56 protein-coding genes (2 of these 56 running past the window's edge) are annotated in these 55,097 nt (G+C 65.9%); 48 read left to right on the top strand and 8 right to left on the bottom strand.

The genetic code is table 11. From position 1 onward, the window contains the following. From rplA to rplL, 6 genes are all read left to right on the top strand, one after another. On the top strand, positions 1-228 hold the final stretch of the coding sequence (rplA, locus tag ACLBV5_RS03985; RefSeq protein ID WP_134580334.1) for a 50S ribosomal protein L1. Its footprint begins 462 nt before the window's first position; only the last 228 of its 690 coding nucleotides appear in the window; the start codon falls outside the window, past its left edge; it ends in the stop codon at positions 226-228. Between the two features lie 218 nt (positions 229-446). Next, the gene (locus tag ACLBV5_RS03980) at positions 447-1,103 is read left to right on the top strand and encodes a DUF47 domain-containing protein (protein ID WP_447604859.1); all 657 of its coding nucleotides are present in this window, start codon (positions 447-449) and stop codon (positions 1,101-1,103) included. Between the two features lie 7 nt (positions 1,104-1,110). Beyond that, positions 1,111-2,112 (top strand): inorganic phosphate transporter, encoded by a 1,002-nt coding sequence (locus ACLBV5_RS03975; RefSeq protein WP_134580335.1) that lies wholly within the window; start codon positions 1,111-1,113, stop codon positions 2,110-2,112. An 86-nt stretch (positions 2,113-2,198) separates the two neighbouring features. Further along, the gene (locus ACLBV5_RS03970) at positions 2,199-2,558 is read left to right on the top strand and encodes an NUDIX hydrolase (RefSeq protein WP_303705996.1); all 360 of its coding nucleotides are present in this window, start codon (positions 2,199-2,201) and stop codon (positions 2,556-2,558) included. Between the two features lie 330 nt (positions 2,559-2,888). Further along, positions 2,889-3,404, top strand: coding sequence for a 50S ribosomal protein L10 (gene rplJ / locus ACLBV5_RS03965; RefSeq protein ID WP_024355300.1), 516 nt, complete (start codon positions 2,889-2,891; stop codon positions 3,402-3,404). Between the two features lie 55 nt (positions 3,405-3,459). Further along, entirely contained in the window at positions 3,460-3,840 is a 381-nt protein-coding gene (rplL, locus tag ACLBV5_RS03960) for a 50S ribosomal protein L7/L12 (protein ID WP_025976270.1), read from the top strand. Between the two features lie 278 nt (positions 3,841-4,118). Here the strand turns inward: rplL and ACLBV5_RS03955 are convergent, their stop codons facing one another. From ACLBV5_RS03955 to ACLBV5_RS03945, 3 genes are all read right to left on the bottom strand, one after another. Further along, on the bottom strand, positions 4,119-6,116 hold the full coding sequence (locus tag ACLBV5_RS03955; protein ID WP_447604858.1) for a M61 family metallopeptidase: 1,998 nt from the start codon (positions 6,114-6,116) through the stop codon (positions 4,119-4,121). 232 nt (positions 6,117-6,348) lie between these two features. Further along, positions 6,349-8,292 (bottom strand): M61 family metallopeptidase, encoded by a 1,944-nt coding sequence (locus ACLBV5_RS03950; protein ID WP_447604857.1) that lies wholly within the window; start codon positions 8,290-8,292, stop codon positions 6,349-6,351. A 112-nt stretch (positions 8,293-8,404) separates the two neighbouring features. After that, positions 8,405-8,920, bottom strand: a complete 516-nt coding sequence (locus ACLBV5_RS03945; RefSeq protein ID WP_278070745.1) for an FKBP-type peptidyl-prolyl cis-trans isomerase — start codon at positions 8,918-8,920, stop codon at positions 8,405-8,407. 459 nt (positions 8,921-9,379) lie between these two features. Between ACLBV5_RS03945 and rpoB the strand changes: the two genes are divergently transcribed. Beyond that, positions 9,380-13,495 carry a DNA-directed RNA polymerase subunit beta gene (rpoB, locus tag ACLBV5_RS03940; protein ID WP_253120414.1) on the top strand — a complete coding sequence of 1,372 codons (4,116 nt, stop codon included), beginning with the start codon at positions 9,380-9,382 and terminating at the stop codon, positions 13,493-13,495. A 99-nt stretch (positions 13,496-13,594) separates the two neighbouring features. Next, positions 13,595-17,788, top strand: coding sequence for a DNA-directed RNA polymerase subunit beta' (rpoC, locus tag ACLBV5_RS03935; RefSeq protein WP_025976276.1), 4,194 nt, complete (start codon positions 13,595-13,597; stop codon positions 17,786-17,788). A gap of 283 nt (positions 17,789-18,071) precedes the next feature. Here the strand turns inward: rpoC and ACLBV5_RS03930 are convergent, their stop codons facing one another. Further along, positions 18,072-18,914 (bottom strand): hypothetical protein, encoded by an 843-nt coding sequence (locus tag ACLBV5_RS03930; RefSeq protein WP_447604856.1) that lies wholly within the window; start codon positions 18,912-18,914, stop codon positions 18,072-18,074. Positions 18,915-19,284: 370 nt separating this feature from the next. Here ACLBV5_RS03930 and rpsL point away from each other — a divergent pair, with 370 nt between their 5' ends. The 4 genes from rpsL (at position 19,285) to tuf (ending at position 23,701) form a co-directional block, all read left to right on the top strand. Further along, positions 19,285-19,659: a 30S ribosomal protein S12 gene (gene rpsL, locus ACLBV5_RS03925; protein WP_003165508.1), complete on the top strand. Its 375-nt coding sequence runs from the start codon at positions 19,285-19,287 to the stop codon at positions 19,657-19,659. Between the two features lie 39 nt (positions 19,660-19,698). After that, positions 19,699-20,172, top strand: coding sequence for a 30S ribosomal protein S7 (rpsG, locus tag ACLBV5_RS03920; RefSeq protein ID WP_025976278.1), 474 nt, complete (start codon positions 19,699-19,701; stop codon positions 20,170-20,172). Between the two features lie 148 nt (positions 20,173-20,320). Next, a complete protein-coding gene (gene fusA / locus ACLBV5_RS03915) occupies positions 20,321-22,399 on the top strand; it encodes an elongation factor G (protein ID WP_278070747.1) in 2,079 nt (692 codons plus the stop codon). Positions 22,400-22,510: 111 nt separating this feature from the next. After that, a complete protein-coding gene (gene tuf, locus ACLBV5_RS03910; RefSeq protein WP_064108282.1) occupies positions 22,511-23,701 on the top strand; it encodes an elongation factor Tu in 1,191 nt (396 codons plus the stop codon). Between the two features lie 109 nt (positions 23,702-23,810). Here the strand turns inward: tuf and ACLBV5_RS03905 are convergent, their stop codons facing one another. After that, a complete protein-coding gene (locus ACLBV5_RS03905; protein ID WP_167349647.1) occupies positions 23,811-23,975 on the bottom strand; it encodes a hypothetical protein in 165 nt (54 codons plus the stop codon). A 148-nt stretch (positions 23,976-24,123) separates the two neighbouring features. On the opposite strand from ACLBV5_RS03905, the gene ACLBV5_RS03900 reads away from it, so the two are divergent. The 3 genes from ACLBV5_RS03900 (at position 24,124) to ACLBV5_RS03890 (ending at position 27,203) form a co-directional block, all read left to right on the top strand. Continuing rightward, a complete protein-coding gene (locus ACLBV5_RS03900; RefSeq protein WP_447604855.1) occupies positions 24,124-25,257 on the top strand; it encodes a GNAT family N-acetyltransferase in 1,134 nt (377 codons plus the stop codon). A 36-nt stretch (positions 25,258-25,293) separates the two neighbouring features. Continuing rightward, a complete protein-coding gene (locus tag ACLBV5_RS03895) occupies positions 25,294-26,226 on the top strand; it encodes a cupin-like domain-containing protein (RefSeq protein WP_447604854.1) in 933 nt (310 codons plus the stop codon). 86 nt (positions 26,227-26,312) lie between these two features. Further along, the gene (locus ACLBV5_RS03890; RefSeq protein WP_447604853.1) at positions 26,313-27,203 is read left to right on the top strand and encodes a GIN domain-containing protein; all 891 of its coding nucleotides are present in this window, start codon (positions 26,313-26,315) and stop codon (positions 27,201-27,203) included. 157 nt (positions 27,204-27,360) lie between these two features. On the opposite strand, the gene ACLBV5_RS03885 is transcribed toward ACLBV5_RS03890, so the two are convergent. Then, positions 27,361-28,119 (bottom strand): outer membrane protein, encoded by a 759-nt coding sequence (locus ACLBV5_RS03885; protein WP_134580346.1) that lies wholly within the window; start codon positions 28,117-28,119, stop codon positions 27,361-27,363. A gap of 582 nt (positions 28,120-28,701) precedes the next feature. Here ACLBV5_RS03885 and rpsJ point away from each other — a divergent pair. The 28 genes from rpsJ to rplQ all read left to right on the top strand — a co-directional run bounded on the left by rpsJ (position 28,702) and on the right by rplQ (position 43,780). Next, positions 28,702-29,007 (top strand): 30S ribosomal protein S10, encoded by a 306-nt coding sequence (gene rpsJ / locus ACLBV5_RS03880; RefSeq protein WP_003164367.1) that lies wholly within the window; start codon positions 28,702-28,704, stop codon positions 29,005-29,007. 23 nt (positions 29,008-29,030) lie between these two features. Further along, positions 29,031-29,777, top strand: coding sequence for a 50S ribosomal protein L3 (rplC, locus tag ACLBV5_RS03875; protein WP_025978157.1), 747 nt, complete (start codon positions 29,031-29,033; stop codon positions 29,775-29,777). After that, entirely contained in the window at positions 29,777-30,415 is a 639-nt protein-coding gene (gene rplD / locus ACLBV5_RS03870; RefSeq protein ID WP_025978156.1) for a 50S ribosomal protein L4, read from the top strand. The genes rplC and rplD overlap by 1 nt, the downstream gene beginning before the upstream one ends. Further along, positions 30,415-30,720, top strand: a complete 306-nt coding sequence (locus ACLBV5_RS03865) for a 50S ribosomal protein L23 (RefSeq protein WP_003170030.1) — start codon at positions 30,415-30,417, stop codon at positions 30,718-30,720. Before rplD ends, ACLBV5_RS03865 begins: the two co-directional genes overlap by 1 nt. Positions 30,721-30,724: 4 nt before the next feature. Further along, on the top strand, positions 30,725-31,561 hold the full coding sequence (gene rplB / locus ACLBV5_RS03860) for a 50S ribosomal protein L2 (protein ID WP_025978155.1): 837 nt from the start codon (positions 30,725-30,727) through the stop codon (positions 31,559-31,561). A gap of 2 nt (positions 31,562-31,563) precedes the next feature. Further along, positions 31,564-31,842, top strand: coding sequence for a 30S ribosomal protein S19 (gene rpsS, locus ACLBV5_RS03855; RefSeq protein ID WP_003164372.1), 279 nt, complete (start codon positions 31,564-31,566; stop codon positions 31,840-31,842). A 3-nt stretch (positions 31,843-31,845) separates the two neighbouring features. Next, positions 31,846-32,226, top strand: a complete 381-nt coding sequence (gene rplV, locus ACLBV5_RS03850) for a 50S ribosomal protein L22 (RefSeq protein WP_003170028.1) — start codon at positions 31,846-31,848, stop codon at positions 32,224-32,226. Next, a complete protein-coding gene (gene rpsC, locus ACLBV5_RS03845) occupies positions 32,226-32,969 on the top strand; it encodes a 30S ribosomal protein S3 (protein ID WP_025978154.1) in 744 nt (247 codons plus the stop codon). Before rplV ends, rpsC begins: the two co-directional genes overlap by 1 nt. Positions 32,970-32,975: 6 nt before the next feature. Continuing rightward, the gene (rplP, locus tag ACLBV5_RS03840) at positions 32,976-33,413 is read left to right on the top strand and encodes a 50S ribosomal protein L16 (protein ID WP_003164375.1); all 438 of its coding nucleotides are present in this window, start codon (positions 32,976-32,978) and stop codon (positions 33,411-33,413) included. After that, on the top strand, positions 33,413-33,610 hold the full coding sequence (gene rpmC, locus ACLBV5_RS03835; RefSeq protein ID WP_003164376.1) for a 50S ribosomal protein L29: 198 nt from the start codon (positions 33,413-33,415) through the stop codon (positions 33,608-33,610). Before rplP ends, rpmC begins: the two co-directional genes overlap by 1 nt. Before the next feature lie 10 nt (positions 33,611-33,620). Next, positions 33,621-33,863, top strand: coding sequence for a 30S ribosomal protein S17 (gene rpsQ / locus ACLBV5_RS03830; RefSeq protein ID WP_003164377.1), 243 nt, complete (start codon positions 33,621-33,623; stop codon positions 33,861-33,863). A gap of 18 nt (positions 33,864-33,881) precedes the next feature. Further along, on the top strand, positions 33,882-34,250 hold the full coding sequence (rplN, locus tag ACLBV5_RS03825; protein ID WP_003164378.1) for a 50S ribosomal protein L14: 369 nt from the start codon (positions 33,882-33,884) through the stop codon (positions 34,248-34,250). A gap of 2 nt (positions 34,251-34,252) precedes the next feature. After that, positions 34,253-34,561, top strand: coding sequence for a 50S ribosomal protein L24 (gene rplX / locus ACLBV5_RS03820; RefSeq protein WP_025978153.1), 309 nt, complete (start codon positions 34,253-34,255; stop codon positions 34,559-34,561). Continuing rightward, positions 34,561-35,118 (top strand): 50S ribosomal protein L5, encoded by a 558-nt coding sequence (gene rplE, locus ACLBV5_RS03815; RefSeq protein WP_025978152.1) that lies wholly within the window; start codon positions 34,561-34,563, stop codon positions 35,116-35,118. The genes rplX and rplE overlap by 1 nt, the downstream gene beginning before the upstream one ends. Positions 35,119-35,137: 19 nt before the next feature. After that, on the top strand, positions 35,138-35,443 hold the full coding sequence (gene rpsN / locus ACLBV5_RS03810; protein ID WP_003170022.1) for a 30S ribosomal protein S14: 306 nt from the start codon (positions 35,138-35,140) through the stop codon (positions 35,441-35,443). A gap of 15 nt (positions 35,444-35,458) precedes the next feature. Next, positions 35,459-35,857, top strand: coding sequence for a 30S ribosomal protein S8 (gene rpsH, locus ACLBV5_RS03805; protein ID WP_025978151.1), 399 nt, complete (start codon positions 35,459-35,461; stop codon positions 35,855-35,857). Between the two features lies 1 nt (position 35,858). Continuing rightward, positions 35,859-36,392, top strand: a complete 534-nt coding sequence (rplF, locus tag ACLBV5_RS03800) for a 50S ribosomal protein L6 (RefSeq protein WP_024353168.1) — start codon at positions 35,859-35,861, stop codon at positions 36,390-36,392. A gap of 3 nt (positions 36,393-36,395) precedes the next feature. Beyond that, positions 36,396-36,752 (top strand): 50S ribosomal protein L18, encoded by a 357-nt coding sequence (gene rplR, locus ACLBV5_RS03795; RefSeq protein ID WP_025978150.1) that lies wholly within the window; start codon positions 36,396-36,398, stop codon positions 36,750-36,752. A 13-nt stretch (positions 36,753-36,765) separates the two neighbouring features. After that, the gene (gene rpsE, locus ACLBV5_RS03790; RefSeq protein WP_024353167.1) at positions 36,766-37,365 is read left to right on the top strand and encodes a 30S ribosomal protein S5; all 600 of its coding nucleotides are present in this window, start codon (positions 36,766-36,768) and stop codon (positions 37,363-37,365) included. Between the two features lie 3 nt (positions 37,366-37,368). Further along, positions 37,369-37,563, top strand: coding sequence for a 50S ribosomal protein L30 (gene rpmD / locus ACLBV5_RS03785; RefSeq protein ID WP_025978149.1), 195 nt, complete (start codon positions 37,369-37,371; stop codon positions 37,561-37,563). A 162-nt stretch (positions 37,564-37,725) separates the two neighbouring features. Next, on the top strand, positions 37,726-38,319 hold the full coding sequence (gene rplO / locus ACLBV5_RS03780; RefSeq protein ID WP_025978148.1) for a 50S ribosomal protein L15: 594 nt from the start codon (positions 37,726-37,728) through the stop codon (positions 38,317-38,319). 159 nt (positions 38,320-38,478) lie between these two features. Continuing rightward, entirely contained in the window at positions 38,479-39,855 is a 1,377-nt protein-coding gene (gene secY / locus ACLBV5_RS03775; RefSeq protein ID WP_025978147.1) for a preprotein translocase subunit SecY, read from the top strand. A 24-nt stretch (positions 39,856-39,879) separates the two neighbouring features. Further along, a complete protein-coding gene (locus ACLBV5_RS03770; protein WP_227157328.1) occupies positions 39,880-40,443 on the top strand; it encodes an adenylate kinase in 564 nt (187 codons plus the stop codon). 84 nt (positions 40,444-40,527) lie between these two features. Beyond that, complete coding sequence (locus ACLBV5_RS03765) at positions 40,528-41,220, top strand: energy transducer TonB (RefSeq protein ID WP_392353093.1); 693 nt, start codon at positions 40,528-40,530, stop codon at positions 41,218-41,220. A gap of 141 nt (positions 41,221-41,361) precedes the next feature. Next, positions 41,362-41,730, top strand: coding sequence for a 30S ribosomal protein S13 (rpsM, locus tag ACLBV5_RS03760; protein WP_025978145.1), 369 nt, complete (start codon positions 41,362-41,364; stop codon positions 41,728-41,730). A gap of 16 nt (positions 41,731-41,746) precedes the next feature. After that, complete coding sequence (rpsK, locus tag ACLBV5_RS03755; RefSeq protein ID WP_003164390.1) at positions 41,747-42,136, top strand: 30S ribosomal protein S11; 390 nt, start codon at positions 41,747-41,749, stop codon at positions 42,134-42,136. An 88-nt stretch (positions 42,137-42,224) separates the two neighbouring features. Further along, positions 42,225-43,244 (top strand): DNA-directed RNA polymerase subunit alpha, encoded by a 1,020-nt coding sequence (locus ACLBV5_RS03750; RefSeq protein WP_024353160.1) that lies wholly within the window; start codon positions 42,225-42,227, stop codon positions 43,242-43,244. Positions 43,245-43,360: 116 nt separating this feature from the next. Further along, on the top strand, positions 43,361-43,780 hold the full coding sequence (gene rplQ, locus ACLBV5_RS03745; RefSeq protein ID WP_447604852.1) for a 50S ribosomal protein L17: 420 nt from the start codon (positions 43,361-43,363) through the stop codon (positions 43,778-43,780). A 9-nt stretch (positions 43,781-43,789) separates the two neighbouring features. Here the strand turns inward: rplQ and ACLBV5_RS03740 are convergent, their stop codons facing one another. Beyond that, on the bottom strand, positions 43,790-43,972 hold the full coding sequence (locus ACLBV5_RS03740; protein ID WP_167349646.1) for a hypothetical protein: 183 nt from the start codon (positions 43,970-43,972) through the stop codon (positions 43,790-43,792). A gap of 11 nt (positions 43,973-43,983) precedes the next feature. Here ACLBV5_RS03740 and ACLBV5_RS03735 point away from each other — a divergent pair, with 11 nt between their 5' ends. Further along, positions 43,984-46,746, top strand: a complete 2,763-nt coding sequence (locus ACLBV5_RS03735) for a M14 family metallopeptidase (RefSeq protein ID WP_447604851.1) — start codon at positions 43,984-43,986, stop codon at positions 46,744-46,746. Positions 46,747-46,821: 75 nt separating this feature from the next. Here the strand turns inward: ACLBV5_RS03735 and ACLBV5_RS03730 are convergent, their stop codons facing one another. Continuing rightward, a complete protein-coding gene (locus tag ACLBV5_RS03730; protein ID WP_278070754.1) occupies positions 46,822-48,249 on the bottom strand; it encodes an amino acid permease in 1,428 nt (475 codons plus the stop codon). A 300-nt stretch (positions 48,250-48,549) separates the two neighbouring features. Between ACLBV5_RS03730 and ACLBV5_RS03725 the strand changes: the two genes are divergently transcribed. From ACLBV5_RS03725 to gspD, 4 genes are all read left to right on the top strand, one after another. After that, on the top strand, positions 48,550-50,055 hold the full coding sequence (locus ACLBV5_RS03725) for a hypothetical protein (protein WP_447604850.1): 1,506 nt from the start codon (positions 48,550-48,552) through the stop codon (positions 50,053-50,055). An 89-nt stretch (positions 50,056-50,144) separates the two neighbouring features. Further along, the gene (locus ACLBV5_RS03720; RefSeq protein WP_447604849.1) at positions 50,145-52,850 is read left to right on the top strand and encodes a TonB-dependent receptor domain-containing protein; all 2,706 of its coding nucleotides are present in this window, start codon (positions 50,145-50,147) and stop codon (positions 52,848-52,850) included. 249 nt (positions 52,851-53,099) lie between these two features. After that, positions 53,100-53,912 (top strand): type II secretion system protein N, encoded by an 813-nt coding sequence (locus ACLBV5_RS03715; protein WP_447604848.1) that lies wholly within the window; start codon positions 53,100-53,102, stop codon positions 53,910-53,912. Then, on the top strand, positions 53,909-55,097 hold the 5' portion of the coding sequence (gene gspD / locus ACLBV5_RS03710; RefSeq protein WP_447604847.1) for a type II secretion system secretin GspD. It continues 932 nt past the right edge of the window; 1,189 of the gene's 2,121 nt are visible here — the first part of the coding sequence; it begins with the start codon at positions 53,909-53,911; the stop codon falls past the right edge of the window. Before ACLBV5_RS03715 ends, gspD begins: the two co-directional genes overlap by 4 nt.

The following is a 55,097-nucleotide window of genomic DNA, read 5'->3' as shown; positions in this document are numbered from 1 at the left end:
AAGGGCGGCGCCGTTGAGTTCCGCGTCGAGAAGGCGGGCATCGTCCACGCCGGCATCGGCAAGGCCTCGTTCACCCAGGACGCCCTGGAAGCCAACGTCAAGGCCATCGTGGACGCTCTCGTCCGCGCCAAGCCGTCGGGCGCCAAGGGCACCTATGTGAAGCGCATCGCCCTGTCCTCGACGATGGGCCCGGGCTTCAAGGTCGACCCGGCTTCGCTGGGCGCCTGATAGGCTTCACGGCTAAGAATGACGACGGCCCCGGAAGAGCGATCTTCCGGGGCCGTTTTCTTTGTTCGATGGGCCGCGCAGACGCACCGTGGGCGGGCCACGGAGCGCGGAACAGCGAGGCTAATCCACCGTTCTGTACCCGGATGACTTGACGAGGCGGGTGGGAATCCGGTCTTGGAGCCCGGGCGCCCCGGCGGCGACCGTATCGGAGAGGCTTCATGCTCAACTGGTTTCAGGCGCTGCTGCCTAAGGAAGATAACTTCTTTCGGCTGTTCGACGCCCATGCTCTGAGCCTGGCCCACGGCGCTGCCGCGCTGCGCAAGATGATGGACGGCGGGCCCGAGACCAGCGAATGGTGCGCCAAGGTGGTCGCGCATGAAGAGGAAGCCGACGAGGTCGCGCGCGAGGTTCTGTTCGCCGTGCGCCGTAGCTTCATCACCCCGTTCGACCGGGCCGACATCCGGGGGCTGACCAACTCTCTGGACGACACCATCGACCAGATGCAGAAGGCGGCCAAGGTCGTCACCCTGTACGAGATGCGCGACTTCTCGCCGAAGATGCAGGAACTGGCCGACATCGCCGTCCAGTGCGCGGCCCTGACGCAGGAGGCCTTCACCCTGCTGCCGGCCATGCGCAAGAATCACGACCGGCTGAACGTCCTGACCGAACAGATCACCGACCTGGAGGCGCGCAGCGACGACCTGTACGACGCCGGGATGAAGGCGCTGTATGAGGCGCACCGCCATGACGTCACGGGCGGCAACACACTGGGCTTCATCATCGGCAGCCAACTGCTGGATCACCTGGAGAAGGTGATCGACCGGTTCGAGGATGTGGCCAACCGCATCAACGGCGTCCTGGTCGAGCACCTGTAGGACCATCATGGATCACGCCCTCCTGATCCTGGTCTTTCTGATCGGCGTCGCCCTGCTGTTCGACTTTCTGAACGGCTTGCATGATGCGGCCAACTCCATCGCCACCATCGTCGCTACGCGCGTCCTGCCGCCGATCTATGCGGTCGGGTGGGCGGCCTTCTTCAACTTCATCGCCTTCCTGTTCTTCGGGCTGCACGTTGCAGACACGATCGGCCGAGGCATCATCTCGCCCGACGTCATTTCGGATCAGGTGATCTTCGGCGCTCTGATGGGCGCCATTCTCTGGAACGTCATCACCTGGATGTTCGGGATTCCGTCGTCCAGTTCGCACGCTTTGATCGGCGGCCTGTTGGGGGCCGGCATCGCCAAGGCGGGCAGCGGAGCCGTGGTCATCAGCGGCGTGCTGAAGACGGTCGGCGCCATCTTCATGTCTCCGGCCATCGGCTTCCTGCTGGCGCTGCTGCTGGTGCTGATCGTGTCCTGGCTGTTCGCCAAGGCCAATCCGAACTTCGCCGACAGAATCTTCCGTGGTTTGCAGTTCGTCTCCGCCTCGGCCTATTCGCTGGGGCACGGCGGCAACGACGCCCAGAAGACGATGGGCATCATCGCCATCCTGCTCTATTCGCGCGGCATGCTGGGGGGCGAGTTCCATGTGCCTTTCTGGGTGGTCATCACCTGTCAGGCGGCCATCGCCCTGGGCACGCTGTTCGGCGGCTGGAAGATCGTTCACACCATGGGGTCGCGGATCACGCGGCTTAGCCCCCAGCAGGGGTTCTGCGCCGAGACGGGCGGGGCCATCACCCTGTTCGCGGCGACCAGCATGGGCATTCCGGTGTCCACCACCCACACCATCACCGGCGCCATCGTCGGCGTGGGTGCGGCCAAGCGGGTCTCGGCCGTGCGCTGGAGCGTGGCGCGCAGCATCGTCACCGCCTGGTTCATCACCATGCCGGCGGCCGCCGCCATCGGCGCCCTGTTCTACGCCCTGGGCGGCCTGTTCCTGACCTGATGTCGAACAAGCCCCGGACCCTTTCATCGGAGACGCGCCAGGTCGCGGCCTTGCCTTGGCGGCACGGGCCGGGCGGCGTGGAGATCATGATGATCACCTCGCGCGAGACGCGGCGCTGGGTCATCCCCAAGGGCAACCGCATGGCGGGCAAGACCGACGCCGAGGCCGCCGTGATCGAGGCCTATGAGGAGGCGGGCGTTCAGGGCGACGTCATGGGCGCGCCGATCGGCTGGTTCCGCTATGGCAAGCGGCTGAAGTCAGGCCGGGTCCAGGCCACCATCGCCAGCGTCTATCCGCTGGAAGTCTTCATCCAACTGGGCGCCTGGCCCGAGGACGCCCAGCGCGAACGCCGCTGGATGTCGGCTGAGGACGCTGCAGCCGTGGTGGACGAGGCGGAACTAGCGGAACTGATCCTTCACTTTCAGCCTAGCGGCGCGCCCGAGTAGGGCGCTTGCGTTCCACCCAAGCCCTGCGGTTGATTTTCCCGCCGGGCCGTGTATAGAGCCTGCATCTCGTCAGGGCCTCGGTTCTGACGATGCCTGTCCGAGAACTTCGGGATGCGGGGGTCGCCCGCGTCATAATCGTCCAGAGAGCCCTCTGGCGCCGTGGGGAGATGGGGATGCAAAGAGCTTTCGTCCTGCCGGTATCCGGCGGGCGGGCCGCGCTTCCTTCGGACAATAAGACCGGCCTGAACGCTGTGCAGCGATGCATGGCGCTTAAGCCAAATCCGTCGTCGGGAATAAGCCCGGCGGCGAATGCCAAAACTGGAGACCACAATGGACCGCGCACAAAAAGCCGAGTCGATCGAACAGCTGAAGAGCGTGTTCGCCGACGCGGGCGCCGTGGTCGTGACCCACAACCTGGGTCTGACCGTTGTGGAGATGGAAGACCTGCGCCGTCGCCTTCGTAAAGAAGGCGGCGCGTTCAAGGTGGTGAAGAACCGTCTGGCGCTCAAGGCGCTGGGCGTCGAGGAAGGCAGCGAGTACCACGACCTGTTCAAGGGTCCCGTGGGCATCGCTTATGCAGCCGACCCGGTCACCGCCGCCAAGGTCACGGCCGAATTCGCCAAGGGGAACGACAAGTTCAACATCCTTGGCGGTTTCATGGGCGACAAGGTTCTGGACGCCAAGGGCGTCGAGGCCCTGTCCAAGCTGCCGTCGCTGGATCAACTGCGCGGCAAGCTCATCGGCCTGCTGCAAGCCCCGGCGACCAAGGTTGCTGGCGTCCTGCAGGCGCCGGCCGGCCAACTGGCTCGCGTCTTCAACGCGTACGCGACCAAAGACGCCGCCTAAGCCCCGTCATCTCTGCATATCTCTCTGAACCTCATCCTACCGAAGGAAGACTAACATGGCTGATCTCGCCAAAATCGTTGAAGAACTGTCGGCTCTGACCGTCCTGGAAGCCGCTGAACTGTCGAAGCTGCTGGAAGACAAGTGGGGCGTCTCGGCTGCTGCTCCGGTCGCCGTCGCTGCTGTCGCCGGCGCCGCTGCTCCGGCTGAAGCCGCTGAAGAGCAAACCGAGTTCACCGTTGTCCTGGTTGACGGCGGCGACAAGAAGATCAACGTCATCAAGGAAGTCCGTGGCGTCCGCACCGACCTGGGTCTGAAGGAAGCCAAGGACCTGGTCGAAGGCGCTCCGCAGCCGGTCGTCGAGAACGTCTCGAAGCAAGCCGCTGAAGAGCTGAAGAAGAAGCTGGAAGAAGCCGGCGCCAAGGTCGAAATCAAGTAAGATTTCGGATCTGGCCTCTGGTTCGCCAGAGACAGCTTTCAAAGCAAGACGGGCCGGAGGGAAACCTCCGGCCCGTTTTCTTTTTGGCGGTAAAGATATGCGCTGCGTTTTTCCCTCCCCGTCCCGGGGAGGGTGGCTGAGGCCGGTAGGGCGAGCCGGGTGGGGGCGACGAGGCTCTTAGGACGCCGAGGTCGGGATCGCCTGGCCGCCCCCACCCGGTCTCCGCTTCGCGCCGACCACCCTCCCCGAGACGGGGAGGGAGAGGCGTTCTACGCGGATTACCGTCGACGCGGGCTGAGGATGTCGCCCAGCCGATCTGGCGTGCCGGCAATGCGCTCCAGGCGCGGGTAGCGCAGGCCGTCGTGGTAGTCGAAGTCGACTGTGCGATAGCGGTCGCCGTTCTTGAGCAGCAGGCGGATCGGGGCGTCGGTTCCCTTGGCGGCGGTGACGGCGTCGCGCAGTTTCTCGGCCGAGGCGGCGACATCGTTGACGGCGACCAGTTCCCAGCCCGGCCCGATGTCGGCTTCGAAGGCGCGGCCGCCCCAGCGGATGCCGGTCAGCTTGTTCGAGGACGACAGGGTGAAGCCCAGGGAATACTGGAAGTCGTTGGCCCAGCCCGACTGGACGCGCTTTTCATCGGCGGTCAGGCTGTCGGTGTAGGTGAGGCGGTAGCCGCCGCGCGTCAACCCGTCCAGCGGCGCCTTGGCGTCCGGCCCGTTGGCGTCGAGGCGCGTGCGCAGGAAGGTCGCCCAATCGTGCGGATGGACCGCGTTCAGCGCCGTCACAACGTCGTCGAACGTATAGCCGCGCGGCGCCCAGGAGCCGTCGTCGCCGCCGAAGAAGCCCTTAGCGAAGTCGTCCAGCGACTTCTTGCCGCCCGTCGCCTCGCGGATCAGGGTGTCGGCGTCCAGCCAGATCAGCAGGGCCTCGCGGTAGTAGTCCCCGGTGCCGCGCATCCACGAGGAATAGGGGTTCGAAGTGCGATAGCCGAGCAAGTTGTGGTTGTTCGTATCCTGCAGCGGACGCCATTCGCGGCCCGCCTGGTTGGCGTAGAAAGCCGCAACCTCGGCGAAGCTGGTCAGGATGTCGGCCTTGGAGGCCAGGCCCGAGCGCGCCGTCAGCACGTCGCCCCAGTATTCGGTCTGGCCCTCATAGACCCACAGCAGAGTGTTCTGCGTCGGGATGTTGTGGTTGGCGGTCAGTTCGTCGGCGGGGCGCTGGCGCTTGCCGTTCCAGGCGTGGGTGAACTCGTGCGGCAGCAGGCCGACGGCGCCCATGCTCTTGCCCCAGTTGGTGAAGAAGTCGGCCGGGACCGAGTTCTCGGACGAGCGGTGATGCTCCAGTCCGATGCCGCCCAGCTTTGACGTCGCCGCCAGCAGGAAGTCGTAGCGGTCATAGGGGCGGGCGCCGAACAGACGGTCGGCTTGCGTCACCAGATTTTCGAACCAGCCCAGTTGCTCGGCCGTGGGAGCCAGATCCTTGGCCGTATCGGCGATGATGTTCAGGTGCACGGCGCCTTCGCCGTCGCCACGGCGCGGGTCGATGGCGATGCGCTGGAAGTGGGCGCCGCCGAACAGGGGGCTGTCGATCAGGGTGTAGAGGTCGGTCGGCGCAAACGTGGCCAAGCCGTCGACGAAGCTTTCGGTGTCGAGGGCGACGCCGTACTGCCAGCCCTGCGGCAGGCGGATCGACGGGGCGAAGGTGATGCCGGTCGAGCGATAGCCCGCCGGATAGAGCAGGGCCTTCTCCCACTGCAGATTGACCATCTCGGGCGTCATGACGACACGCCAGGTCGAGTTGTCGGGCTGGCTCAGCCACTGGAAGTCGACGGTGATCTCGCTGACCCCTTGCGGCACGTCGAGGTGGAAGGCGTAGGGGTCGATGGTGTCGCGTAGCCAGTCGATGCGCTGTCCGCCGCCTTGGACCGTCACGCCAGAGACCAGTTGGATCGGGCCGGTGGCCGCGTGGTTGCCGGGCAAGAACTTCGGATAGAGCAGGACCAGATGGCCGGGCTGGACCGGGATGGTTTGGCGCACTCGGACGATCTTCTTCTCGACGTCGGTGGCGTCCACCTCATAGCGGATGACGCCAGGATAGGCCTCGGCGGTCGGCGCCGGGATCGGCGGCAGGGCGCGCGGAAGGGCCAGGGGCGTGTTCTGCGGCGTCGGTGCGGCGGGCGCCTGCGGGCCGGTCCATTGCTGGGCGAGGGCGGTCGAGGCGGCGGAGGTCAGCAGCAGGGCGAGGGCGGCGGCGGGCAGGCGGCGAGTGATGATCATACTGTTCTCGTAACCCTTCTCCCCTCGGGGGAGAAGGTGGGCGGCGACGGAGCGCGAACTTCTCCCTGCCGTTCATCGGGAGGGTGGTCGCAGCGAAGCGGAGACCGGGTGGGGAGGGCTTGGCGATGCAGGACGCCGGCGCTTGATCAGCCTTGCCGCCCCCGCCCGGCTTCGGCCTGACGGCCTCAACCACCCTCCCCATGAAGGGGAGGGAGAGGCGCCGCGCGTGGCTTTACCGCCGGCGCGGAGCCAGAATCTCGCCCAGCCGGTCGGGCGTGCCTTCGATGCGCTCCAGGTGCGGGTAGCGCAGGCCGTCGTGGTAGTCGAAGCGCACCGTCTTGAAGACGTCGCCGTTCTTCACGATCAGCTCGATCGGTTCGGACGATCCCTTGGCGGCGGTGACGGCCTCCTTCAGCGCGTCGGCCGAGGCGGCGCGGCCGCCGACGGCGACGACTTCCCAGCCCGAGGTCAGACCTTGCTCAAACGCGGGGCCGGCCCACAGGACGGAGGTGATCTTGTTCGACTTGTTCATCATGAAGCCGAGCGAATAGGTGAAGTCGTTGCGGCCCAGTTCCTTATACAGGGCGCCCATGTAGCCGGACGGCTCCTCCTTAAAGACCAGGCGGTAGCCGCCGCGCTCGATGCCGTCCAAGGGACCGCGCGAGCCGGGGCCGACCGCGTCCAGCCGCTCGCGCAGGAAGGCGGCCCAGTCGTTGGCCTGCACCCCGTTCAGCGTCGCGGTCACATCGGCGAAGGTGTAGGGGGCCGGATCCCAGTTCCCGTCCTCGACGCCGAAGAAAGCCTTGGCGAAGTCGTCCAGCGACTTCTTGCCGCCCGTCTGCTCGCGGATCAGGGTGTCGGCGTCCAGCCAGATCAGGGAGCCCTCGCGGTAATAGTCCTCGCTGCGCTGATAGGAGCCCCACGGCTGCGGGCGGCGCTGGCTGATGATCGGGTCGTTGGTGGTGTCCTGCATGGCGCGCCACTGGCGGCCGGGGATATTCTGGAAGCTGGCGGCGCTCATGGCCAGAACGTCCAGCGCCTGCTGCTTGCTCATCAGGCCCGCGCGGGCGGTCAGGACCAAACCCCAATACTGCGTCTGGCCCTCATAGACCCACATGAGGGAGTTCTGCAGCGGCTCGTTCAGATTGGGCGTCAGCTGATCCGCCGGGCGGCGCCACTTGCCGTTCCAGCTGTGGGTGTATTCGTGGCCCAGCAGGTCGCGGTCGGCCAGGGTCGCCTCGCGGTCGGTGAAATACTTCACGTCGACGCTGTTCTCGGACGAGCGGTGATGCTCCAGGCCGATGCCGCCCAGCTTGTCGGTCACCGCCAGCAGGAAGTCGTAGTGGTTGAAGTGGCGCGCGCCGAACAGGCGGTCGGCCTGCTGGACCAGATAGCGGTGCATCTGGACGTGCTCGTCGCTGGCTTCCAGCATCTTGGCGTCATCGGCCACGACGTTCAGGCGCACCGGCGAGCGGCCGCCCGGATCCAGGTCGATCTGGCGATAGTGGGCGCCCGCAAAGACCGGGCTGTCGGCCAGATGCTCCAGCGTGATGGGGGCGAAGGTGGCCAGGCCGTTCTCGAAGCTGACGGTGTCGAGCCCGGCGCCGTAGTTCCAGCCCTGCGGCAGCTTCAGCGTCGGCTGGAAGGTGATCTGGCGCGAGTAATAGCCCGCAGGATAGAGCAGGGCCTTTTCCCACTGGATGTTCAGCATCTCGGGCGTGACGACGACGCGGCCCTGAGCGCCCTCAATCGGCGTCAGCCATTGGAAGGCGACATCGACCTCGCTCACCCCCGCCGGAACCTGGATCTGATAGGCCCAGGGCTGGACGGTGTTGCGCACCCATTCCAGCCGCTGGCCATTGGCGGTGAAGGTCAGGCCGCCGACGTTGGCGACTGGGCCGACCGGGCCGTGCTGGCCGGGAATCCATTGCGGATAGAAGAGGATCAGCGGGCCGGGGCCGCTGACGGGGATGGTCTGGCGCACCTGGATCAGGCGCCGGTCGATGTCGGTGGCGTCGACATGCAGCTTGATGACGCCGGGATAGGCTTCGTCCTTGGCGGCCGGAATCGGCGCGAGCGCGACGGGAAGGGCGGGCGTGCCGACCTGGGCCAGCGCGGGCGCGCCCGCTGCGAACAGAAGGACCGAGGCGCTGGCGGCCAGGAGGAAACGTTGCATGACGGCTATCTCAGGACGGCCGCCCCCACGCGACCTCGACAAGGAGGCGCAGACGACAGCGTGTCGCCGGCGTCGTCAAGCCGAATGACGATTCCGTGTCGCGGCCGACCCGTCAGCCCTGCGGGTTCACGTCCAGCAGTTCGACCGTGAAGCGCAGCGCCGAGTTGGCGGGGATTTCCGTTCCCATCCAGCGCGAGCCGTAAGCCAGGTCGGCGGGGATGACGAACTCATAGGTCTCGCCCTCGCGCATCAGAGCCACGCCCTCGGTCCAGCCCTTGATGACGCGGTTCAGGGGGAAGGTCGCGGGCTCGTTGCGCGAGTAGGAGCTGTCGAATTCGCGCCCGTCAATGAAGGTGCCGCGATAGTGGACCTTGACCGTGTCGGTCGCGGTCGGCTGGGCGCCGTTCGGATTGGCCTTGCTGACGAGGCGATATTGCAGGCCCGAGGGGGTCGAGGTCCAGCCGCGACGCTGGCTGTTCCACATCAGATAGGCGGCCTGGCCGACCTCCCAATTTTCCTGAGTCGCGGGTCCGACCGCCTCGCGCAGGCCGGGGTAGCCGACATCGGACGTCGAGGCGCAGGCGGCGAGCGATAGGGCGGCGAGGAGGGGCAGGGCGATGTGCTTCATAACGCAAGGCTTATCATATCAGCGTCATCGCGCCAGATGATTGAGCGAACACCCCGCTCTTGTCATCCTGGAAGACGCATAGCGGCTATCCGGGATCGCCCGGAAGCGCCGCGTCTTGGGCGGTCCCGGCTCCGCGCGGCTGGGCCGCATGGCCGGGATGACGGTCCAGGATCAGATTATGCACAGGGCCTTTATTTCGCCGAAGAAGGGCGTATATATGCGCGCTTCGCAGATTCCATGAATCCCGCGCGAAAGCGCCGAGGCCCGGTTTGTCGCCCTCCGACCGGTGCGAAGGCGTCGCCCCTCCCCAAGGGGGCGGATACATCCAGGCGTCCTGATCCGCGTGAGGATCGAGGGTGGACGCCGAGAGACATTTAACGGTCACGGATCGCCGGTCGGCGCGCCGTGGCTGCTGCATTGAGAGCGGGCCTCGCAAGGGGCCGCGATTGGGAAAACAGAATGGCCAAGTCCACCGACGGTCTCGCCTTGGGTAAGATCGCTGCCGCCACGTCGTTTACCGGCAAGAAGCGCATTCGCTACAGCTTCGGGCGCATCCCCGAAGCCGTGCAGATGCCGAACCTGATCGAGGTTCAGCGCGCTTCCTATGAGCAGTTCCTGCAGCGCGAGTCGCGTCCGGGCCTGCGCAACGACGAGGGCATCGAGGCGGTCTTCAAGTCGGTGTTCCCGATCAAGGACTTCAACGAGCGCGCCGTCCTGGAATACGTCTCCTACGAGTTCGAGGACCCGAAGTACGACGTCGAGGAATGCATCCAGCGCGACATGACCTATGCCGCGCCGCTGAAGGTCAAGCTGCGCCTGATCGTGTTCGAGACCGAGGAAGAAACGGGCGCCCGTTCGGTCAAGGACATCAAGGAGCAGGACGTCTACATGGGCGACATCCCGCTCATGACGGACAAGGGCACCTTCATCGTCAACGGCACCGAGCGCGTGATCGTCTCGCAGATGCACCGTTCGCCGGGCGTCTTCTTCGACCACGACAAGGGCAAGACCCACTCGTCGGGCAAGCTGCTGTTCGCCGCCCGCGTAATCCCGTATCGCGGCTCGTGGCTGGACTTCGAGTTCGACGCCAAGGACATCGTCTACGTCCGTATCGACCGTCGCCGTAAGCTGCCCGCCACCACCTTCCTCTATGCCCTGGGCATGGACGGGGAAGAGATTCTCAAGACCTTCTACGAGACCGTTCCGTACGAGAAGCGCGGCGAAGGCTGGGTCACGCCCTACAAGCCGGAACGCTGGCGTGGCGTGAAGCCGGAGTTCGACCTGGTCGACGCCGACACCGGCGAAGTGGTCGCCCCGGCCGGTCAGAAGATCAGCGCCCGCGCCGCTAAGAAGCTGGCCGACGGCGGTCTGAAGTCGCTGTCGCTGGCGGCTGACGCCCTGCTGACCAAGTATCTGGCCTCCGACGCCGTCAACTATCAGACCGGCGAAATCTACGCCGAGGCGGGCGACGAGCTGGACGCCGCGGCGATCGAGCTGCTGGAAGCCAACGGCTTCACCACCATCGACGTGCTGGACATCGACCACGTCACGGTCGGCGCCTACATGCGCAACACCCTGCGCGTGGACAAGAACACGGGCCGCGAGGACGCCCTGTTCGACGTCTATCGCGTCATGCGCCCGGGCGAGCCGCCGACGCCGGAAGCGGCCGAGGCCATGTTCAACTCCCTGTTCTTCGACGCCGAGCGCTACGACCTGTCGGCCGTGGGCCGCGTGAAGATGAACATGCGTCTGGAAACCCCTGAGGTTTCTGACGAAATCCGCGTCCTGCAGAAGGACGACGTGCTGAAGGTGCTGCAGATCCTGGTCGGCCTGAAGGACGGCCGCGGCGAGATCGACGACATCGACAACCTGGGCAACCGCCGGGTCCGTTCGGTCGGCGAACTGCTGGAAAACCAGTACCGCGTCGGCCTGCTGCGCATGGAGCGCGCCATCAAGGAGCGCATGTCCTCGGTCGATATCGACACGGTCATGCCGCACGACCTGATCAACGCCAAACCGGCCGCCGCCGCGGTGCGTGAATTCTTCGGCTCGTCGCAGCTGTCGCAGTTCATGGACCAGACGAACCCGCTGTCGGAAATCACCCACAAGCGCCGCCTCTCGGCGCTTGGCCCGGGCGGTCTGACGCGTGAGCGCGCGGGCTTCGAAGTCCGCGACGTTCACCCGACGCACTATGGCCGCATCTGCCCGATCGAAACGCCGGAAGGCCCGAACATCGGTCTGATCAACTCGCTGGCCACCCACGCCCGCGTGAACAAGTACGGCTTCATCGAAAGCCCGTACCGTCGCGTGGTCGACGGCAAGGCGACGGACGAGGTGGTCTACATCTCGGCCATGGAAGAGGCGAAGCACGTCATCGCCCAGGCCAACATCGAGCTGAAGGACGGGGAGATCGTCGAGGAGCTGGTGCCAGGCCGGATCAACGGCGATTCCCAGCTGTTGACCAAGGAAGCGGTCGACATGATGGACGTGTCGCCCAAGCAGGTCGTTTCGGTCGCCGCCGCCCTGATCCCGTTCCTGGAAAACGATGACGCCAACCGCGCGCTGATGGGCGCCAACATGCAGCGTCAGGCCGTGCCGCTGGTGAAGTCGGACGCGCCGCTGGTCGGCACCGGCATGGAAGCCGTCGTGGCCGTGGATTCCGGCGCTGTCGTGGTCGCCCGTCGTGAAGGCGTGGTCGAGCAGATCGACGGCACCCGTATCGTCGTGCGCGCCACGGGCGATGTGGAAGCCGGCCGCTCGGGCGTCGACATCTATCGCCTGTCGAAGTTCCAGCGTTCGAACCAGTCGACCTGCATCAACCAGCGCCCGATCGTGCGCGTGGGCGATGCGGTGAAGGCCGGCGACGTCATCGCCGACGGTCCGTCGACGGACCTGGGCGAACTGGCTCTGGGCCGCAACGCCCTGGTCGCCTTCATGCCCTGGAACGGCTACAACTTCGAAGACTCGATCCTGATCTCCGAACGGATCGTGCGCGACGACATCTTCACCTCGATCCACCTGGAAGAGTTCGAGGTCATGGCCCGCGACACCAAGCTGGGTCCGGAAGAAATCACCCGCGACATTCCGAACGTCGGCGAGGAAGCCCTGCGCAACCTCGACGAGGCCGGCATCGTGGCCATCGGCGCCGAAGTCCAGCCGGGCGACATCCTGGTCGGTAAGGTGACGCCGAAGGGCGAAAGCCCGATGACTCCGGAAGAGAAGCTGCTGCGCGCCATCTTCGGCGAGAAGGCTTCGGACGTGCGCGACACCTCGCTGCGCCTGCCGCCCGGCGTCGCCGGCACCATCGTCGACGTGCGCGTGTTCAACCGTCACGGCATCGACAAGGACGAGCGCGCCATGGCCATCGAGCGCGCCGAGATCGAGCGCCTGGGCAAGGACCGCGACGACGAGCTCAAGATCCTTGAGCGCAACGTCTACGGCCGCGTGAAGCCGCTGCTGCTCGGCAAGACCGCCGTGTCCGGCCCGAAGGGCATGGGCCGCGGCGAGGTCACCGAAGAGAAGCTGGCCGAAGTGTCCAAGGGCCTGTGGTGGCAGGTCGCCCTCGACGACGAGAAGGCGATGGGCGAGCTGGAGGCCATGAAGAAGCAGTTCGAGGACGCCCGTAAGGCCCTCGACCGCCGCTTCGAAGACAAGGTCGAGAAGCTGCAACGCGGCGACGAGATGCCGCCTGGCGTCATGAAGATGGTCAAGGTCTTCGTGGCCGTGAAGCGCAAGCTGCAGCCGGGCGACAAGATGGCCGGCCGTCACGGGAACAAGGGCGTCATCTCCAAGATCCTGCCGATCGAGGACATGCCGTACCTGGAAGACGGCACCCACGTCGATGTGGTGCTGAACCCGCTGGGCGTGCCGTCGCGCATGAACATCGGTCAGATCTTCGAGACCCACCTGGGTTGGGCCGCCGCCGGTCTGGGCAAGCAGATCTCCGGTCTGCTGGAAGCCTGGCAGCACGGCGGTCAGAAGCAGGCTCTGATCGAGCGTCTGACCGAGGTCTATGGCGCGGACACTCCGCTGCCGGACGACGAGGAAGACCTGATCGAGCTGGCGAAGAACCTGTCCAAGGGTGTGCCCTTCGCGACCCCGGTCTTCGACGGCGCGCGCATCTCGGACATCGAGGACCTGCTGGAATCGGCGGGCCTGGACCGTTCGGGCCAGTCGATCCTGTACGACGGTCAGACCGGCGAGCAGTTCAAGCGTCCGGTCACGGTCGGCTACATCTACATGCTGAAGCTGCACCACCTGGTCGACGACAAGATCCACGCCCGTTCGATCGGCCCGTACTCGCTCGTCACCCAGCAGCCGCTGGGCGGTAAGGCGCAGTTCGGCGGTCAGCGCTTCGGGGAAATGGAGGTCTGGGCTCTGGAAGCTTACGGCGCCGCCTACACCCTGCAGGAAATGCTGACGGTGAAGTCGGACGACGTGGCCGGCCGGACCAAGGTCTACGAGGCCATCGTCCGCGGCGACGACAGCTTCGAGGCCGGCATCCCCGAGTCGTTCAACGTGCTCGTGAAGGAAATGCGCTCGCTGGGCCTGAACGTGGAGCTGGAAAACAGCTGATCGGATCAAGCGCCCTTCCTCGCCTCGGCGGGGAAGGGCGGTCCGCCTGTTCTCCTCTCTGAATGATTTTCGCGGGGCATTCCCGCAGAAGGAAAAAAGATGAACCAGGAAGTCCTGAACATCTTCAACCCGGTCCCGGTCACCCCGACCTTCGACCAGATCAAGATCGCCCTGGCCTCGCCGGAGAAGATCCGCTCGTGGTCGTTCGGCGAGATCAAGAAGCCGGAAACCATCAACTACCGCACGTTCAAGCCCGAGCGTGACGGCCTGTTCTGCGCCCGTATCTTTGGCCCGACCAAGGACTACGAATGCCTGTGCGGCAAGTACAAGCGCATGAAGTACAAGGGCATCATCTGCGAGAAGTGCGGCGTTGAGGTCACCCTGGCCCGCGTCCGCCGCGAGCGCATGGGCCACATCGACCTGGCCGCCCCGGTCGCCCACATCTGGTTCCTGAAGTCGCTGCCGAGCCGCATCTCGCTGATGCTGGACATGGCGCTGAAGGACGTGGAACGCGTCCTGTACTTCGAGAACTACATCGTCACCGAGCCGGGCCTGACCCCGCTGAAGCAGAACCAGCTGCTGACGGAAGACGAGTTCTACCACTATCAGGAAGAGTTCGGCGACGACGGCTTCACGGCCGAGATCGGCGCTGAAGCCGTCCGCAACCTGCTGATGGCGATCGACCTGAACGCCGAGGCCGAGAAGCACCGCGCCGAGCTGGCCGACAACCCGTCGGAGCTGAAGGCCAAGAAGGCGTCCAAGCGCCTGAAACTGCTGGAGGCCTTCATCGAGTCGGGCAACAAGCCCGAGTGGATGATCCTGACCATCGTGCCGGTGATCCCGCCCGAGCTGCGCCCGCTGGTGCCGCTGGACGGCGGCCGCTTCGCGACGTCGGACCTGAACGACCTGTATCGCCGGGTCATCAACCGGAACAACCGCCTGAAGCGCCTGATCGAACTGCGCGCGCCGGACATCATCATCCGCAACGAAAAGCGGATGCTGCAGGAGTCGGTCGACGCCCTGTTCGACAACGGCCGTCGCGGCCGCGTGATCACCGGCGCCAACAAGCGTCCGCTGAAGTCGCTGGCCGACATGCTGAAGGGCAAGCAGGGCCGCTTCCGTCAGAACCTGCTGGGCAAGCGCGTCGACTACTCGGGCCGTTCGGTCATCACCGTGGGCCCCGAGCTGAAGCTGCACGAGTGCGGCCTGCCCAAGAAGATGGCGCTGGAGCTGTTCAAGCCGTTCATCTACGCGCGTCTGGACGCCAAGGGCCTGTCGGGCACCGTCAAGCAGTCCAAGCGCATGGTCGAGCGCGAACAGCCCGCCGTCTGGGACATCCTGGACGAGGTCATCCGCGAGCACCCGGTTCTGCTGAACCGCGCCCCGACGCTGCACCGTCTGGGCATCCAGGCGTTCGAGCCCAAGCTGATCGAGGGCAAGGCCATCCGCCTGCACCCGCTGGTCTGTACGGCGTTCAACGCTGACTTCGACGGCGACCAGATGGCCGTGCACGTCCCGCTGAGCCTCGAGGCCCAGCTGGAAGCGCGCGTGCTGATGATGTCGACGAACAACATCCTGTCGCCCGCCAACGGCAAGCCGATCATCGTGCCGTCGCAGGACATCGTGCTCGGCCTCTACTACCTGTCGCTGGTCAAGGAAGGTCAGCCGGGCGAGGGCAAGCTGTTCGCCAACATGGGCGAAATCGACGCGGCGCTGGACGCCCGTGTCGTGACCCTGCACACCAAGATCAAGGCGCGCTGGACCGAGATGAACTCGGAAGGCGAAGTCGTGACCAAGGTGATCGACACCACGCCGGGCCGGATGAAGCTGGGCGCTCTGCTGCCGCTCAACGCCAACATCGGCTACAACCTTCTGGACAAGAACCTGACCAAGAAGGAAATCGGCAACCTGATCGATCAGGTCTATCGCCACTGCGGTCAGAAGGCGACGGTCATCTTCGCCGACCAGATGATGCAGATGGGCTTCCGCGAAGCGGCCAAGGCCGGCATCTCGGTGGGCAAGGACGACATCGTCATCCCGGCCAAGAAGGAACAGCTGGTCAACGAAACCCGCACTCAGGTCGAGGAGTACGAGCAACAGTACGCCGACGGCCTGATCACCAAGGGCGAGAAGTACAACAAGGTCGTCGACGCCTGGGCCAAGGCCACGGACAAGATCGCCGATGAGATGATGGGCGAAATCGCCCAGCCGCGCGTCCTGATCAAGGGTCAGGAGCCGGACATCAACTCGGTCTACATGATGGCCAACTCGGGCGCCCGTGGTTCGCAGGCGCAGATGAAGCAGCTGGGCGGGATGCGCGGCCTGATGGCCAAGCCCTCGGGCGAGATCATCGAGACGCCGATTATCTCGAACTTCAAGGAAGGCCTGACCGTCCTTGAATACTTCAACTCCACCCACGGCGCCCGTAAGGGTCTGGCCGACACCGCGCTGAAGACCGCCAACTCGGGTTACCTGACCCGTCGTCTGGTGGACGTGGCGCAGGACTCCATCGTCACCGAGGAAGACTGCGGCTCGACGCGCGGCATCACCCTGCGCGCCGTGGTCGAAGGCGGCGACGTGCTCGTCTCGCTGGGCCAGCGCGTCCTGGGCCGTTACGCGGCCGAGGACATCAAGGAGCCGGGCGGCGAAGTCCTGTTCCCTGCCGATACCTATCTGCAGGAAGAGGAAGTCGAGCTGATCGACAAGGTGGGCGTCCAGTCCATCAAGGTCCGTTCGGCCCTGACTTGTGAAGCCGACACCGGCATCTGTGCGACCTGCTACGGCCGCGATCTGGCGCGCGGCACCAACGTCAACATCGGCGAAGCGGTCGGCGTCATCGCCGCCCAGTCGATCGGCGAGCCGGGCACCCAGCTGACGATGCGGACCTTCCACATCGGCGGCACGGCCCAGGTGGCGGAAACCTCCTTCTTCGAGGCGACCAACGCCGGCGTCATCAAGGTCGTCGGCCCGACCGTTATCGCCGCCCACGGCGATCCGGTGGCCATGAGCCGCAACGTCGTGGTCACCGTGACCGTCGACGGCAAGGACCGCGAATCCTACAAGGTGCCTTACGGCGCGCGCCTGCGCGTCAAGGAAGGCTCCGAAGTGGCCAAGAACCAGCGCCTGGCCGAGTGGGACCCCTACACCACCCCGATCCTGACGGAAGTCGGCGGCGTGGTGCGCTTCGAGGACCTGGTCGACGGCCTGTCCGTCAAGGAAGAGACCGACGAGGCCACGGGCATCGCCCAGCGCGTCGTCTCCGACTGGCGCGCCAGCCCGCGCGGCGCGGACCTGCGTCCGGCCATGGGCGTCACCCAGGGCGACAGCTACGCCAAGCTGTCGAGCGGTTCTGACGCGCGCTATCTGCTGCCCGTCGGCGCCATCCTGTCGGTGGCCAACGGCGACGAGGTCAAGCCGGGCGACATCGTCGCGCGTATCCCGACCGAAGGCGCCAAGACCCGGGACATCACCGGCGGTCTGCCGCGCGTGGCCGAACTGTTCGAAGCCCGTCGTCCGAAGGACTGCGCGGTCATCGCCGAGATGGACGGTCGCGTCGAATTCGGTCGCGATTACAAGAACAAGCGCCGCATCAAGATCACCCCGGAGCCGGATGCCGACGGCAACCAGGGCGAAGCGGTCGAGTTCCTGATCCCGAAGGGCAAGCACATCTCCGTCCACGACGGCGATCTGATCCAGAAGGGCGACTACATCATCGACGGCAACCCGGATCCGCACGACCTGCTGCGCATCCAGGGCGTCGAGGCGCTGGCCGAGTATCTGGTGAACGAAGTGCAGGAGGTCTACCGACTGCAGGGCGTGCCGATCAACGACAAGCACATCGAGGTGATCGTTCGCCAGATGCTGCAGAAGGTCGAGGTCATCGACTCCGGCGAAACCACCCTGATCCGTGGCGACACGGTCGAAGTGGCTGAAGCCGCTGTCGAAAACGCCAAGGTGGAGAAGCGTGGCGGCCGGCTGGCGATCACGCAGCCGGTCCTGCTGGGCATCACCAAGGCGTCGCTGCAGACCCGCAGCTTCATCTCGGCGGCGTCGTTCCAGGAGACCACCCGCGTCCTCACCGAGGCTTCGGTCCACGGCAAGAAGGACATGCTGGAAGGTCTGAAGGAAAACGTCATCGTCGGCCGCCTGATCCCGGCCGGCACCGGCGCCTACCTGCGCAGCCTGCAGAAGATCGCCAACGAGCGCGACGCTGTGCTGACCCAGGCCCGCGAAGAGGCGGTCGAGCCGCTTCCCGCGGATCTGGCCCTGGAGCTGGAACAGTCGGCCGACTGATCCGGGTTCAGACCTGAAAGACTGAAGAGGGCGGCGTCGAAAGGCGCCGCTCTTTTTTGTTGGCCTATCGCGCCTTGCGCTACTTGAGGCCGTTTGTTTGGCCTATCGCGCCTTGCGCTACTTGAGGCCGTTTGTTTGGCCTATCGCGCCTTGCGCTACTTGAGGCCGTTTGTTTGGCCTGTCGCGCCTTGCGCTGCTTGAGGCCGTTTGTCGGCCTACCGCGCCTTGCGCTGCTTGAGGCTGTTGGGCGGGGGCGAGCTGATGGGGGCCGTGTGCTGGAAGCCTACTGCGGCCGCATCGGCTCGCGGGGGCCGGCGGCGCCGGGCGTCATCGGGCGGCCCGAGGCGGGGGCGCCGTCGCGGCGGGTCTGGACATTCCGGCTGGAGTCCATCTGCATCGAGGAATCCAGATGGGCGCCCGCGCAGCCCGTGCCGAAGTTGGAGCCGGGGCAGTCCTGCGGCGCCAGGACGCCGACGCCCCCGCTGAGCGGGCGGCGCTTGGCCTCATAGCGTTGCAGCTCGCGCGCGCCTTCGCGAGCGAAACGGGCGTCGCGCTCTGAATTGCCGCTGCCGGCGATGGGGCGACGCGCCGCAGCCTCGGCGGCGCGCTCATTGAACCGCTCGTCGCAGAGGGCACGTTCGGCGCGGGTCAGCAGTTCCGTCGAGCGGCAGCCCGCCGGAGAGGTGCGCAGCGCACGCGCCGTGGCGGCGGCCTGGCTTTCGGGCGTCACCTGCCAGGGATCGGCGGCTTGTGCGCCGGGCGGGGCGGGCGCGCCGTCGGGGGCTTCGCGGGCCAGGCGCGGCGCCAGCGGGGCGGGGCGCTCGGCGGCGCTAAGAGCGGGCGCCGTTTCGCGGCTGACCGGACCCGCAGGGCGGACCTGCGGCGCGGGGGCGGGGGCGACGGCGGGCAGGCGCGGCCGCTCATCGGGCAGAAGAGGGCGCGGCTCTATATCGAGATAGACGACCGGAAGCGTGGTTGTGACCAGATTCGGCGCCGGTCTGACGGTCTGGAGGGCGAGGGGGGCCAGCAGCAGGCCGTGGATCAGCACCGAGACGCCGATCGTGGCCGCGCGTCGTCGGCCCGACGGGCGGCCCAAGCTCAATCTGTCCAGAACCGCGACGGTCATCCGACCTCCCCATCCCTCAATGAGAACATGGCTTTGCAAGCGTGGCGATATGTGGGCGGAGCGCTGAACAGGACGAACGGCGTGCGATAAGGCGGGCGCCTCTGCGAATCTCTTGACCTGTTAACGGATCGCGCGTAGAAGCCGCGCACTTTCGAGAGGTGGGCGGTTCGCCGTTCGCTCAGATCGTGACAATCGAACGGACGGGCTGCGCCCGCCGGAACGCCCGAAGCGCGCGTTCCGGTTTTTCTGTTTGGGCGTCTCGTTCGGCTCGATAACACCCGGGCGGGGCTTCGGTCCCGTTCAAAAGAAGGCTCATGAGGCGCTCCGGTCGAAAGACACACGCCTCCACATCGAAAAGAGACGAATTCGAATGCCCACGATCAACCAGCTGATCCGCAAGCCCCGCAAGCCGAAGCCGGTCCGCAACAAGGTCCCGGCCCTGGAGGGTTCGCCCCAGCGCCGCGGCGTCTGCACCCGCGTCTACACCACGACCCCGAAGAAGCCGAACTCGGCTCTGCGTAAGGTCGCCAAGGTCCGTCTGGCCAAGAACGGCGTCGAAGCCGTGTGCTACATCCCCGGCGAAGGCCACAACCTGCAGGAGCACTCGGTCGTGCTGATCCGCGGCGGCCGCGTTAAGGACTTGCCCGGCGTTCGCTACCACATCCTGCGCGGCGTGCTCGACACCCAGGGCGTCAAGGACCGCAAGCAGCGTCGTTCGCACTACGGCGCCAAGCGTCCGAAGTAATCCGCTCCTAGCGCCCTACAGATTTAAGAGGATACATCCATGTCCCGTCGTCACCGCGCTCAGAAGCGTGAAGTTCTGCCGGATCCGAAGTTTGGCGACCTGGTGGTCACCAAGTTCATGAACTACGTCATGTACGAAGGTAAGAAGGCCGTCGCCGAAAACATCGTTTACGGCGCCTTCGACATCCTGGCTGACAAGAAGAAGGAGCAGACTGCGGTCGAGACCTTCCACGCTGCGCTGGAAAACGTCGCTCCGGCCGTCGAAGTTCGTTCGCGTCGCGTCGGCGGCGCCACCTATCAGGTGCCGGTCGAGGTCCGTCCGGACCGTCGTCGCGCCCTGGCCATCCGTTGGCTGGTCAACGCTGCGCGCAACCGCGGCGAGAACACCATGACCGAAAAGCTGGCCGCCGAGCTGCTGGACGCCTCGAACAACCGTGGCACCGCCGTCAAGAAGCGCGAAGACACCCACAAGATGGCCGAAGCTAACCGCGCCTTCAGCCACTACCGCTGGTAACGTCTTAAAACCGTCCCTCTTCTTCGGATAATGGGGCGGTCGCCAATCAGACGATCCGGCGCGGGCGTTCAGACTGAACCGCCCGCGCCGTCATATCCGACATCCCAGGGCGCTCGCGCGTCCGCGAAGCTCCCGGAAGGCAAATCCAATGCCCCGCACACATAAAATCGAAGACTACCGCAACTTCGGCATCATGGCCCACATCGACGCGGGCAAGACGACGACGACCGAGCGGATCCTGTTCTACACCGGCAAGAACCACAAAATGGGCGAGACGCACGATGGCGCGTCCACCATGGACTGGATGGACCAGGAGCAGGAACGCGGCATCACCATCACGTCGGCCGCGACGACCGCCTTCTGGAAAGAGAAGCGCCTCAACATCATCGACACCCCCGGCCACGTGGACTTCACCATTGAAGTCGAGCGTTCGCTGCGCGTGCTCGACGGCGCCGTGACCGTTCTGGACGGCAACGCCGGTGTCGAGCCGCAGACGGAAACCGTCTGGCGCCAGGCCGACAAGTACAAGGTTCCGCGCATCGTCTTCGTCAACAAGATGGACAAGATCGGCGCCGACTTCGAGAAGTCGGTCGAGTCGATCCGCGACCGTCTGGGCGCCAAGGCTGTGCCGATCCAACTGCCGATCGGTTCGGAATCGAACCTGAAGGGCGTGATCGACCTGGTCGAGATGAAGGCCCTGGTCTGGGAAACCGACCAAGTCGGCGCCTCGGCCGATGTGCGCGACATCCCGGCTGACCTGGCCGACGCCGCCGCCGAAGCCCGCCAGTACCTGGTCGACAACGCCGTCGAGATCGACGACGAGGCCATGGAGGCCTACCTGGGCGGCGAAGAGCCGTCGGTGGAAGTGCTGAAGCGCTGCATCCGCAAGGCCGTCATCTCGGGCGCCTTCTATCCGATCCTGTGCGGCTCGGCCTTCAAGAACAAGGGCGTGCAGCCCCTGCTGGACGCCGTCGTCGACTACCTGCCGTCGCCGGTGGACATCCCCGCTATCCCGGGCATCGACTTCAAGACCGAAGAGCCGACCTCGCGTCAGGCTTCGGACGATGAAGCCCTGTCGGTCCTGGCGTTCAAGATCATGGACGACCCCTTCGTCGGCTCGATCACCTTCTGCCGCATCTACTCGGGCAAGATGGAAACCGGTCAGTCGCTGCTGAACTCGTCGCGCGACAAGCGTGAGCGCGTCGGCCGCATGCTGCTGATGCACTCGAACAACCGTGAAGACATCAAGGAAGCCTACGCCGGCGACATCGTCGCCCTGGCCGGCCTGAAGGAAACCCGCACCGGCGACACCCTGTGTGATCCGCTGAAGTCGCCGGTCATCCTCGAGAAGATGGAATTCCCGGCGCCGGTGATCGAGATCGCCGTCGAGCCCAAGACCAAGGCCGACCAGGAGAAGCTGGGCGTCGCCCTGGCCAAGCTGGCTTCGGAAGATCCGTCCTTCACGGTCTCGACCGACCACGAGTCGGGCCAGACGATCCTGAAGGGCATGGGCGAGCTGCACCTGGACATCAAGATCGACATTCTGAAGCGCACCTACAAGGTCGAAGCGACCATCGGCGCGCCGCAGGTGGCCTATCGCGAGTCCATCAGCCGCAAGGCCGAGATCGACTACACCCACAAGAAGCAGACCGGCGGTACGGGCCAGTTCGCCCGCGTCAAGCTGGTGTTCGAGCCGGGCGAGCCGGGTTCGGACTTCGTCTTCGAGTCGGCCATCGTCGGCGGCGCCGTGCCCAAGGAATACATCCCGGGCGTGGAAAAGGGCCTGAAGTCGGCCAAGGACAACGGCCTGCTGGCCGGCTTCCCGGTCATCGACGTCAAGGCGACCCTGATCGACGGCGCCTTCCACGACGTCGACTCCTCGGTGCTGGCGTTTGAAATCGCCTCGCGGGCCGCGTTCCGCGAACTGAAGGAGAAGGGCGGACCGAAGCTGCTCGAGCCGATCATGGCTGTCGAGGTCGTGACCCCGGAAGAGTACCTGGGCTCGATCATCGGCGACCTGAACGGCCGTCGCGGCATGATCCAAGGTCAGGACATGCGCGGCAACGCCGTCGTCGTGAACGCCTTCGTGCCGCTGGCCAACATGTTCGGCTATGTGAACACGCTGCGCGGCATGTCGCAGGGCCGCGCCCAGTTCACCATGCAGTACGACCACTATGAAGCGGTGCCGCAACACGTCGCCGACGAAGTGATCAAGAAGTACGCCTAAATCCGTCTTTCCGACGGACGCACTTGAAAACGGGGCGGTTTGAGCACAAATCGCCCCACCTATCCCCAAACCCATTTGGACCCCCGCTTTGGGGATTCCAGGAGCTAGAGAATGGCCAAGGAAAAGTTCGAACGCACTAAGCCGCACGTGAACATCGGCACGATCGGCCACGTTGACCACGGCAAGACGACGCTGACGGCGGCGATCTCGATGACGCTGGCGAAGGCCGGCGGCAGCAAGGCGATGAACTACGCCGACATCGACAACGCGCCGGAAGAAAAAGCGCGCGGCATCACCATCAACACGTCGCACGTGGAATATGAGACGGCCAACCGTCACTACGCGCACGTGGACTGCCCGGGCCACGCCGACTACGTGAAGAACATGATCACGGGCGCCGCCCAGATGGACGGCGCGATCCTGGTGTGCTCGGCCGCTGACGGCCCGATGCCGCAGACCCGCGAGCACATCCTGCTGTCGCGTCAGGTCGGCGTTCCGGCCCTGGTGGTGTTCCTGAACAAGGTCGACATGGTCGACGACGAGGAGCTGCTGGAGCTGGTCGAAATGGAAGTGCGCGAGCTGCTCAGCTCGTACCAGTTCCCGGGCGACGACATTCCGGTGATCAAGGGCTCGGCCCTGGCCGCTGTCGAAGACCGCGACCCGCAGATCGGCGAAGAGCGCATCCTGGAGCTGATGGCGGCGGTCGACGCCTACATCCCGCAACCGGAACGCCCGATCGACATGCCGTTCCTGATGCCGGTCGAAGACGTGTTCTCGATCTCGGGCCGCGGCACCGTGGTGACGGGTCGCGTCGAGCGCGGCATCGTCAAGGTCGGTGAAGAAGTCGAAATCGTCGGCATCCGTCCGGTTCAGAAGACGACCTGCACGGGCGTCGAAATGTTCCGCAAGCTGCTGGACCAGGGTCAAGCCGGCGACAACGTGGGCGTGCTGCTGCGCGGCACCAAGCGTGAAGACGTCGAGCGCGGCCAGGTGCTGTGCAAGCCGGGTTCGATCACCCCGCACACCAAGTTCGTGGCCGAAGCCTACATCCTGAACAAGGAAGAAGGCGGCCGTCACACGCCGTTCTTCACGAACTACCGCCCGCAGTTCTACTTCCGCACGACCGACGTGACCGGCATCGTGCGCCTGAAGGAAGGCGTGGAAATGATCATGCCGGGCGACAACGCCGAGCTGGACGTCGAGCTGATCACGCCGATCGCGATGGAAGAGAAGCTGCGCTTCGCCATCCGTGAAGGCGGCCGCACCGTCGGCGCCGGCGTCGTGGCCAAGATCGTCGAGTAATATCGACGTCAGAACCAGCGAGGGCCTCGGCCCTCGCTGGTTCGCCAGTAACGAGTAAGCGTAAGCGTAACAGAGCGGCCCCCGGAGCGATCCGGGGGCCGTTTTGCATTCAGTGGTTCGGTTCGCCGGTCGCAGGGTCGGTTTCGGTGCGGCCGGAGTTGCTGCTGCCTTCGGCGCCTTTCGGTTCGGTCGCGGGGCGCGGCGGATGACCGGCCTTGTCGGGGCGCTGGTTCTCGTTCTCGGTGTCGCGGCTCTTGGGGCGGGGCGTTGTCATGGGGACCTCCTGCCCAAGACAATGCCGGGGGCGACAAGAGGCTCCGTTTCTGCGCCAACGCGGCTGCGCGCTAACCCCGCCTCAAGAGCTTGGCCTTATCAGGCCGGGATGGAACGGGACTTGCTGTGATCGTTCCGAAGGGAGCGTCATGTCGGAAACACTGTCAGTCGAAATCCGCAGCCTGGCCGAGCTGACGGCCGAGGACGGCGCGCAGTGGAATGACTGGGCGCGCGCGGATCCGGACCTGAGCAGCCCCTATTTCCGCTGGGAGTTCGCACGCACGGCGGGGGCGATCTGTCCCGGCTCGGCCGTGGCTGTCTTCAAACGGGACGGCCGCGTCGTAGGCTATTATCCGTATCAACGCCGGGGCGGGACGATCCAGCCGCTGGCGGCGCCGATGAACGACTATCACGGGGTCATCGGTCCCAAGGATCAGAAGCCCTCGATGCAGGAAGCGGCGCGCCTGCTGGGCGCACCGCGCTTCGCCGCCGCCGCCTGGATCGGCGACGCGCCGGAACAGATGCCCCGTAATAACAGTGTCGTCTCGATCGTGCCGGACGAAGGCGGCTTCGACGCCTGGTACGCGCGGCGCAGGAAGGCCTTTCCGAAATACTTCAAGGACAAGGAGCGTTCGCGGCGGGGGCTGGACGGCGCCTTCAAGACGGTCGAGATCGAGATCTGCCTGCACGATCACGCCCTGCTGGAGCGGCTGATCATCGAAAAGAGCGAACAGTATCGCCGCACCGGTCTGCATGACATTTTCGCCTGCGGCTGGACCGGCCAGGTCCTGCATGCCCTGATGGACTGCGAGGGCGAAGACGGTTTCGGCGCCTCGATGGCGGTGCTGCGCGTCGATGGCCGGGTGGTGGCGATGGAATACTCCATGCACGCGGGGCGTCATTTCCACCTGTGGTTCCCGGTCTATAACCAGGAAGTCGCGCGCTGGTCGCCGGGCATAGTGCTGACGCAGGAGACGATCCGGCTGGGGTCCGAACGGGGCTACCGAGTCTTCGACTACGGCGTCGGCGTAGGCGGCTACTACAAGAAATACTACGATGACGGGGGCCTGGTGACCGTCGAAGGCGTCGTGGCCCGGCCCGGCGTGTCCAGGGCCCTGCGCGCCACGATGAGCGCCGCGGTCGGCCTGGCGGGCCGTGACCGGGCGCAGCGTCTGCGCACCAGTACGCGGCGCCGCTGGGCCGTGATCGAGGCGTGTGAAACGAGTTTGACGGGCCGAGCTTCGGGGGCGTTGCGCGCCGCCGTCGACATGGTGCGGAAATAGCGGGTGGCCGGACAGGCCGGTAGAGGAGGAAACGGAATGACGGCTTCCATGACGCGTTATGCGGGTCCGATCAGCCAGGCGGCAGTCCATGCGCATGCCCTGGTCGCCAACGGCTTCGCTGAGGATCAGGCCCTGGCCGAGGTGCTGGACCGGTATCCTGCGGATCTGTTCGACATCAACCTGTACGACTACGACGACGAAGGGCAGGTCAGCCTGAGGACGGGCGCGCGCGGGCGGCTGAACGGCGCCGAACTGCTGGAGGCGACCCAGCAGGGCCGGCTATGGGTCAATATGCGCGACGTCGAGCGCGGCTGGCCCGAGTTGTGGCAGGCGACGATGGCCGAGTTCGACCGCATCATGGGCGAGGCCTATCCGGGTCTTAAGGCGGTCAGCCGCAATGGTCAGCTGATCCTGTCGTCGCCGAAGGCTCGGGTGCCATATCACTTCGACGCGTCCGGGGTGATCCTGTTCCACATGCGCGGCCGCAAGCGGCTGTTCGTCTTCCCGGGCGATGAGGCGCATCTGCCGGAGCGCAGCATGGAGCAGGTGATCGCACGGCAGACGACCGAGGAAATCCCCTATGTCCGCGCCTTTGAACAGGACGCTCAGGCGATCGACCTGGAGCCTGGTCAAGCGCTGACCTGGCCCTTCTTCGCGCCGCATCGGGTGGAGAATCTGGACCGGTTCTGCGTCTCCCTGTCGGTCGACTTCCAGACCTGGAGTTCGCGACTGAGACGAGGGGCCCTCTACACCAACGCCGTGGTGCGCAGCCGGGGAGGGGCGCCCCGCTCGACCGACCAGATGGGAACGCCTGAACTGGCCGCGCGCTGGGCGGCGTCGGTGTTGCTGAAGAAGACCGGCGCCCTGAAGAGCCGTCTGGAGAACTTCGAGCGTGACTTCGTGCCCCAGGCGGGCGCCGTGGACGGCGCCGGGCGACTGAACGCCGAGGCGGCTGGAGGCCAAGGTTAAAAGGGGTTCATGACCTCGATTTAAACTGACTTTGCGACGTAGGGCCCCCAGTCTCGCCTGGCCACAGAGACAGGGAGAGCTCGCTGATGAAACCCGCCGCTATCGCCGCCGCCTTGGGATCCGCCCTGGCCGCATCCGCCGTTCTGGCGGCTCCGGCGCTCGCCGCTGAAGTGACCATCCGCAATGCGGTGGCGCGTGTGATCGTCATTCCGGAAGACCGCGCGGATGTCGGGGTGGAGATCACCCAGGGCGCAGCCGATCTGCCGGAACTGCGCATCGAACGTCGCGGCGATCAGGTGCGGATCGACGGCGGCCTGGGCCGCGCGCGCGGCATGGGCGGCGGGCTTATCGGATCCTGCAACAATAGCCGGGCCGACGCTCGCCAGCCTGGCGACGGCGCCACGGTCGAGGTGCGGGGCAAGGGGCGGATCCGGATGGAGGATGCCCCGATGATCGTCCTGCGCACGCCGCGCGACGTGGACGTCAACGGGGGAGGGGCTGTGTTCGGCTCCATCGGGCGCGGCGCCCGCTCGGTCGACCTTGGCTCTGGCGGCTGCGGATCGTGGACGGTGGCCAATGTCGAGGGCGACGTGGACCTGTCGGTCGGCGGATCGGGCAGCATCCGTGCGGGGACCTCCCGCAATCTGGAAGCGTCGGTCGGCGGCTCCGGCTCGGTCTTTGCCGGGGCGACAGGCAGGCTGGAGGCCAATGTCGGCGGCTCAGGCAGTATTGAAGTGGCCCGGGTGGATGGGGAAACCGAAATCGCCATCGGCGGTTCGGGCGGCGTGCGGGTGCGAGCGGGACGCGCTCCGTCGCTCAAGGTGTCGATCGGCGGTTCGGGCGATGTCCGCTTCGAGGGAACGGCCGGCGATGTCTCAGCGGCCATCGCCGGGTCGGGCGATGTCCGGGTGGCCGAGGCGACCGGCCGCGTGTCGCGCTCGATCGTCGGATCAGGAGACCTGCGTATCGGCCGCTGACGCCGCGAAAGGTTTCTGAAGGAAAAGGCCCGGGAGCGTGGAACCCTCCGGGCCTTTTTCATGTCTGCAGTCGGGCATGAGCCAAACAAAAACCCCGGCGGATCGCTCCGCCGGGGTTTCGTCATTCCAGGCGGCCCTTGCGGACCGCGTAGACGTCTTAGTAGCCGAACAGGGCGGCGACGCCGTTGTGCGTGCGGCCCAGGTTGGCGCCGGCTTGGTCGCGGGCTTGCAGACCGCCGCCGAAGCTGTAGCGCATGCCGATCTTGAAGACGTTGGCGTCGACGTCCAGGTCCGAGGACTTGACGTAGTCGTAGCCGCCGAAGACCGAGTACGGCGAGTTGGCGAACTGATACTCAGCAGCCACGCCGGCCGACCAGGCGTCCACGTCGCCAGCGCCGATGAAGATGTTGTCGGCGTCGACGTTGGTGTAGGCGGCGCCGCCGCTCAGGCGCAGTTGCGGCGTGGCGTAGAAGGCGGCGTCGCCGGCCACGGTCCAGATGTCGGCGTCAGCCGCCGTGCCGTACGAGACGACGCCCGTCAGGGTGGCGCGGTCCAGGTACTTCTGGCCTTCCAGGCCGAAGGTGTTCAGCGTGGTCGCGCCCAGTTCCGAAGCGCCGTAGAAGCCGCCGAAGCGCATGTCTTCGATCTTCTTCGACAGGTGGACGGCGCCGGCCAGGGTGGTTTCGTCGCCAGCGTCCTTGACGTCGGTGTAGGCGGCTTCGGCGTTGAAGGTCACGGTCCAGTCGCCGAACACCGACGAAGCGACGGTGCCGTCGATGACGCCGCGGTTCACGTCCGTGCCGTCCACGTCGGCGTAGTTATAGGCGATGCCGGCCGAGCCGATGGCGTCTTGAGCGAAGGCGGGAGCGGCGATCAGGGTCGCGGCGGCGACCGAAGCGAGAAAGACGGTTTTCATTTTTTTGTCCTTATGTACTGCCGCCAGGAAGCTGAGCCGCCCGGCGATGAGCAAGACATAGGTCGCAGTTTGGCGCTTTGCCGTAACAAACATGTCGTGGCGCTGTCACACTGGGGGCGATGTTGCCCAAAAGTGACGCATTGAGGCATAACTGCGTCAGTATACGGCGATCATTGCGGCGGCGCCTTTCCGGGGCGTTCATATGGCCGCTTTCCGGCCGCAGTCCCTAACGATCAGCCCGCGTTATGTTGCGGCGCACCGTTTCAGGGGCCGCGCGGGCGGTGAGTCGCAAACCCTGACGGGACGGGGATTTCCACGCTTGACGGAAACGGAATCGGAGGGCATAAGCGCCCCTCTTGTTGGACCGGCTGTGCACTTTCGGGTGCAGACGCGGTTCGCAGGAACGACCTAAGTTACTGTTCTTTGCAGCTTCTTGGGAACTTACGGCCTTCGCGGGGGACTGCGTGGGCCGCTCGTTTTTGCGGATTTGCGTTTCCTGGGGACGAGTTTTCGTCTCGGGGCTTCGGTCTTTGAAATGGTTCACAGGGACGCGGCTCCGGCCGCATGGGAATAACAACCGATATGGATCAAAGCATCCGCATCAGGCTCAAGGCCTTCGATCATCGCGTCCTCGACTTTTCGACGCGCGAAATCGTCAACACCGCCAAGCGCACGGGCGCGACCGTTCGCGGTCCGATCCCGCTGCCGACCCTGATCGAAAAGTTCACCGTGAACCGCTCGCCGCACGTCGACAAGAAGTCGCGCGAGCAGTTTGAAATCCGCACGCACAAACGCGTGCTCGACATTGTCGACCCCACCCCGCAGACCGTGGACGCGCTCATGAAGCTCGACCTGTCCGCCGGCGTGGACGTCGAGATCAAGATCTAAGAAAGAAAGAGGCGGGATCCGACATGCGCACGGGCGTGATCGCCAAGAAGCTGGGGATGACCCGCGTGTTCGCCGATGACGGCGCACACGTTCCGGTCACTGTACTCCAGCTCGACGGCTGCCAAGTCGTCGGCCAACGTACCAAGGAGCGCGACGGTTACGTCGCCCTTCAGCTGGGCGCTGGCGTTAAGAAGGCCAAGAACACGGCCAAGGCTCAACGCGAAGTTTTCGCGAAGGCCGAGGTTGAGCCGAAGGCCTATGTGACCGAGTTCCGCGTGGGCGAAGACGCCCTGCTGGACGTGGGCGCCGAACTGTCGGCCGACCACTTCCTCGCGGGTCAGAAGGTCGACATCCAGGGCCATACCATTGGTAAGGGCTTTGCCGGCGCTATGAAGCGCTGGAACTTCGGCGGTCTGCGTGCTTCGCACGGCGTGTCGATTTCGCACCGCTCGCACGGTTCGACCGGCCAGCGTCAGGATCCGGGTCGCGTCTTCAAGGGTAAGAAGATGGCCGGTCACCTGGGCCAGGAAGTCGTCACCACCCAGAACCTGACCGTCGTCCGCGTGGACGCCGAGCGTGGCCTAATCATGATCAAGGGCGCTGTCCCCGGTCACGACGGCGCTTACGTCAAGGTCAGCGACGCCATCAAGAAGGCCCGCCCTGCGGACGCTCCGTTCCCGGGCGCCGTCAAGTCGGCTGCTGCTCAACCCGCTTCGACGCCGGCTGAACAAGCTCCGGCCGTGGAAGCGACCGAAGGCGGTGAAGCGTAATGAAACTCTCGGTCATCAAACTCGACGGCAAGGCTGCTGGCGACGTTGAGCTGTCGGACGCCGTCTTCGGCATCTCCGACATCCGCGGCGACCTGCTGGCCCGTTACGTCAACTGGCAGCTGGCCAAGCGCCGCGCCGGCACCCACAAGGTTCAAACCCGCAACGAGAACTCTCGTACGGGCAAGAAGATGTACAAGCAGAAGGGCACGGGCGGCGCCCGTCACGGCTCGCGTCGTGCGCCCCAGTTCGTCGGCGGTTCGCCGGCGTTCGGCCCGGTCGTTCGCGACCACGGCTTCTCGCTGCCGAAAAAGGTCCGCGCCCTGGCGCTGAAGCACGCCCTGTCGTCCAAGGTTAAGGCCGGCGACCTAGTCGTCGTCGACAGCGTTTCGGTCAAGGAGCCCAAGACGGCTTCCCTGCGCGAAACCTTCGGCAAGCTGGGCTGGACCAAGGCTCTGATCATCGCGGGTCCGGAAGTCGACGCTAACTTCGGCCTGGCCGCGCGCAACATCCCGCACATCGACGTGCTGCCGAACGCCGGCCTGAACGTCTATGACATCCTGCGGGCGGACAAACTGGTGCTGACCAAGGCCGCCGTTGAGGCGATCGAGGCCCGCTTCGCTGAGAAGGAAGCCGCATAATGGCCGCCGCTCAACCCACCGCCAAGCACTACGACACCATCCTGGCTCCGGTGATCACCGAGAAGGCCACGATCCTGTCGGAGCAGAACAAGGTCGTGTTCCGCGTCGCCGGCACGGCGACCAAGGACGAGATCGCCGCTGCGGTCGAAAGCCTGTTCAAAGTCAACGTCCTCAAGGTCAACACCCTGGTTCAAAAGGGCAAGACCAAGCGCTTCCGGGGCATCCTCGGTCGCCGCGTGGACATCAAGAAAGCGATCGTGACGCTGGCCGATGGTCAGTCGATCGACGTCACGACGGGGCTCTAAGACCATGGCTCTGAAGCATTACAATCCGACGTCGCCGGGCCGCCGCGCCCTGGTGCTGGTCGACCGCTCCGAGCTGCACAAAGGCCGCCCGGAGAAGTCGCTGACCGAGGGCCTGACCAAGTCGGGCGGCCGTGGTCAGGGCGGTCGCATCGCTGTCCGCTTCCGCGGCGGCGGCGCCAAGAAGCTGTACCGCAAGATCGACTTCAAGCGTCGCAAGTTCGACGTGGTCGGCACGGTCGAGCGTCTGGAGTACGACCCGAACCGCACGGCGTTCATCGCTCTGGTGAACTACGCCGACGGCGAGAAGACCTACATCATCGCGCCTCAGCGCCTGCACGCCGGCGACACCATCGTCGCGGGTGAAAAGGTCGACGTGAAGCCGGGCAACGCCATGCCCCTGCGTTCGATGCCGGTCGGCACCATCATCCACAACGTGGAGATGAAGCCGGGCAAGGGCGCTCAGCTGGCCCGTTCGGCCGGCGCCTACGCCCAACTGGTCGGTCGCGACCAGGGCTACGCCCAGATCCGTCTCGGCTCGGGCGAACTGCGCATGGTTCTGGACTCGTGCCTGGCCGTGGTCGGCGCGGTGTCGAACCCCGAGCACATGAACCAGAACCTGGGCAAGGCTGGTCGCAAGCGTCACATGGGCTGGCGTCCGCACGTCCGCGGCGTCGCCATGAACCCGATCGACCACCCGCATGGTGGTGGTGAAGGCCGGACCTCTGGTGGTCGTACCCCGGTTACGCCGTGGGGCAAGGACACCAAGGGCACCCGCACCCGCAAGAACAAGGCTACGGATAAGTTCATCATCCGTACTCGCCACGTGAAGAAGGCTCGCTAAGAATGGCCCGCTCCTCCTGGAAAGGCCCGTTTGTCGACGGGTATCTGCTCAAGAAGGCCGACGCCGCTCAATCGTCGGGCCGCAAGGACGTGATCAAGACCTGGTCGCGCCGCTCCACCATCCTGCCGCAGTTCGTCGGTCTGACGTTCGGCGTCCACAACGGCCAGAAGCATGTGCCGGTGTCGGTCTCCGAAGAAATGGTCGGCATGAAGTTCGGCGAGTTCGCCCCGACCCGGAACTTCCCGGGCCACGCGGCGGACAAGAAGGCCAAGAGGAAGTAATCCATGGCCCAGACCAAGAACCCCCGTCGCGTTGCTGCGACCGAGGCCCGCGCCAAGCTGGTCAACGTCCGTATCAGCCCGCAGAAGCTGAACCTGGTGGCCCAATCGATCCGCGGCCTGCCGGTGCAGAAGGCTCTCAACGAGCTGGAATTCAGCCGCAAGCGCATCGCCGGCGACGTCCGCAAGGTCCTGTACTCGGCCGTCTCGAACGCCGAGAACAACCACAACCTCGACATCGACAACCTGGTCGTCGCCGAGGCCTTCGTGGGCAAGAACCTGGTGATGAAGCGTTTCGCGAGCCGTGCTCGCGGCCGCTCGTCGCGCATCCTGAAACCGTTCAGCGAAATCACCATCGTGGTTCGCGAAGCAGGTGAGGCCGCCTGATGGGTCAGAAAATCAATCCGATCGGTCTGCGCCTCGGCGTGAACCGCACGTGGGACAGCCGCTGGTTCGCCGGCGGCGCCGACTACGCCAAACTGCTCCATCAGGACCTGAAGCTGCGCACGTGGCTGAAGGAACGCCTGTCGGCCGCCGGCGTGTCGCGCATCATCATCGAGCGTCCGCACAAGAAGTGCCGCGTGACGATCTACGCCGCCCGTCCGGGTGTCGTGATCGGCAAGAAGGGCGCTGACATCGAGAAGCTGCGCAAGGACATCGCCGCTCGCACTGAAGGCGAAGTTCACCTGAACATCGTCGAGGTCCGCAAGCCGGAAACCGACGCTCAGCTGATCGCCGAGAACATCGCTCAGCAGCTGGAGCGCCGTATCGCGTTCCGCCGCGCCATGAAGCGTTCGATGCAGTCGGCCATGCGCCTGGGCGCCAAGGGCGTCCGCATCAACGTCTCGGGCCGTCTGGGCGGCGCCGAAATCGCTCGGATGGAGTGGTACCGCGAAGGTCGCGTGCCGCTGCATACCCTGCGCGCCGACATCGACTATGGCTTCTATGAAGCCAAGACGACCTACGGCATCATTGGCGTGAAGGTCTGGGTGTTTAAGGGTGAAGTGCTCGAGCACGACCCGATGGCTCAGGACAAGCGCTGGGCCCAGGAAGCCTCGGGTCCGTCGTCCAACGAAGGCCGTGGCGGCCCCCGCGGTGATCGCGGTCCTCGCCGTGGTCGTGAGGGCTGATAGGCCATGTTGCAACCGAAAAAGACCAAGTACCGCAAGGCCTTCAAGGGCCGCATCCACGGCTCGTCCAAGGGTGGTTTCTCGCTGAACTTCGGCTCCTACGGTCTGAAGGCCGTCGAGCCGGAGCGCATCACGGCGCGTCAGATCGAAGCGGCTCGCCGCGCGATCACCCGTCAGATGAAGCGTCAGGGCCGCGTCTGGATCCGTATCTTCCCCGACGTGCCGGTCTCCGGCAAGCCGGCCGAAGTGCGGATGGGTAAGGGCAAGGGCGCGGTGGACCATTGGGCCGCTCGCGTGGCCCCGGGCCGCATCATGTTCGAAATCGACGGCGTGCCGGACGACGTGGCTCGTGAAGCGCTGCGCCTCGGCGCCGCCAAGCTGCCGATCCGCACCAAGGTGGTCACCCGCCTGGACGCCGGCATCGTTACGGAGCAAGCCGCCTAATGACCAAGATCGCCGATCTCCGGTCGCAAACCGTCGACCAACTGTCCGACGAGCTGCTGAAGCTCAAGAAGGAACAGTTCAACCTGCGCTTCCAGGCCGCCACCGGCCAGATGGAAAAGACCCACCGGGTCTCGGAAGTGCGCAAGGACATCGCTCGCATCTCGACGCTTCTGCGCGAGAAGCGTGCGGCCTCGTAAGGAAACACCGATGCCCAAACGCATTCTTGAAGGCGTGGTCGTCTCCGACAAGGGCGACAAGACCGTCGTCGTGAAGGTCGAGCGCACCCTGCTGCACCCGCTGCTCCGCAAGACGGTTCGTAAGTCCAAGAACTACCACGCTCACGATGAGGCGAACGCTCTCAAAGTCGGCGATATCGCGCGCATTATCGAATGCGCCCCCAAGTCCAAGTTGAAGCGCTGGGAAATCATTTCCCCGTCTTCGGCTTCGTAAGAAGAAGGATCGGATCCCATGATCCAGATGCAAACTAACCTGGAGGTCGCCGATAACTCGGGCGCTCGCCGGGTCATGTGCATCAAGGTGCTCGGCGGTTCTAAGCGCCGTTACGCCTCGATCGGCGACACCATCGTCGCCTCGGTGAAGGAAGCGATTCCGCGCGGCCGCGTGAAGAAGGGCGACGTCGTTCGCGCCATCGTCGTGCGCACCGCGAAGGACATCCAACGCAAGGACGGCTCTGTCATTCGTTTCGACAAGTCGGCCGCCGTCATCGTCAACAAGCAGAACGAGCCTGTCGGCACCCGTATCTTCGGCCCGGTTCCGCGCGAGCTGCGCGCCAAGAACCACATGAAGATCATCTCGCTGGCTCCGGAGGTCCTGTAACCATGGCCGCGAAGATCAAGAAGGGCGACAACGTCGTCGTCCTCACCGGCAAGGACAAGGGCCGCACCGGCCAGGTGATCCGGGTCCTGCCGACCGAGAACCGCGTCGTCGTGCAAGGCGTCAACATGGTCCAGCGCCACACGCGCCCGACCCAGGCTGACCCGCAAGGCGGCATCAAGCACAAGGAAGCCTCGCTTCACCTGTCGAACGTCGCGATCGTCGACGGCAACGGCAAGGCGACCCGCGTGGGCTTCAAGGTCGAGGGGGACAAGAAGGTCCGCTTCGCCAAGTCGACGGGAGACGTCATCTGATGGCCGACACCAAGTACATGCCGCGTCTCAAGACCGAATATCAGGACCGCATCCGCGGCGCCCTGAAGGAAAAGTTCGGCTACACGAACGAGATGCAGATCCCCAAGCTGGACAAGATCGTCCTGAACATGGGCATCGGTGAAGCCGTCGCTGACTCCAAGAAGGCCACTGCGGCCCTCAAGGACCTGACGGCCATCGCCGGTCAGAAGGCCGTGCCGACCAAGGCTCGTAACTCCATCGCCGGCTTCAAGCTGCGCGAAGGCATGATCATCGGCGGCAAGGTCACCCTGCGTGGCGCCCAGATGTACGAGTTCCTGGACCGGTTCATCACGATCGCCCTGCCGCGCGTGAAGGACTTCCGTGGCCTGAAGGGCACCTCGTTCGACGGTCGCGGCAACTACGCCACGGGTCTGAAGGAGCACATCGTGTTCCCGGAGATCAACTACGACCAGATCGATCAGATGTGGGGCATGGACATCATCGTCTGCACCACGGCCAAGACCGATGAGGAAGCCAAGGCTCTCCTCACCGAGTTCAAGTTCCCGTTCGTGAACTGAGCGGGAAGGGAAGAGAACAATGGCTAAGAAAAGCGCCGTAAACCGCAACGAAGCCGTCAAGGCCCTGGTTGCGAAGTATGCCGCGAAGCGGGACGCCCTGAAGGCTATCGCCAACGACGAGAGCCTGCCGCTTGAGGAGCGTTTCGATGCGCGCCTGAAGCTGGCGGCTCTGCCGCGCAACTCGGCTCCGAGCCGCATTCGCAACCGTTGCGAAGTGACGGGTCGTCCGCGGGCTTACTACCGCAAGCTCAAGATGAGCCGTGTGGCCCTGCGCGAGCTGGGCAACATGGGTCAGATCCCCGGCTTGACGAAGTCGAGCTGGTAAGGGGAGCGAACAGACATGATGATCAACGATCCCCTGAGCGACATGATCGCTCGCATCAAGAACGCGGCCACCCGCAAGCGTTCGACGGTGCTCACCCCGGCTTCCCGCCTGCGCCAGCGCGTCCTGGACGTGCTGCAGGACGAGGGCTACATCCGCGGCTATTCGCTGGTTCAGAACCCCGGCGAGTTCCCGCAGTTCGAGATTGAGCTGAAGTACTTCGACGGCCAGCCGGTGATCGCCGAGATCGCCCGCGTGTCGAAGCCCGGCCGTCGCGTCTATTCGGCCATCGGCGATCTGAAGCCGGTCAAGAACGGCCTCGGCATCTCGATCCTTTCGACTTCGAAGGGCGTCATGTCTGACGCCGCCGCGCGCGACGCTAACGTCGGCGGCGAAGTCCTGTGCAGGGTCTACTGATATGTCTCGTATCGGCAAGAAAACCATCGCTGTGCCGAAGGGCGTGACTGTCACGCTCAACGGCCAGGACATCACCGTGAAGGGTCCCAAGGGCGAACGCTCCTGGACCGTCGCCGAAGAGATCGAAGTCAAGCAGGAAGGCGACGAACTGTCGCTGACCCCGCGTTCGGACACGCAGCGCGCCAAGGCCATGTGGGGCCTGTCGCGCACCCTGGTCGCCAACATGGTGACCGGCGTGACCGACGGTTTCGAGAAGACCCTGGAACTGGTCGGCGTCGGTTACCGCGCCGCCCTGAAGGGCAAGGATCTCTCGCTGCAGCTCGGCTTCTCGCACGACGTCGACATCGCTCCGCCGGAAGGCGTCACCTTCGCTGTGCCGAAGCAGACCGAGATCAAGATCTCGGGCGCCGACAAGCAGGTCGTTGGTGAAATCGCCGCCGTCATCCGCAAGATGCGTCCGCCGGAGCCGTATAAGGGCAAGGGCGTGCGCTACCAGGGCGAATTCGTCCGGCGCAAGGAAGGCAAGAAGAAGTAAGTCATGGCTCTCTCTCTTCAACAACAAGCCAAGCGCCGCGCCGAGCGCACTCGCCGTCGCCTGAAGGCTGTCGCCAACGGTCGCCTGCGCCTGTCGGTTCACCGTTCGGACAAGAACATCTCGGCCCAGATCATCGACGACGCCCAGGGCGTCACGGTGGCTGCCGCCTCGTCGCTGGAAGGCGGCAAGGGGTCCAAGGGTTCGGACGTCGCAGCCGCTGCCATGATCGGCAAGCTGATCGCCGAGCGCGCCATCGAGAAGGGCGTCACCGACGTCGTCTTCGACCGTGGCGGCTACATCTATCACGGCCGGGTCAAGGCGTTGGCGGAAGCCGCGCGCGAAGCCGGCCTGAACTTCTAAGGGAACGGCAAGCATGGCTCGTGAACCCCAACGCGGCGGCGGCGACCGCAACCGTCGCGACAACCGCAACGCTCCCGTTGATGGTCCGGATTCGGATATCGTCGAGAAGCTGGTGCACATCAACCGCGTGGCCGCGACCGTCAAAGGCGGCCGCCGGTTCTCGTTCGCGGCCCTGATGGTCGTCGGCGACGGCAAAGGCCGCGTCGGCTTCGGTCATGGCAAGGCGCGCGAAGTGCCGGAAGCCATCCGCAAGGCGACCGAAGAAGCCAAGAAGACCATGATCAAGGTTCCGCTGCGCGAGAACCGCACCCTGCACCACGACGGCAACGGCCGTTGGGGCGCCGGCAAGATCATGATGCGTGCGGCGCCTCCGGGCACCGGCGTCATCGCGGGCGGTCCGATGCGTGCAGTCCTCGAAACCCTCGGCGTCCAGGACGTCGTGGGCAAGTCGACCGGCTCGTCGAACCCGTACAACATGATCCGCGCCACCTTCGAAGCTCTGAAGGTCCAGTCGTCGCCGCGCCAGATCGCCTCCAAGCGGGGCAAGAAGGTGTCCGACCTGATGGGCCGCCGCAATGACGGCGCTTCGGCGCCGGAAGCCGTGGAGGGCTGATAGATGGCCAAGACCGAGAACAAGACTGTGACCGTCCGTCAGGTCGGCAGCCCGATCCGCCGCAAGGGCGATCAGCGCGCCACCCTGGTGGGCCTGGGTCTCAACCAGATCGGCCGTGAGTCGACCCTGGAAGACACCCCCTCCGTCCGTGGGATGATCGCCAAGGTCGCCCACATGGTGGAAGTGGTCGAGAAATAAGACGCTTCGCCCTCTCCCGTTCGCGGGGGAGGGCGTTTCGCTTTATGAAGAAGCATCTTGCGATGCAGACGCGGGTCGCTTAATCAGCGGCCCTTCAATTTATCCAACGCCGAGTCAGGACCGCCTGGCGGACCTGGCGCTAGAACCCGAAAGGATCAGGCAATGAAACTGAACGAAATCCGCGACAACGAGGGCGCAACCAAGAAGCGCATGCGCGTCGGCCGTGGCCCGGGCTCGGGCAAGGGCAAGACCGCCGGTCGCGGCGTCAAGGGTCAGAACTCGCGTTCGGGCGGCGGCAAGGTCGGCTTCGAAGGCGGCCAGATGCCGCTGTACATGCGTATGCCCAAGCGCGGCTTCAACGTGCCGAACGCCCCCAAGCTGGCTGAAGTCAACCTGTGGCGCCTGCAAGAAGCCATCGACGGCGGCAAGCTGGACGCCAAGGCCGAGATCAACGGCGCGGCCCTGGTCGCCGCCGGCGTGATCCGTCGCGTCAAGGACGGCGTGCGCGTCCTGGGCGAAGGCGAACTGAAGGCCAAGCTGAACCTGGTGGTCTGGTCGGCCTCGGCCGGCGCGATCAAGGCGGTGGAAGCCGCCGGCGGTTCGGTCAAGCAAGAGCGCATCGAGGCTGAAGCCAAGGCCGCCGCCCGTCTCGAGAAGCGCAACGCCGCTCGCGGCAAGGCCCCGGCGCCGAAGGCTCCGCTGGGCGACGCCAACAAGGTCTCGGCTCGCGCCAAGCGCGCCGCGGCCAAGGCCTAAAATCCGATATCGTCATCCGTCGGGGGCGCGGCTCGCTGCGCCTCCGCCGGGAACGTCCGGACAGGGATGACGATTTTCCGAAAGCGGCCCTCGCAAGAGCGCCGCTTTCCGCCTATCTGAGCACGGGCATGACTATGGTGACCGTGTGGGGAGCGCCTGATGGCTTCGGCCGCTGAACAACTTGCTGCCAATATGAACATCGGCTCGTTCGCGAAAGCGACCGAGCTGCACAAGCGCCTGCTGTTCACGCTGGGCGCGCTGCTGGTCTATCGGATCGGCACCTATGTTCCGATCCCTGGGATCAATGGCGAGGCCTTCCTGGCCTTCTTCCAGAATCCGGATGGCCAGCGCGGCATCCTGGACATGTTCAACATGTTCTCGGGCGGCGCCGTCGAGCGCATGGCCGTGTTCGCGCTGAACGTGATGCCCTACATCTCGGCGTCGATCATCGTCCAGCTGATGGGCGCGGTGTATCCGCCGTGGGAGAAGCTGAAGAAGGAAGGCGGCGAGTCGGGCCGCAAGCAACTGAACCAGTACACCCGCTATCTGACGGTGTTCCTGGCCCTGGCCCAGTCTTTCGGCATCGCGGTGGGCCTCAACGCCCAGCCCGGCCTGATCGACCAGCCCGGCCTGTTCTTCATCATTTCGACGGTCACGGTCCTGACCGGCGGCACCATGTTCCTGATGTGGCTGGGCGAGCAGGTGACGGCGCGCGGCGTCGGCAACGGCATCTCCCTGATCATCTTCGCGGGCATCGTGGCGGTTCTGCCGTCGACGGTGGCGCGGATGCTGGGCCTGGCCCAGCAGGGCCAGATGTCGGCTTTCACCCTGTTCTTCATCGCCATCATGGCGGTGGCGGTCATCGTCTTCATCGTCTTCATGGAACGCGCCCAGCGCCGCCTTCTGATCCAGTATCCGAAGCGCCAGGAAGGCAACCGCATGACCGGCGGCGAGCGCAGCTTCCTGCCGTTGAAGGTCAACACCGCAGGCGTGATCCCGGCCATCTTCGCCTCGTCGCTGCTGATGCTGCCGACGACGGTGGCTCAGTTCACGGCGAACGCGAACCTGCCTGAGTGGATGAGCTGGCTGCCCCTGGTGACAGCGCAGCTGACGCACGGCAAGCCCGTCTTCATGGTGCTGTACGCCGCCCTGATCATCTTCTTCTGCTTCTTCTACACCTCGATCACGTTCAACCCCGAGGACACGGCCGAGAACCTGCGCAAGTACGGCGGCTTCCTGCCGGGGATCCGTCCGGGCAAGCGCACGGCTGAGTATCTGGACTATGTGCTGACCCGCCTGACGGTGATCGGCGCCGGCTATATCACCGCCGTCTGCCTGCTGCCGGAGTTCATGATCAGCAGCCTGGGCAACGCCGTGTATTTTGGCGGAACGTCTATCTTGATCGTGGTCTCGGTGACGATGGACACTGTCGCCCAGATCCAGTCGCACCTGCTGGCTCACCAGTATGAGGGCCTGATCAAGAAGGCCAAGTTGCGCGGTCGTGGTCGGGGCGGTTCCGCTCCTGCCCGTCGCTGATCGGGTAGGGGGCCCGAAGACATAATGAACCTGATCCTGTTCGGGCCGCCTGCGGCCGGCAAGGGCACCCAGGCCAAGCGGCTGGTCGAGGGGCGGGGCATGGTCCAGCTCTCGACCGGCGACATGCTGCGTGCGGCGATCGCTTCCGGCTCCGAACTGGGGCTGAAGGTTAAGGACGTGCTGGCGCGCGGCGACCTCGTCACCGACGAGATCGTCATCGCTCTGATCGAAGCCCGTCTGCCGGAGGCTGAGGCCGCCGGCGGGGCCATCTTCGACGGCTTCCCCCGCACGGTGGCTCAGGCCGAGGCCCTGGACGCCATGCTGGCCAAGCGCGGCGCCCAGATCGACAGCGTCATCCGCTTGAAGGTGGACGACGCCGCCCTGACCGACCGGATCGGCAAGCGGTTCGCCGAACAGGGCCGGGCCGACGACAATCCCGAGACCTTCAAGGACCGGCTGGCCGTCTACAACCGTCAGACCGCGCCGCTGCTTCCCTACTATGAAGGCCAGGGCAAGCTGACCGAGGTGGACGGCATGGGCGACATCGCCGCCGTGGCCGCCGCCATCGACGCGGCGCTGGACGCCTGATCGGGCGCGCGATCTGATCTCCTCGACTTCTGAAGCGTTAGCGTTCGGAAGCCTGTGCGGGAGAGACGGTTGCGACCGGAACGAATGAAACAATGGCGCTGGGGCGCGGCGGGGCTGGTGGCTCTGCTGCACCTCGGCGCCTTTGTGCTTTTGGGCGTAGGGCGGCCCGAGACGACCTTGGACGCGCCGCCGCCGCTGATCATTGTCGATCTGCTTCCCTTTGAGCGCCCTGAGCCGCCTCCGCCTCCGCCTGCAGAGCCGGCCGTGACGCAAGGGGGCGGAGCGCCCGCCGCCGCCTCAAGCGTGCGTCCCGCGCGACCGCGTCCGGCGCCGCCTCCGCCCGAAGTCGTCGCGCCCCCGCGTCCCGCTCCCGAACAGCCGCTGGTCGTCGGCGCGGCGCCCGAGCCCGGCCCGACACCGGGTCAAGGTCAGGGCGGGCAGGGGACGGGCAGCGGCGGCGGCAGCGGGTCCGGCGTCGGCCCAGGCGAGGGTGAGGGCCCGCCGCGCATCATTCGCGGCCCGACGGTTGGCGAACTGCGGGGCCTGCACCCGCGCGACGCCTTCCGCCAGCGCCGGGGAGGGCGGGCGACGCTGGCCTGCCGGGTTCGTCTGGACACCACTTTGAGCGACTGCCGCCTGGTGGACGAAACGCCCCCGGGAATGGGATTCGGCCAGGCGGCCCTTGCGGCCTCCCGATATTTCCGCTTTCGTCCTCCGACGCAGAACGGAGCGCCGATTGATGGTCGAGAGGTCCGGGTGGGGGTCGAATGGCCCTGAACCATCCTGCTCACGGCGCTTGCCCGTTGACGCATCGGGAATCCCCTGTATAAGGGCGGCCTTCCGCGAAGGGCGTACACGCTCCTGGTCTGTTGACCGGAGCGGTTTCTGCGTCTGATTAACGCGTACTTGGAGAATTTCGTGGCCCGTATCGCAGGCGTCAACATTCCGACCAACAAGCGCGTTGAAATCGCGCTTCAGTACATCCACGGCATTGGCGCGCACAACGCCAAGGAGATCACGGCCAAGATCGGCATCGAGCCGGCTCGCCGCGTGAACCAGCTGACCGACGCGGAGATCCTGCAGATCCGCGAAACCATCGATCGCGACTTCACCGTCGAAGGCGACCTGCGCCGCGAGACGTCGATGAACATCAAGCGTCTGATGGATCTGGCCTGCTACCGCGGCCTGCGTCACCGCAAGGGCCTGCCGGTCCGCGGCCAGCGCACTCACACCAACGCTCGCACCCGCAAGGGTCCGGCCAAGCCGATCGCCGGCAAGAAGAAGTAAGAGAGAGGCCTGACGGATGGCTAAGGAACCGGGTCGCGTTAAGCGCCGCGAACGCAAGAACATCACCTCGGGCGTCGCCCACGTGAACGCTTCGTTCAACAACACCATGGTGACCATCACCGACGCTCAAGGGAACGCGATTTCCTGGTCGTCGGCTGGCCACATGGGCTTCAAGGGCTCGCGCAAGTCGACGCCGTACGCCGCTCAGATGGCTGCGGAAGACGCCGGCAAGAAGGCCGCCGAGCACGGCGTCAAGACGCTGGAAGTGAACGTCTCGGGTCCGGGTTCAGGCCGTGAGTCGGCCCTGCGCGCCCTGCAGGCCGTCGGCATGACGATCACGACGATCCGCGACGTGACGCCGATGCCGCACAACGGCTGCCGTCCGCCGAAGCGCCGTCGCGTCTAAGGTTCACGCCGCCTACCCCTTCTCCCGGCGGCTCCTGTTGTTCTGAACGTGAGGACACGGAGCCGTCGAAACCCGTTCGAGGGACTTTATGATCGAAAGAAACTGGCAAGAGCTGATCCGTCCCGAGAAACCGCAAGTCGAGGGCGGGTCTGACCCGCAGCACAAGGCGCGTCTGATCGCCGAACCTCTCGAGCGCGGTTTCGGTGTGACGCTCGGCAACGCGCTTCGTCGCGTTCTGCTGTCTTCGCTTCAAGGCGCGGCGGTCACGGCCATTCAGATCGACGGCGTTGTTCACGAGTTCTCGTCGCTGGAAGGCGTTCGCGAGGATGTCGTCGACATCGTTCTGAACATCAAGCAACTGGCCCTGCGCATGCACGCTGAGGGTCCGAAGCGGATGACGCTGCGCGCCACGGGCCCCGGCCCGGTGACCGCGGCTCAGATCGAGCTGCCGGCCGACATCGAGGTGCTGAACCCGGATCACGTGATCTGCACCCTGGATGACGGCGCCTCGGTCCGCATGGAACTGACGGTCCAGAACGGCAAGGGCTACGTCGCCGCCGAACTGAACCGCCCGGAAGACGCTCCGATCGGCCTGATCGCCGTCGACGCCCTGTATTCGCCGGTGAAGCGCGTAGCCTATCGCGTCGAGCCGACCCGTCAGGGCCAGTCGCTGGACTACGACAAGCTGATCTTGGAAGTTGAAACCAACGGCGCCGTCTCGCCGGTTGACGCCGTGGCCTACGCCGCGCGCATCCTGCAAGACCAGCTGCAGATCTTCATCACCTTCGATGAGCCGACCAAGGCTGTCGAGCAGTCGGACGGCAAGCCCGAGCTGCCCTTCAACCCGGCCCTGCTGAAGAAGGTGGACGAGCTGGAGCTGTCGGTCCGTTCGGCCAACTGCCTGAAGAACGACAACATCGTCTACATCGGCGACCTGATCCAGAAGACCGAGGGCGAAATGCTTCGCACCCCGAACTTCGGCCGCAAGTCGCTGAACGAGATCAAGGAAGTTCTGGCGTCCATGAGCCTGAGCCTCGGCATGGATGTGCCGAATTGGCCGCCGGAAAACATCGAAGATCTGGCCAAGAAGTTCGACGACCAGATCTGATCATTAACCCTCCGCCCAGGTCCCGCGTGGATCGGTTGGGGCGGTTAGAATGAGAGGCCCCAGGTCTCGTCCGAAAAGTAGGGACGAGAAACCAGGGTCGAGTAGGAGAGACCCCGATGCGCCACGGCGCCGCCTATCGCAAGCTCGGCCGCACGGCCAGCCACCGCCAGGCCATGTTCGCCAACATGGCCGCCTCGTTGATCAAGCACGAGCAGATCACGACGACTCTGCCCAAGGCGAAGGAACTGCGTCCCTTCGTCGAGAAGCTGGTCACCCTGGCCAAGAAGGGCGACCTGCACGCTCGTCGTCAGGCCATCAGCGCCGTTCGCGACGTGCCGCAAGTCGGCAAGCTGTTCGAGACCCTGGCTCCTCGTTACGCCGAGCGTAACGGCGGCTACATCCGCATCATGAAGGCGGGCTTCCGTCACGGCGACAACGCCGCCATGGCGGTGATCGAGTTCGTCGATCGCGACGTCGCGGCCAAGGGCCTGGACTCCGGTCCGGTCTTCGCCGTCGAGGGCGACGACGAGGCCTGATTTCAGACTTCACTGCTGAAATGCCGAAAGGGCGGCCGGAGCAATCCGGTCGCCCTTTCTTTTTGCCTCCGCCGTGGCTCGGCTGTGGGTAATCGCCGTCGCCGCCTTTTTCAGGCTGAGGGTAAATTGCGTCCGGGTCGCGAAGACGCCAAGCTGTCGCCAAGCCTCGCAGAAGGCTGAGAGTGAACGCATCAGGAGATTCCATGACCCGTCCGCCCGCCGTGCTCGCGGCCAGCCTGGCCATTCTGGCCCTGTCATCCGTCAGCGCCCTGGCGCTCGACGCCGCTTCCGCGCCGACGGGGGTCGTCTCGCAGGCGGCGCCCGCGCGGGGCCTGACCACGCCGCTGGAGGCCTTTGGCCACGAGGTCGGCGCCGACTATCGCCTGATCACCTACAGCCAGTTCGAACGCTATCTGCAGACACTGGCCGGGCAGTCGGACCGGATGAAGCTGCTGGAGATCGGCAAATCGTCCGAGGGGCGGACGCAATATCTGTCGGTCGTTTCCTCGCCGCAGAACCTGGCGAACATCGACCGCTATCAGGAGATCGCGCGCCGGCTGGCCAAGGCCGAGGGCGTCAGCGAAGCCGAGGCTCGCGCCCTGGCCGCCGAGGGCAAGGCCGTGGTCTGGATCGACGGCGGTCTGCACTCCACAGAAACCGTGCCGCCCCAGGCCCTGATCGCCGCCCTCTATGAATGGCTGACCGCCGAGGACGCCGAGGCCAGGCGCATCCTGGACGACGTGGTCATCCTGTTCGCGCCGCTGAACCCGGACGGATGGGAGCTGGTCTCGACCTGGTATATGCGCAACGAGGACCCGCTGAAGCGCGAGTACGCTTCTATTCCTCGCCTGTATCAGAAGTACGTCGGTCACGATAACAACCGCGACTACTATTTGTCCGCGATGACCGAGACGACCAATGTCAATCGGCAGTTCTTCCGCGAGTGGTTCCCGCAGATCATCTATAACCATCACCAGACGGCGCCAGCGGGGACCGTGGTGTTCATGCCGCCGTTCCGGGACCCGTTCAACTACAACTACGACCCGCTGGTCATGAGCACCCTGTCCGAGGTCGGGGCCGCCATGCACAGCCGCCTGATCGAGGAGGGCAAGCCCGGCTCGACCATGCGCAGCGGGGCGAACTATTCGACGTGGAACAACGGGATGGAGCGCTCCGTCACCTATTTCCACAACGCCGTGGGCCTGCTGACCGAGATCACCGGCCATCCGACGCCCAGTCAGATCAGCCTGATCCCGGACAACCAGCTTCCGCGCAACGACCTGCCCCTGCCGGTCGCGCCCCAGACCTGGCGTTTCGCTCAGTCGATTGAATACTCGCAGTCGATCAACCGGGCGGTGCTGAACTACGCCTCGCGCAATAAGGACAGGGTGCTGTTCAACATCTGGCGCATGGGCCAGAACGCCATCGACAAGGGCAACACCGACACCTGGCGGGTCACGCCCTCGGCGATCGACGCCCTGAACGCAGCGGCCGGCGAGAACGCTCGCCGGGTCGATCCGGCGCTGTATGAGAGCGTGTTGCGCGACCCGGCCCGGCGCGATCCGCGCGGCTATGTCATCCCGGCGGACCAGGCCGACCTGCCCACGGCCGTCGCCTTCCTGAACAGCCTGATCAAGACCGGCGTGGACGTGGAACGGGCGACGCGCGCCTTCACCATCGGGGCTAAGACCTATCCGGCCGGGTCCTATGTGGTGAAGACGGCCCAGGCCTACCGCCCGCACGTGCTGGACATGTTCGAGCCGCAGGACCACCCGCACGACCTGCAGTATCCGGGCGGCCCGCCCAAACTTCCCTACGACGCGACCGGCTACACCCTGGCGATGCAGATGGGCGTGCAGTTCGACCGCATCCTGGACGGCTTCGAGGCGCCGACCGAGCGCGTCGCCGACGTCATGGCCCCGCCGCCGGGCAAGATCGAGGGCAATGGCCGCGCAGGCTGGTTGATCGATCATGCGCCGATCAACGGCTACGTCCTGACCAACCGCCTTCTGGCGGCGGGCGTGCCGGTTTTCTGGCAGGAAGGCGAGACCCGCGCGGGTCGCCAGACCCTCGCGCCCGGCGCTCTCTGGATTCCGGCCGATGACAAAGCTCGCCCGATCGTCGAGGCGGCGGTGCGCGACCTCGGCCTGAACGCCCACGCCGTCGCCCGCGCGCCGGGCGGAGAGCGCATCGCACTGAAGCCGGTGCGCGTGGGCTTGGTCGACCGCTACGGCGGCTCGATGGCCTCGGGCTGGACCCAGTGGATGCTGGAGCAGTTCGAATATCCGTTCGAGGTCATCTATCCCCAGCGCCTCGATGCAGGCGACCTGAACAAGGACTTCGATGTTCTGGTCTTCGCCTCGGACATGATCCCGGCCGACCTCTCCGCCGCCGCCCAGCGCGAACAGCCGGAGCCGGACAGCATTCCCGCAGAGTATCGCGGCTGGCTGGGCCACATCACGGCCGAGAAGACGGTTCCCCAGATCGACGCCTTCGCGCGGGCGGGCGGCAGCGTCGTCACAATCGGCTCGGCCCACCGACTGGCCGCCGCCATGGGGGCGCCGGTGCAGGACGTGCTGACGGGACCAGACGGCAAGCCCGTGGCGTCGACCGACTTCTTCATTCCCGGCGCGGTGATGCAGACCGAGGTCGACAACAGCCGTCCGCTCACCTTTGGGGCGCCGTCGCGGATGAACGTCTTCTTCAACCGAAATGCGGGCTTCCGTCCTGCGGGCGAAGGGGCGTCGATGGTGCGCTATCCGCAACAGGTCGAGGTCTCCAGCGGCTGGGCGATCGGGGCGGACAAACTGTCGGGCGCCGATGCGGTGCTGGACCTGGAGCACGGCGAAGGCCGCGTGATCGTTCTGGGTCCCGACGTGGTGAACCGAGCGCAGGCTCGAGCTTCCTCGCGCCTGCTGTTCAACGCTCTGTTTTACGGACCGGCCGTGACGGGCGCTGACGACTAAGCTTGCGCACAGATGCAAATGAAAAGGCCGCCCGATTCGCTCGGGCGGCCTTTTTGTTCGTTGCAAGCTGTCGGTTCAGCTTTCCGTGTCGTCGCCTTGCGCTGCTTTCGCTACCCGCTTGCGACCGTAGATGAAGTAGACGCCCAGGCCGACTACGTTCCAGATCACGAACCAGATCTGCGTATTCTGCGGCAGGCTGGCCAACAGATACAGGCAGCCGGCGATGGCGATGGGGCCGACGATCCAGCCCAGCGGCGTGCGGAAGCCGCGCGCCATGTCCGGCGCGCGACGACGCAGGATCAACATGCACAGGGCCACGGCGCTGAACGCCACAAGAGTGCCGGCGTTGGCCAGGGCGACGATTTCGTCCAGCGGGAAGAACAGGGCGATGGTCCCCACCACGCAGGCGGTGAACACGGTGATGCGCACCGGGGCGCCGCCCTTGGACACGCGGGCGAGACCGCGCGGCAGCAGGCCGTCGCGCGCCATGACGAAGAAGATGCGGCTCTGGCCGTAGAAGAAGGCTAAGATCACCGTGGGCAGGGTCAGGACCGCCGTGACCGCCAGGAAATGAGCGGCGCCGGGCTGGCTGATCTCGCGCAGGATCAGGGCCAGCGGCTCGGGGCTGTTGGCGAAGCGGGTGAAGGGCGTCGCGCCGAGGGCGACCGTGGCGATGATGGTGTAGATCGCCGCGCAGACCAGCATAGAGCCGACGATGCCGATGGCCAGGTCGCGCTTGGGATTGCGCGTCTCCTCGGCCGCCGTGGCGATGGCGTCGAAGCCGTAGAAGGCCGAGAAGATGATGGCCGCGGCCGCCATCACGCCGCGCTCGACGCCGTCCGGGCCCATGTGACGGGCGAAGCCATAGGGGCTGAAGGGCTCCAGGTTGGCGGCGTTGAAGTGGGGCAGGGCGAACCAGACGAACAGGGCCAGGGCCGACAGCTTCACCGCCACCAGGATCAGGTTGAGCGTGGCGCTTTTCTTGGCGCCCGTCAGCAAAAGGGCGCCGACGGCGATGATGATGAACAGGGCGGGGATGTTGGCGATTCCGCCCGCGTGCGGCCCCTGCATCAGAGCTATGGGCAGGCCCAGCCAGTCACGCAGCAGGGGCGCCGCATAGCCCGACCAACTGACGGCCACGGCGCTGACCACCAGGCTGTATTCCAGGATCAGGCTCCAGCCGATGACCCACCCCGCCATCTGGCCCAGCACCACCCGCGAATAGGTATAGGCGCTGCCCGAAGCCGTCACCGTGCTGGCCATCTCGGCGTAGCACATGGCGGCGCAGGCGCAGACGAAGCCGGCGATCAGGAACGACAGCAGGACGGCGGGGCCCGCCTTGTCCGCGCCGATGCCGATCAGGGTCAGGATGCCGGTGCCGACGATGGCGCCCACGCCCATCGCCACCAGATGCGGCCAGCTGAGGTTGCGCGCCAGGCTCGTGGCGCCGGGCTCTGCGCCAAGGCTTGAGGTGGGGCGCGGTTGCGCGTCTGGGCCGCCCATCGGTGGCTCCTGTCTGGGGGAGGTCATAAAGCTCGCCGGTTTGCGGCGGATGGCCGGGCAATACAAGGGCCATGGGCCTATCGGCCGACAGGCGGCTCTGATTTCTGTTCCGATATCGGAATTTTCGTCACGGTTTCTCAGTTGAAACGGCACGAAACCGAGGCTGATCCGTCACCGCCTCGCGCAAGCTTCCGCCCCGCTTTTCGCTATCCCTCGCCGCCAGGCAGGAGGGGCGTCGACGTCATCGTCGGCAAAGACCGTCTCCCGCCGCAGCTATTTGACCCAATCGGTGGAACGATGATGAACAGCAGCTTCAAGACCCTGCTCGTGGCGGCGGCCAGCACCCTGGCCCTGGCGGCCTGCGGCGGCTCCGCCGAGGTAGCCTCGCCCGGCGAAGGCGATTTCGGCAATGGCGGCGGCGGCAACCCCGGCGGGCCGGGCACGCCGGGCACGGGCCAGGCGGCGGCGGATTGCCCGACCGGCTTCGCCAACGTCGGCACCATCGCCAACGGCACCCTTCGCAACTGCCAGCTGCCCCAGCAGATCAACGGCTCGCTGACCGTGCCGCTGCGCGCCGGCACCATCTACTCGATCTCGGGCCGCACGGCCGTGGGCACCGACGGCGGCGTCGACGCCTCCGCCAACGCCGGCACACAAGGCATTCTGACGGTTGAGCCGGGCGTGACCATCTTCGCATCGGGCGGCGGCGACTATCTGCTGGTGAACCGCGGCTCGCAGATCTACGCCGAAGGCACGGCTTCCCAGCCGATCATCTTCACCAGCCGTCAGAACGTCGAAGGCACGACGACCGAGACCTCGCAAGGTCAGTGGGGCGGCATCGTCATCGCCGGCCGCGCGCCCCAGGCCAACTGCCAGCTGACCGCCCCGGTCACCTGCACCGGCCAGGTCGAGGGCACCAACGCCTTCTACGGCGGCGGCAACGCCAACGACAACTCGGGCCGTCTGCGTTACGTCCAGATCCGCTATTCGGGCTTTGAAATCTCGACCGGCAACGAACTGCAAGCCCTGACCCTGGCCGGCGTCGGCGCGGGCACCACCATCGAATACGTCCAGTCCTACAACTCGTCGGACGACGGCATCGAAATCTTCGGCGGCAACGTCAACCTGAAGCGCATTGTCATCAACGGCGCGGATGACGACGCCTTCGACACCGACACCGGCTGGCGCGGCGGCGCCCAGTTCGGCATCGTGACCCAGCGCGCTCCGAACGCGACCAGCCGCTCGGCCGGGTTCGAGTTCTCGGCCGCCCCGGCCTCGACGCCGCTGGCCCAGCGCTACAACTCGCAGCCGAAGATCGCCAACTGGACGCTGGTGGGCCGCAACTCGCCGACCGACGCCCACACGGTGGCCCACTTCGACACGGGCACGAAGGCGACCGTGGTCAACTCGGTCTTCACCAGCGTCTCAGGCTCGCTGGCCGGGTGCCTGGACATCGCCGACGCCGACACCGCCAGCGTGAACCCGGTGTTCAACTCGGTCTTCATGTCCTGCGGCGTCTCCTACCGCGCCAGCGGCGCCGCCCGTTCGGGGCCGGTCTTCACGGCCGGTTCGAACAACACGGTCAAGGGAACCTCGACCCTGGCCGCCCCGACCTCGGGCGTCACCATCACCAACCAGACCCTGACCTTCATCAACGGCGCCAACGAGACCGCCGTGACCCCGGTCAAGGCCTCGAGCGTCCACGCCGCCTTCACGGACACCGACTACATCGGCGCCGTGAAGAACGCCTCGGACACCTGGTGGCAGGGCTGGACCTGCGGCCTGACGGCCAATCTGAAGTGCTGATGAACCCTCTGGCGAGGCGGCGGTCCGAAAGGGCCGCCGCCGACCCATTGAGCGTCCAGCATATCTCGACCTTCGCAAGGCAGCCGAACATGAAGAACAAGACCCTGACCCGTAACGGGGTGCTGCTGGCCAGCAGCGCCCTCGTCGCCGTATTCGGCGCGCCCAGCCTCGCGCTCGCCCAGGCTGTCGCACAGACGGCCGCCCCCGCCGCCGCCGTGGCGTTGAGCGCTGAACTGCCCGCCGATCCGGAGAGCCCGGATCAGGTGTCGCAAACCCCTGCCACCCAGTTGGGCGACATCGTCGTCCTGGGCCGCAACATCCCGCAGGAGAACCGTCAAAGCGCCGAAGTGGCTGCTTTCCTGACCTCCGAGGACCTGCAGCGCACCGGCGATTCCACCGCCGCCGCCGCCCTGACCCGCGTGACCGGCCTGTCGATCGTCGATGGCCGCTTCGTCTATGTGCGCGGGCTGGGCGAGCGCTATTCCTCGGCCCTGCTGAACGGTTCGCCGCTGCCCAGCCCCGAGCCGCTGCAGCGCGTTGTGCCGCTGGACCTGTTCCCCTCCAGCATCCTGGCGGGCGTGACGGTTCAGAAGTCCTATTCCCCCAACTATCCCGGCGAGTTCGGCGGCGGGGTCATCGACCTGCGCACCGTGGACGCCCCGGCCGAGCCCTTCCTGACCTTCAAGGTCGGCGTCGGCGGCAACACTGAGACCACCGCGCGCGACAATCTCGTCTACTACGGCTCGGATTCCGATTGGACCGGCTTCGACGACGACACCCGCAAGGTCCCCGGCGCCATCGACATGGCTTTCCGCACGGGCAAGCAGATCAACCTGGCCAACTTCTCGGCCTCTGAAGTGCAGGCGATGGGCCGCTCGCTGGTCAATGCGCCGCTGCGCCTGATGCAGCGTCAGCAGACGCCCGTCGACGGCAGCCTGGAACTGGCGGGCGGCTTCCGCACGCCGACCGAGATCGGCGACCTGGGCGTCATCGCCGTCGCCGGCTACGACAACTCCTGGCGCACCCGTCAGGCGATCCAGGAAGAGGGCCAGTTCCAGGGCGATGACCTGGTGCCGGTGTCGACCTTCGACGTCGAGTCGAACCAGAACGACGTGCGCCTGAACCTGCTGGGCGGTCTGTCGCTGACGACCGACGATCACGAGGTGAAGTGGACCAACCTCTACGTTCGCACCACGACCAAGCGCGCGCGCACCTCGGCCGGGCCGGACTTTGACGCCGGCGGCAGCGTGATCCGCAACGATTACACCGAGTGGTTCGTGCGCCAGCTGTTCACCAGCCAGCTGGCCGGCGAGCACTACTTCGGCGCCGACGGCGCGTGGAAGCTGGACTGGCGCGCGGCCTACGCCACAACGTCGCGCGACGCCCCTTATGAATCGCGCTTCCAGTACGGCGTGGACGCCCAGGACCGCTTCATCCACAACGTTCAAGGCAATCAGATTTCGTTCAGCGAACTGGACGACGAAGTCTGGTCCGGCGGCGTGGACCTGGCCTACAAGCTGCCGATGGCGGCGGGCCGCGAGGCGACCATCAGCGTCGGCGCTTCGACCCTGGACAACACCCGCTCGGCCGAGCGCCACGACCTGCAGTTCGAGGCCGTCAACGGCCTGACCGACAGTCAGCGGCACTCGCGCATCGACTATCTGTTCTCGGACTTCAACATCAATCCGTGGACCCTGCAGCTGCGTGAGATCGCCGGCTCGAACGGCGCCAACGCCTACGACGCCGACATGAAGGTCAACGCGGTTTACGCCATGGTCGACGCCGAGTTCGTGCCGACCGTGCGCACCACCTTCGGCGTCCGCTTCGAGGACGGCCAACAGAGCGTGACCCCGCGCGACCTGTTCGGCGGCACGACGTCCTATGAGGCGACGGAGATTGAGGAGCAGTACTGGCTGCCGTCGTTCACGGCGACGTGGAACTTCACCGAGGACCAGCAACTGCGCTTCGGCGCGTCCAAGACCATCGGCCGTCCGCAGTTCCGCGAGCTGGCGCCCCAGGCCTATACGGACCCGGAAAGCGACCGCGCCTTCATCGGTAACCCGTATCTGACCGACACCGAAATCCTGAACCTGGACGCGCGCTGGGAATGGTATTTCGGCCGCCAGCAGTTCGTGACGGCGGGCGTCTTCTACAAGAAGCTGGACAAGCCGGTCGAGGCGGTGATCGTCGACGTCGGCAACCAGCGTCAGCAGACCTTCCTGAACGCGCCGGAAGCGACGGTCATGGGCGTCGAGGCCGAGGTGAAGAAATACTTCGAGTTCGCCGACCAGCCGTCCTTCATCTCCAACAAGCGCTGGCTGGTGCAGGCCAACTACACCTGGTCGGACTCTGACGTCTCGGTGGGCGAGGGCGACACCGTCATCACCCTGGGCGGCGGCGGTCGTCCCGAACAGGCGGCCTTCTTCATCCAGGACGGCAGCCGTCTGCAAGGCCAGTCCGAGCACGTCGCCAACCTGCAACTGGGATGGGAAGACGACACGGCCCGCTCGCAGGCGACCTTCATCCTGAACTACGTCTCGGAGCGGATCACCGCACGCGGCGCAGGCGTCGGCACGGCGCGCGAGCCGGATTACCTGCAGGAGCCGGGCGCCTTCCTCGACTTCGTCTATCGCAAGGATTTCACCGTGAAGGGCCGCGACCTGGGCTTCGCCCTGGAGCTGCGCAACCTGCTCGGCACGGAGTTCGAGGAGTATCAGGAGAAGGGCAACCGGATCCGCATCAACCAGTATGACCTGGGCCAGAGCGCCTCGGTCAGCCTGACCGCGCGTTTCTAGGCGCGGATCGCGCCTGACATTTGAGTCGGGAGGCCCTTAGCGGTCTCCCGGCTTTTTTATTGCCTCTCTAGGTGGGAGCGGCGGGTGACGGTTGCGCATCATTTCATCCGAACCCGCTTCATGTGTCGTGACAACTTCTCGACGCTGTCATGGTTCGGAGCGAGCCGGGTACGGAGCATCCGCCTAGGGAGGCGAGGCGGCCGCGAGAGGCCGTTGGGGATGTCTTCCTTGCTCGCTGGCCTTCGCAAATTGAGCGCCGTTTCGTTGGGCAAGGACGGCCTGTCCCTTCGCCGTCCGCCCCTGCGGCGCGTGGTCGAGGCGGCGCTGATCCTTCTCCTTCTGGTGCAGGGCGGGCGGCTGATCTGGCTGTTTGCCGCGCCGACCCCTGAAGTGGCGCAGGCGCGGCCCTTGCCGGACGTCGAGCTGGGCGTGCTGTCGCGCTTCGACGCCTTCTTCCGAAACGGCGGGGGCGGGGCCGAGGCGACGCCGTCGGATGGCGGCGGCCTCACCCTCTTCGGCGTGCGCGCGGACGGTGCGGGCGGCGGCTCGGCCATCATCGGCCTGGCGGACGGCCGCCAGGTTTCGGTCGGCGCGGGCGAGGAGCTGGAGCCGGGCCTCAGCCTGACCTCCGTCGCCCCTGATCACGTCACGCTGTCGCGCGGCGGCGCGCCGTTCCGTCTCGATTTTCCCGACATGGCGCCCGGCATCGCTGCAGCAACGCCCGCGACAACAGCTCAACCGGCTGTCGCAGCGCCCGAAGCGGTTTCGGCCGAGGGCGCGGTGGTCGATCCCCAGCGCCTGATCGCCCAGGCGGGCCTGCGGCCGCGCATCAAAGGCCTCGGCGTCAACGGCTTGACGGTCTCCGCCTCGGGCGACGGGGGCGAGTTGCGCAACGCCGGCCTGCGCTCAGGCGACGTCATCCTGTCGGTCAACGGCACAGCCCTGAACAGCCCGCAGGCCATCGCCGCCCTGCGCGGCCAACTGGCCGACGCCCTCTCGGCCCAGATCCAGTTCGAGCGCGACGGCCAAGTTCGCTCCACCACCGTAAGGACGCGCCCATGAAGGCTCGCAGCCGCTCCCTGCTCACCGGCGTTCTCGCCGCCGTCCTGGCGGTGCAGCCGCTGGCCGCCGCGCCGGTGATGGCGCAGGAGACGCGTCAGACGCTGAACGTTCAAAACGCCGACATCCGCGCCTTCGTGCAGGACGTGGCGCGCACGACGGGGCGCACCTTCATCGTCGATCCGGCGGTGACGGGCACGGTGACGGTGTCCAGCCCGCGCCCCCTGACCCGCGCCCAGCTGTTCGAGGTCTTCCTGTCGACGCTGCGGGCCAACGGCCTGGTGGTGACGCCGACGTCGTCGGGCGCCTATCGCATCAGTCCGGCCCAGCGCGCGGCGCAGGGCCCGGCCACGGTCGGCGCAGAGCGGTTCTCGACCGAAGTCTTCACCCTTCGCCACATCGACGCCGCCTCGGCCGCCGAGACCATCCGGCCGCTGGTCGGGGCGCAGGGGCAGGTGCTAGCCAACCCCGGCGCCAACAGCGTGGTGGTGGCCGATTTCGCCGACAACCTTGCGCGCATCCGGGCGCTGGTCGGCCGCATCGACGTGGACCGTTCCGCCTATGAGGTGGTGGCGCTGGAGAACGCCTCGGCGCGCGAGATCGCGGGCGTGCTGCAACAGGTGACGGGCGGCCCCGGCGGTCCCGGCCTGGTGACGATCACCCCGGTTGAAAGCTCCAACGCCCTGGTCCTGCGCGGAGACGGTCAGGCGCTGTCGCGGGTGCGCGGCCTGATCGCCGATCTGGACGGGCGGGCGCGGGCCAGTCAGGACGTCAACGTCGTCTTTCTGGAGCACGCCGACGCCGAGCAGCTGCTGCCGGTCCTGCAACAGATCGTGGGGCAGCCTGCGGATGCTGCGGCGCCGTCTTCGCCGCGCCTGCGCACCGCCCGCGCCGGGGCGAACCAGACGACCAGCGGGATGGGGCAGGGCGGGCTGACCACGACGGGCGAGGCCGACAGCGGGCCGATCGGCTCGACCACCGTGACCGCCACCGGCCAGCGCGCCACCATCGCCCGCTTCCCCGGCGCCAACGCCCTGGTCATCTCCGGCCCGGCGGACCTGCAGCGCACCCTGACCGAGGTGATCCGCCAACTGGACGTGCGCCGGCAGCAGGTGCTGATCGAGGCCATCGTCGTCGAGCTGAGCGACAAGGCCGTGCGCGATCTGGGCGTGCAGTGGCTGATGGCGG

The sequence above is a fragment of the Brevundimonas sp. M1A4_2e genome (genome assembly GCF_053345555.1).
Note: the sequence above shows the minus strand (reverse complement) of the source record. Positions and strands in the feature narration are given on the sequence as shown.

What these genes read in the sequence shown, in the direction of transcription:
- ACLBV5_RS03980 (WP_447604859.1), top strand. Translation starts at nt 447, where the DNA reads ATGCTCAACTGGTTTCAGGCGCTGCTGCCTAAGGAAGATAACTTCTTT.
- ACLBV5_RS03975 (WP_134580335.1), top strand. Translation starts at nt 1,111, where the DNA reads ATGGATCACGCCCTCCTGATCCTGGTCTTTCTGATCGGCGTCGCCCTG.
- ACLBV5_RS03970 (WP_303705996.1), top strand. Translation starts at nt 2,199, where the DNA reads ATGATGATCACCTCGCGCGAGACGCGGCGCTGGGTCATCCCCAAGGGC.
- rplJ (WP_024355300.1), top strand. Translation starts at nt 2,889, where the DNA reads ATGGACCGCGCACAAAAAGCCGAGTCGATCGAACAGCTGAAGAGCGTG.
- rplL (WP_025976270.1), top strand. Translation starts at nt 3,460, where the DNA reads ATGGCTGATCTCGCCAAAATCGTTGAAGAACTGTCGGCTCTGACCGTC.
- ACLBV5_RS03955 (WP_447604858.1), bottom strand. Translation starts at nt 6,116, where the DNA reads ATGATCATCACTCGCCGCCTGCCCGCCGCCGCCCTCGCCCTGCTGCTG.
- ACLBV5_RS03950 (WP_447604857.1), bottom strand. Translation starts at nt 8,292, where the DNA reads ATGCAACGTTTCCTCCTGGCCGCCAGCGCCTCGGTCCTTCTGTTCGCA.
- ACLBV5_RS03945 (WP_278070745.1), bottom strand. Translation starts at nt 8,920, where the DNA reads ATGAAGCACATCGCCCTGCCCCTCCTCGCCGCCCTATCGCTCGCCGCC.
- rpoB (WP_253120414.1), top strand. Translation starts at nt 9,380, where the DNA reads ATGGCCAAGTCCACCGACGGTCTCGCCTTGGGTAAGATCGCTGCCGCC.
- rpoC (WP_025976276.1), top strand. Translation starts at nt 13,595, where the DNA reads ATGAACCAGGAAGTCCTGAACATCTTCAACCCGGTCCCGGTCACCCCG.
- ACLBV5_RS03930 (WP_447604856.1), bottom strand. Translation starts at nt 18,914, where the DNA reads ATGACCGTCGCGGTTCTGGACAGATTGAGCTTGGGCCGCCCGTCGGGC.
- rpsL (WP_003165508.1), top strand. Translation starts at nt 19,285, where the DNA reads ATGCCCACGATCAACCAGCTGATCCGCAAGCCCCGCAAGCCGAAGCCG.
- rpsG (WP_025976278.1), top strand. Translation starts at nt 19,699, where the DNA reads ATGTCCCGTCGTCACCGCGCTCAGAAGCGTGAAGTTCTGCCGGATCCG.
- fusA (WP_278070747.1), top strand. Translation starts at nt 20,321, where the DNA reads ATGCCCCGCACACATAAAATCGAAGACTACCGCAACTTCGGCATCATG.
- tuf (WP_064108282.1), top strand. Translation starts at nt 22,511, where the DNA reads ATGGCCAAGGAAAAGTTCGAACGCACTAAGCCGCACGTGAACATCGGC.
- ACLBV5_RS03905 (WP_167349647.1), bottom strand. Translation starts at nt 23,975, where the DNA reads ATGACAACGCCCCGCCCCAAGAGCCGCGACACCGAGAACGAGAACCAG.
- ACLBV5_RS03900 (WP_447604855.1), top strand. Translation starts at nt 24,124, where the DNA reads ATGTCGGAAACACTGTCAGTCGAAATCCGCAGCCTGGCCGAGCTGACG.
- ACLBV5_RS03895 (WP_447604854.1), top strand. Translation starts at nt 25,294, where the DNA reads ATGACGGCTTCCATGACGCGTTATGCGGGTCCGATCAGCCAGGCGGCA.
- ACLBV5_RS03890 (WP_447604853.1), top strand. Translation starts at nt 26,313, where the DNA reads ATGAAACCCGCCGCTATCGCCGCCGCCTTGGGATCCGCCCTGGCCGCA.
- ACLBV5_RS03885 (WP_134580346.1), bottom strand. Translation starts at nt 28,119, where the DNA reads ATGAAAACCGTCTTTCTCGCTTCGGTCGCCGCCGCGACCCTGATCGCC.
- rpsJ (WP_003164367.1), top strand. Translation starts at nt 28,702, where the DNA reads ATGGATCAAAGCATCCGCATCAGGCTCAAGGCCTTCGATCATCGCGTC.
- rplC (WP_025978157.1), top strand. Translation starts at nt 29,031, where the DNA reads ATGCGCACGGGCGTGATCGCCAAGAAGCTGGGGATGACCCGCGTGTTC.
- rplD (WP_025978156.1), top strand. Translation starts at nt 29,777, where the DNA reads ATGAAACTCTCGGTCATCAAACTCGACGGCAAGGCTGCTGGCGACGTT.
- ACLBV5_RS03865 (WP_003170030.1), top strand. Translation starts at nt 30,415, where the DNA reads ATGGCCGCCGCTCAACCCACCGCCAAGCACTACGACACCATCCTGGCT.
- rplB (WP_025978155.1), top strand. Translation starts at nt 30,725, where the DNA reads ATGGCTCTGAAGCATTACAATCCGACGTCGCCGGGCCGCCGCGCCCTG.
- rpsS (WP_003164372.1), top strand. Translation starts at nt 31,564, where the DNA reads ATGGCCCGCTCCTCCTGGAAAGGCCCGTTTGTCGACGGGTATCTGCTC.
- rplV (WP_003170028.1), top strand. Translation starts at nt 31,846, where the DNA reads ATGGCCCAGACCAAGAACCCCCGTCGCGTTGCTGCGACCGAGGCCCGC.
- rpsC (WP_025978154.1), top strand. Translation starts at nt 32,226, where the DNA reads ATGGGTCAGAAAATCAATCCGATCGGTCTGCGCCTCGGCGTGAACCGC.
- rplP (WP_003164375.1), top strand. Translation starts at nt 32,976, where the DNA reads ATGTTGCAACCGAAAAAGACCAAGTACCGCAAGGCCTTCAAGGGCCGC.
- rpmC (WP_003164376.1), top strand. Translation starts at nt 33,413, where the DNA reads ATGACCAAGATCGCCGATCTCCGGTCGCAAACCGTCGACCAACTGTCC.
- rpsQ (WP_003164377.1), top strand. Translation starts at nt 33,621, where the DNA reads ATGCCCAAACGCATTCTTGAAGGCGTGGTCGTCTCCGACAAGGGCGAC.
- rplN (WP_003164378.1), top strand. Translation starts at nt 33,882, where the DNA reads ATGATCCAGATGCAAACTAACCTGGAGGTCGCCGATAACTCGGGCGCT.
- rplX (WP_025978153.1), top strand. Translation starts at nt 34,253, where the DNA reads ATGGCCGCGAAGATCAAGAAGGGCGACAACGTCGTCGTCCTCACCGGC.
- rplE (WP_025978152.1), top strand. Translation starts at nt 34,561, where the DNA reads ATGGCCGACACCAAGTACATGCCGCGTCTCAAGACCGAATATCAGGAC.
- rpsN (WP_003170022.1), top strand. Translation starts at nt 35,138, where the DNA reads ATGGCTAAGAAAAGCGCCGTAAACCGCAACGAAGCCGTCAAGGCCCTG.
- rpsH (WP_025978151.1), top strand. Translation starts at nt 35,459, where the DNA reads ATGATGATCAACGATCCCCTGAGCGACATGATCGCTCGCATCAAGAAC.
- rplF (WP_024353168.1), top strand. Translation starts at nt 35,859, where the DNA reads ATGTCTCGTATCGGCAAGAAAACCATCGCTGTGCCGAAGGGCGTGACT.
- rplR (WP_025978150.1), top strand. Translation starts at nt 36,396, where the DNA reads ATGGCTCTCTCTCTTCAACAACAAGCCAAGCGCCGCGCCGAGCGCACT.
- rpsE (WP_024353167.1), top strand. Translation starts at nt 36,766, where the DNA reads ATGGCTCGTGAACCCCAACGCGGCGGCGGCGACCGCAACCGTCGCGAC.
- rpmD (WP_025978149.1), top strand. Translation starts at nt 37,369, where the DNA reads ATGGCCAAGACCGAGAACAAGACTGTGACCGTCCGTCAGGTCGGCAGC.
- rplO (WP_025978148.1), top strand. Translation starts at nt 37,726, where the DNA reads ATGAAACTGAACGAAATCCGCGACAACGAGGGCGCAACCAAGAAGCGC.
- secY (WP_025978147.1), top strand. Translation starts at nt 38,479, where the DNA reads ATGGCTTCGGCCGCTGAACAACTTGCTGCCAATATGAACATCGGCTCG.
- ACLBV5_RS03770 (WP_227157328.1), top strand. Translation starts at nt 39,880, where the DNA reads ATGAACCTGATCCTGTTCGGGCCGCCTGCGGCCGGCAAGGGCACCCAG.
- ACLBV5_RS03765 (WP_392353093.1), top strand. Translation starts at nt 40,528, where the DNA reads ATGAAACAATGGCGCTGGGGCGCGGCGGGGCTGGTGGCTCTGCTGCAC.
- rpsK (WP_003164390.1), top strand. Translation starts at nt 41,747, where the DNA reads ATGGCTAAGGAACCGGGTCGCGTTAAGCGCCGCGAACGCAAGAACATC.
- ACLBV5_RS03750 (WP_024353160.1), top strand. Translation starts at nt 42,225, where the DNA reads ATGATCGAAAGAAACTGGCAAGAGCTGATCCGTCCCGAGAAACCGCAA.
- rplQ (WP_447604852.1), top strand. Translation starts at nt 43,361, where the DNA reads ATGCGCCACGGCGCCGCCTATCGCAAGCTCGGCCGCACGGCCAGCCAC.
- ACLBV5_RS03740 (WP_167349646.1), bottom strand. Translation starts at nt 43,972, where the DNA reads ATGCGTTCACTCTCAGCCTTCTGCGAGGCTTGGCGACAGCTTGGCGTC.
- ACLBV5_RS03735 (WP_447604851.1), top strand. Translation starts at nt 43,984, where the DNA reads ATGACCCGTCCGCCCGCCGTGCTCGCGGCCAGCCTGGCCATTCTGGCC.
- ACLBV5_RS03730 (WP_278070754.1), bottom strand. Translation starts at nt 48,249, where the DNA reads ATGGGCGGCCCAGACGCGCAACCGCGCCCCACCTCAAGCCTTGGCGCA.
- ACLBV5_RS03725 (WP_447604850.1), top strand. Translation starts at nt 48,550, where the DNA reads ATGAACAGCAGCTTCAAGACCCTGCTCGTGGCGGCGGCCAGCACCCTG.
- ACLBV5_RS03720 (WP_447604849.1), top strand. Translation starts at nt 50,145, where the DNA reads ATGAAGAACAAGACCCTGACCCGTAACGGGGTGCTGCTGGCCAGCAGC.